At 70.6% G+C, this 57671-nt stretch carries 42 protein-coding genes and 4 pseudogenes (1 of these 46 only partly in view); 27 read left to right on the top strand and 19 right to left on the bottom strand.

All coding sequences use genetic code 11. From position 1 onward, the window contains the following. Positions 1-346 precede the first annotated feature (346 nt). A complete protein-coding gene (locus AC07A4_RS12115) occupies positions 347-1483 on the top strand; it encodes a PQQ-dependent sugar dehydrogenase (protein WP_478596489.1) in 1137 nt (378 codons plus the stop codon). Positions 1484-1620: 137 nt separating this feature from the next. Here the strand turns inward: AC07A4_RS12115 and AC07A4_RS12110 are convergent. The 4 genes and pseudogenes from AC07A4_RS12110 to AC07A4_RS12095 all read right to left on the bottom strand — a co-directional run. Continuing rightward, positions 1621-1872, bottom strand: a pseudogene (locus tag AC07A4_RS12110) (hypothetical protein); the annotation flags it as partial. Between the two features lie 40 nt (positions 1873-1912). Next, positions 1913-2116: pseudogene (locus tag AC07A4_RS12105) on the bottom strand (hypothetical protein); the annotation flags it as partial. Then, entirely contained in the window at positions 2067-2318 is a 252-nt protein-coding gene (locus AC07A4_RS12100; protein ID WP_478596487.1) for a hypothetical protein, read from the bottom strand. The gene AC07A4_RS12100 and the pseudogene AC07A4_RS12105, both read right to left, overlap by 50 nt. 78 nt (positions 2319-2396) lie before the next feature. Then, entirely contained in the window at positions 2397-5069 is a 2673-nt protein-coding gene (locus AC07A4_RS12095) for a PA14 domain-containing protein (protein WP_478596485.1), read from the bottom strand. A gap of 210 nt (positions 5070-5279) precedes the next feature. Between AC07A4_RS12095 and AC07A4_RS12090 the strand changes: the two genes are divergently transcribed. The 6 genes from AC07A4_RS12090 (at position 5280) to AC07A4_RS12065 (ending at position 12106) form a co-directional block, all read left to right on the top strand. Next, a complete protein-coding gene (locus AC07A4_RS12090) occupies positions 5280-6338 on the top strand; it encodes a LacI family DNA-binding transcriptional regulator (RefSeq protein WP_478596483.1) in 1059 nt (352 codons plus the stop codon). Between the two features lie 339 nt (positions 6339-6677). Then, a complete protein-coding gene (locus tag AC07A4_RS12085; protein ID WP_478596480.1) occupies positions 6678-7832 on the top strand; it encodes an ABC transporter substrate-binding protein in 1155 nt (384 codons plus the stop codon). Position 7833: 1 nt separating this feature from the next. Continuing rightward, positions 7834-9393 (top strand): sugar ABC transporter ATP-binding protein, encoded by a 1560-nt coding sequence (locus AC07A4_RS12080; RefSeq protein ID WP_478596478.1) that lies wholly within the window; start codon positions 7834-7836, stop codon positions 9391-9393. Next, a complete protein-coding gene (locus tag AC07A4_RS12075) occupies positions 9386-10351 on the top strand; it encodes an ABC transporter permease (RefSeq protein WP_478596476.1) in 966 nt (321 codons plus the stop codon). The genes AC07A4_RS12080 and AC07A4_RS12075 overlap by 8 nt, the downstream gene beginning before the upstream one ends. Beyond that, on the top strand, positions 10348-11412 hold the full coding sequence (locus AC07A4_RS12070) for an ABC transporter permease (RefSeq protein WP_478596473.1): 1065 nt from the start codon (positions 10348-10350) through the stop codon (positions 11410-11412). The genes AC07A4_RS12075 and AC07A4_RS12070 overlap by 4 nt, the downstream gene beginning before the upstream one ends. A gap of 112 nt (positions 11413-11524) precedes the next feature. Then, positions 11525-12106 carry a histidine phosphatase family protein gene (locus AC07A4_RS12065; protein WP_478596470.1) on the top strand — a complete coding sequence of 194 codons (582 nt, stop codon included), beginning with the start codon at positions 11525-11527 and terminating at the stop codon, positions 12104-12106. A gap of 81 nt (positions 12107-12187) precedes the next feature. On the opposite strand, the gene AC07A4_RS12060 is transcribed toward AC07A4_RS12065, so the two are convergent. Together AC07A4_RS12060 and AC07A4_RS12055 are read right to left on the bottom strand one after the other, a co-directional pair. Further along, positions 12188-12631, bottom strand: coding sequence for a DUF3995 domain-containing protein (locus AC07A4_RS12060; protein ID WP_478596468.1), 444 nt, complete (start codon positions 12629-12631; stop codon positions 12188-12190). 59 nt (positions 12632-12690) lie between these two features. Continuing rightward, entirely contained in the window at positions 12691-13080 is a 390-nt protein-coding gene (locus AC07A4_RS12055; RefSeq protein ID WP_478596465.1) for a DUF6191 domain-containing protein, read from the bottom strand. A gap of 1178 nt (positions 13081-14258) precedes the next feature. Here AC07A4_RS12055 and AC07A4_RS12050 point away from each other — a divergent pair. Then, complete coding sequence (locus AC07A4_RS12050) at positions 14259-15611, top strand: C45 family autoproteolytic acyltransferase/hydolase (RefSeq protein WP_478596462.1); 1353 nt, start codon at positions 14259-14261, stop codon at positions 15609-15611. Between the two features lie 94 nt (positions 15612-15705). Next, a complete protein-coding gene (locus tag AC07A4_RS12045; protein WP_478596459.1) occupies positions 15706-16941 on the top strand; it encodes a phosphatidylserine decarboxylase in 1236 nt (411 codons plus the stop codon). A gap of 114 nt (positions 16942-17055) precedes the next feature. Here AC07A4_RS12045 and AC07A4_RS12040 read toward each other — a convergent pair whose 3' ends face one another. The 3 genes and pseudogenes from AC07A4_RS12040 to AC07A4_RS12030 all read right to left on the bottom strand — a co-directional run bounded on the left by AC07A4_RS12040 (position 17056) and on the right by AC07A4_RS12030 (position 20594). Beyond that, a complete protein-coding gene (locus AC07A4_RS12040) occupies positions 17056-17796 on the bottom strand; it encodes an NAD-dependent epimerase/dehydratase family protein (protein WP_478596457.1) in 741 nt (246 codons plus the stop codon). A 45-nt stretch (positions 17797-17841) separates the two neighbouring features. Further along, positions 17842-18337 (bottom strand): annotated as a pseudogene (locus AC07A4_RS12035) (SDR family NAD(P)-dependent oxidoreductase); the annotation flags it as partial. A gap of 151 nt (positions 18338-18488) precedes the next feature. Then, on the bottom strand, positions 18489-20594 hold the full coding sequence (locus tag AC07A4_RS12030; protein ID WP_478596454.1) for a hypothetical protein: 2106 nt from the start codon (positions 20592-20594) through the stop codon (positions 18489-18491). Positions 20595-20933: 339 nt separating this feature from the next. Here AC07A4_RS12030 and AC07A4_RS12025 point away from each other — a divergent pair, with 339 nt between their 5' ends. After that, on the top strand, positions 20934-22016 hold the full coding sequence (locus AC07A4_RS12025) for an ISL3 family transposase (protein ID WP_478596451.1): 1083 nt from the start codon (positions 20934-20936) through the stop codon (positions 22014-22016). A gap of 78 nt (positions 22017-22094) precedes the next feature. Here AC07A4_RS12025 and AC07A4_RS12020 read toward each other — a convergent pair whose 3' ends face one another. Both AC07A4_RS12020 and AC07A4_RS12015 read right to left on the bottom strand, forming a co-directional pair. Continuing rightward, on the bottom strand, positions 22095-22778 hold the full coding sequence (locus tag AC07A4_RS12020) for a response regulator (protein WP_478596448.1): 684 nt from the start codon (positions 22776-22778) through the stop codon (positions 22095-22097). Then, the gene (locus AC07A4_RS12015; RefSeq protein ID WP_478596445.1) at positions 22775-23965 is read right to left on the bottom strand and encodes a sensor histidine kinase; all 1191 of its coding nucleotides are present in this window, start codon (positions 23963-23965) and stop codon (positions 22775-22777) included. The genes AC07A4_RS12020 and AC07A4_RS12015 overlap by 4 nt, the downstream gene beginning before the upstream one ends. A 290-nt stretch (positions 23966-24255) precedes the next feature. Between AC07A4_RS12015 and AC07A4_RS12010 the strand changes: the two genes are divergently transcribed. Further along, a complete protein-coding gene (locus AC07A4_RS12010) occupies positions 24256-26382 on the top strand; it encodes a multicopper oxidase family protein (protein WP_478596442.1) in 2127 nt (708 codons plus the stop codon). Between the two features lie 390 nt (positions 26383-26772). After that, positions 26773-27372 (top strand): SgcJ/EcaC family oxidoreductase, encoded by a 600-nt coding sequence (locus AC07A4_RS12005; protein WP_478596439.1) that lies wholly within the window; start codon positions 26773-26775, stop codon positions 27370-27372. A 6-nt stretch (positions 27373-27378) separates the two neighbouring features. Here AC07A4_RS12005 and AC07A4_RS12000 read toward each other — a convergent pair. Both AC07A4_RS12000 and AC07A4_RS11995 read right to left on the bottom strand, forming a co-directional pair. Continuing rightward, a pseudogene (locus tag AC07A4_RS12000) lies at positions 27379-27589 on the bottom strand (site-specific integrase); the annotation flags it as partial. Positions 27590-27773: 184 nt separating this feature from the next. Then, positions 27774-28385 carry a TetR/AcrR family transcriptional regulator gene (locus AC07A4_RS11995; RefSeq protein ID WP_478596437.1) on the bottom strand — a complete coding sequence of 204 codons (612 nt, stop codon included), beginning with the start codon at positions 28383-28385 and terminating at the stop codon, positions 27774-27776. A 91-nt stretch (positions 28386-28476) separates the two neighbouring features. On the opposite strand from AC07A4_RS11995, the gene AC07A4_RS11990 reads away from it, so the two are divergent. The 7 genes from AC07A4_RS11990 (at position 28477) to AC07A4_RS11960 (ending at position 43657) form a co-directional block, all read left to right on the top strand. Next, the gene (locus AC07A4_RS11990) at positions 28477-28890 is read left to right on the top strand and encodes a DUF4345 domain-containing protein (protein ID WP_478596434.1); all 414 of its coding nucleotides are present in this window, start codon (positions 28477-28479) and stop codon (positions 28888-28890) included. 536 nt (positions 28891-29426) lie between these two features. Then, complete coding sequence (locus AC07A4_RS11985; RefSeq protein ID WP_478596431.1) at positions 29427-33416, top strand: DUF6603 domain-containing protein; 3990 nt, start codon at positions 29427-29429, stop codon at positions 33414-33416. Positions 33417-33421: 5 nt separating this feature from the next. After that, a complete protein-coding gene (locus AC07A4_RS11980) occupies positions 33422-35617 on the top strand; it encodes a hypothetical protein (protein ID WP_478596429.1) in 2196 nt (731 codons plus the stop codon). Further along, complete coding sequence (locus AC07A4_RS11975; RefSeq protein ID WP_478596426.1) at positions 35614-40068, top strand: discoidin domain-containing protein; 4455 nt, start codon at positions 35614-35616, stop codon at positions 40066-40068. The genes AC07A4_RS11980 and AC07A4_RS11975 overlap by 4 nt, the downstream gene beginning before the upstream one ends. 24 nt (positions 40069-40092) lie before the next feature. Further along, positions 40093-40602, top strand: a complete 510-nt coding sequence (locus tag AC07A4_RS11970; RefSeq protein ID WP_478596423.1) for a hypothetical protein — start codon at positions 40093-40095, stop codon at positions 40600-40602. Positions 40603-40789: 187 nt separating this feature from the next. Next, positions 40790-42136: a discoidin domain-containing protein gene (locus AC07A4_RS11965; protein WP_478596420.1), complete on the top strand. Its 1347-nt coding sequence runs from the start codon at positions 40790-40792 to the stop codon at positions 42134-42136. Positions 42137-42184: 48 nt separating this feature from the next. Next, complete coding sequence (locus tag AC07A4_RS11960) at positions 42185-43657, top strand: hypothetical protein (RefSeq protein ID WP_478596418.1); 1473 nt, start codon at positions 42185-42187, stop codon at positions 43655-43657. A gap of 171 nt (positions 43658-43828) precedes the next feature. Here the strand turns inward: AC07A4_RS11960 and AC07A4_RS11955 are convergent, their stop codons facing one another. Beyond that, entirely contained in the window at positions 43829-44188 is a 360-nt protein-coding gene (locus tag AC07A4_RS11955; protein ID WP_478596416.1) for a hypothetical protein, read from the bottom strand. Positions 44189-44458: 270 nt separating this feature from the next. Between AC07A4_RS11955 and AC07A4_RS11950 the strand changes: the two genes are divergently transcribed. The 4 genes from AC07A4_RS11950 (at position 44459) to AC07A4_RS11935 (ending at position 47908) form a co-directional block, all read left to right on the top strand. Beyond that, positions 44459-45013, top strand: coding sequence for a hypothetical protein (locus AC07A4_RS11950; RefSeq protein ID WP_478596413.1), 555 nt, complete (start codon positions 44459-44461; stop codon positions 45011-45013). A 181-nt stretch (positions 45014-45194) separates the two neighbouring features. Then, the gene (locus AC07A4_RS11945) at positions 45195-46259 is read left to right on the top strand and encodes an LLM class flavin-dependent oxidoreductase (RefSeq protein ID WP_478596410.1); all 1065 of its coding nucleotides are present in this window, start codon (positions 45195-45197) and stop codon (positions 46257-46259) included. 622 nt (positions 46260-46881) lie between these two features. Next, positions 46882-47298 carry a hypothetical protein gene (locus tag AC07A4_RS11940; RefSeq protein WP_478596408.1) on the top strand — a complete coding sequence of 139 codons (417 nt, stop codon included), beginning with the start codon at positions 46882-46884 and terminating at the stop codon, positions 47296-47298. Positions 47299-47491: 193 nt separating this feature from the next. Next, positions 47492-47908 (top strand): hypothetical protein, encoded by a 417-nt coding sequence (locus AC07A4_RS11935; protein ID WP_478596405.1) that lies wholly within the window; start codon positions 47492-47494, stop codon positions 47906-47908. Positions 47909-48055: 147 nt separating this feature from the next. Here AC07A4_RS11935 and AC07A4_RS11930 read toward each other — a convergent pair whose 3' ends face one another. Then, positions 48056-49186 carry an FAD-dependent oxidoreductase gene (locus AC07A4_RS11930; protein ID WP_478596403.1) on the bottom strand — a complete coding sequence of 377 codons (1131 nt, stop codon included), beginning with the start codon at positions 49184-49186 and terminating at the stop codon, positions 48056-48058. Positions 49187-49239: 53 nt separating this feature from the next. On the opposite strand from AC07A4_RS11930, the gene AC07A4_RS11925 reads away from it, so the two are divergent. Further along, positions 49240-49932: a TetR/AcrR family transcriptional regulator gene (locus tag AC07A4_RS11925; protein WP_478596401.1), complete on the top strand. Its 693-nt coding sequence runs from the start codon at positions 49240-49242 to the stop codon at positions 49930-49932. Positions 49933-50113: 181 nt separating this feature from the next. On the opposite strand, the gene AC07A4_RS11920 is transcribed toward AC07A4_RS11925, so the two are convergent. The 3 genes from AC07A4_RS11920 to AC07A4_RS11910 are packed head-to-tail and all read right to left on the bottom strand — an operon-like array spanning position 50114 to position 53719. Then, positions 50114-51433 (bottom strand): UDP-glucose dehydrogenase family protein, encoded by a 1320-nt coding sequence (locus tag AC07A4_RS11920; protein ID WP_478596398.1) that lies wholly within the window; start codon positions 51431-51433, stop codon positions 50114-50116. Between the two features lie 53 nt (positions 51434-51486). After that, positions 51487-51924 carry an NUDIX domain-containing protein gene (locus tag AC07A4_RS11915; protein ID WP_478596395.1) on the bottom strand — a complete coding sequence of 146 codons (438 nt, stop codon included), beginning with the start codon at positions 51922-51924 and terminating at the stop codon, positions 51487-51489. A gap of 28 nt (positions 51925-51952) precedes the next feature. After that, positions 51953-53719: an asparagine synthetase B family protein gene (locus AC07A4_RS11910; protein WP_478596392.1), complete on the bottom strand. Its 1767-nt coding sequence runs from the start codon at positions 53717-53719 to the stop codon at positions 51953-51955. Positions 53720-53986: 267 nt separating this feature from the next. On the opposite strand from AC07A4_RS11910, the gene AC07A4_RS11905 reads away from it, so the two are divergent. Continuing rightward, entirely contained in the window at positions 53987-55378 is a 1392-nt protein-coding gene (locus tag AC07A4_RS11905; protein ID WP_478596389.1) for a sporulation protein, read from the top strand. Positions 55379-55526: 148 nt separating this feature from the next. Here the strand turns inward: AC07A4_RS11905 and AC07A4_RS11900 are convergent, their stop codons facing one another. Further along, positions 55527-56321, bottom strand: a complete 795-nt coding sequence (locus tag AC07A4_RS11900) for an MBL fold metallo-hydrolase (RefSeq protein ID WP_478596386.1) — start codon at positions 56319-56321, stop codon at positions 55527-55529. Positions 56322-56414: 93 nt separating this feature from the next. Here AC07A4_RS11900 and AC07A4_RS11895 point away from each other — a divergent pair, with 93 nt between their 5' ends. Beyond that, entirely contained in the window at positions 56415-57014 is a 600-nt protein-coding gene (locus AC07A4_RS11895; protein WP_478596383.1) for a CGNR zinc finger domain-containing protein, read from the top strand. A 427-nt stretch (positions 57015-57441) separates the two neighbouring features. Further along, positions 57442-57671: the 5' end (the start) of a hypothetical protein gene (locus tag AC07A4_RS11890; RefSeq protein ID WP_478596380.1), read on the top strand. The gene runs 520 nt beyond the window's last position; 230 of the gene's 750 nt are visible here — the first part of the coding sequence; its start codon is at positions 57442-57444; its stop codon lies beyond the right edge, outside the window.

Raw genomic sequence — 57671 nt, 5'->3', positions numbered from 1 at the left:
GCGGCGGGCGCGTCGGAAGGCTCAGCGGAAGCGGAAGGTGTCGGCATGGCCCCGATCCCATCCGAACAGCCGTGCCGACGGACAGGGCCGAGGTACTCAACTCGCGTCTGTGTACGGCGACTCACGGTGCGACGACTCGCGGTACGACGACGCTGTGCGCAACCTGGCCGGGGACCCGCAAGACGACGACCGTTGGCCTATACCAACGTCTTCCGTCCCGGTAACCTCACCAGTGGCCCGTAGCGCACCACCCCCACCCAGGTCGCGTACCGGTGTGGCCGAACCCTCCCCACTCTGCCGAGCGCAGCCGGGTGCCCCCCCACTCGCCGTCTCCAGGAGGATCACGGTGAACGTTCGTACCAGAAGCTCGGCGATCGTCGGCGCTCTCTGCCTCGTCGCCTCCCTCGCCCTGACCACGGCTTCGGCCGACGAGCCCGGCGCACCGCCTCCGCCGCCGAAGGTCGCGCTCACGAAGGTGGCCACGGCCGTGCACCCGACCGCCGGCGCGGCCGGACCCGGTGGCACGGTGTGGATAGCCGAACGCGAAGGCCTGGTCAAGGTGTTGGGGCCGCACGGGCTCAGCAGGCCCGTCCTCGACATCACCAAGGAGACCACCACCGACGGCGAACGCGGCCTGCTGGGCATCGCGTTCGACAAGCGGTTCGCGCACTTCTACATCTCCTTCACCGACCTCCAGGGCACCAGCACCGTGGACGAGTTCGCCGTGCGCCACGGCCGCATCCAGAAGGACACCCGGCGCACCGTCCTCACCCAGACGCAGCCGTACGCGAACCACAACGGCGGCGACATCAAGTTCGGCCCCGACGGCTACCTCTACATCGCGTTCGGCGACGGCGGCGCGGGCGGCGACCCGCACGGCAACGGCCAGAACCTCGACACGCTGCTCGGCAAGCTGGTGCGCATCGACCCGCGCGGCGGCAAGCCGTACGCGATCCCGCCGGACAACCCGTTCGTGGACGACCCGAAGGCCAAGGACGAGATCTGGGCGTACGGGCTGCGCAACCCGTGGCGGTTCTCCTTCGACGCGGGCACGGGCGACCTGCTGATCGGTGACGTCGGCCAGAGCGACTGGGAGGAGATCGACTGGGCCCCGGCCGACAGCGACGGCGGCGAGAACTACGGCTGGTCCCAGATGGAGGGCAGGCACCCCTTCCGGGGCGGCACCGAGCCCGCGAACCACGTGCCACCGGTCCACGAATACGACCGCACCGGCCTCGGCTGCTCCGTGACCGGCGGCTTCGTCTACCGGGGCAAGGCCATCCCGGCCCTCAGGGGCCAGTACGTGTTCAGCGACTACTGCGACGGCACCGTCCGCGCCCTGCGCATCGACGACGGCCAGGTCACCGGCGTGAGCGACCTCGGCGTCAACGGCGGCGAGGTCATCTCCTTCGTCCAGGGCGGCCGCGGCGAGCTGTACGTGCTCGACCTCGGGGGCACCATCGCCCGCATCGACCCGGCGTAACGGCCACCACGGGACGCGTGGGCCCGCCGCCCTCGGAGGCGGCGGGCCTGATGCGCTACCGGACCAGCGCGGGCGGCGCCGCCCCGGCGCCGTGCCCCAGTCCGGTCTCGGCGCGCCCCAGCGGCCCGTCAAGGCTCCACGCGCCGCCGCAGATGGTCCTCCGTCCCGTTGTCGGCGAACCGCACCACCTGGGCGCTGTTCTGGGTGGACATCCGGTCCACGCCGAGCACCTTGCCGCTGTGCTTGTTCTGGAGGCGGTGGTGGCGCGGCTCTAGCGTCCAGGGGTGGCCGTCGGGGGTGGCGGTGGGGAAGGCGGTGATGCGCAGCCGGGCCGCGCCCATCGGGATGAGGGTGACCGTCTCCACGGCCGCGCGGCTGCGTGCGGGGCTCGCAGGTCCTCGCCGCCCTCGGCCGCCCACTGCGCGTACTGGCGGGCTCGCGGAAGCCCTGGGCGATGTTCACGTGGTGCGCGGAGGGCGGCGGCCCGGTCCAGTCGGCGCCGTTGTGGTGCGTCTTGACGACGAGGCGCGCCAGGAACGCCTCGCCGGTACGGTCGTGCAGCCAGCGCGCGACGTCGATGCCGTCACCCCAGCGCAGCGCGACCCAACTGGTGTCGAAGGCACCCTTGCCCTGGGTCTCCCCGCTGGAGGCGCAGCTGCCCGGCGAGCCAGCCGCGCGCGGTCATGCTGCCCACGGGCAGCCGGGTGAAGGCGTCGGGGGCGACGGTGGTGGGGTCCGGTGTGGTCGCGGTGGCTCGCTGTGCGGCCCCGCCGAGTGCGGTGACCGCGGCGGTGGCGGTCCTGGTGCGGAGCACGCCACGTCGTGAGACTGTCATCAGCTCAGCCCTTCGCGGGGATGGGTGAGACGGAGGGGGCGGGCCCGCTGTGAGGGGCCCGCCCCGGGCGGGTCAAGGTCAGGGGCAGTTCGCCACGGGAGACTGGGAGGCGTCGCGGATCAGCGCCTCGTGGGCGGCGCGCAGCCGTGGCACGTTCGGTTTGACGACCTTCCGGTCGTAGGTGAGCAGGCCGTTCAGCTCGCCCTCCACGTCGGCGATCTGCGTGTAGACGGCGCCGTTGCCGCCCTTGCAGGCGAGGGCGCGGACCTCCCTGAGCTTGGCGAGGTAGTCGTCGGTGTACGTCGCGGGGTCCACGTCGACGTAACTCTGCTGCACGGACCAGGCGTGTCCCGGCACCGCGAGCCCCAGGCCGCCGTACTCGCCGTTGACCAGGGCGCGTCTGCCGTCGGGGTGCGGCGGCAGGGCCGGGCTGGGGTAGCCGTGCTCGTCCATGATGTCGCCGGTGGTGCCGTCGGCGCCGAGGTTGAGCCCGGACATGCCGTTCACGAGGCGCGTCGGGTCCCACGCCTTGGCCTGGTCGGTGACGCGGGCCACGTCGTACTGGCCCCAGCCCTCGTTGAAGGTGACCCACATGACGACCGAGGGGCTGCTCGCGTGCTCGTCGATCATCTCCTTGAGCTCGCGTTCGAACTGGGCCCGCGCGGCGGTGTCGGGGGTGCGGCCCGCCCGCGTGGACGGCATGTCCTGCCACACCATCAGGCCGAGCCGGTCCGCCCAGTAGAACCACCGGTCGGGCTCCACCTTGATGTGCTTGCGCACCGAGTTGAAGCCCATCGCCTTGTGCGCCTTGAGGTCGTACGCGAGGGCCTCGTCGGTGGGCGCGGTGTGCAGGCCGTCGGGCCAGAAGCCCTGGTCGAGGGTGGCCATCAGGAAGACGGGCTTGCCGTTGAGTACGGTGCGCGGGGTGCCGTCGACCTTCTGTACGGCGACGGAGCGCATGCCGAAGTAGCCGCTGATCCGGTCGGGGCGGTCCTTGCCGCCCAGGGTGACCTTCAGGTCGTACAGGAACGGGTCGTCCGGTGACCACAGGCGCGGCTCGGCGATCGAGAGGGTCAGCGGCCGCCCGGTTTGGCCGCGGGCCTCGGCGACCTTGGTCTTGCCCGCGTACGCCGTCGCCGTCACGGGCACTCCCGCGCGGACGCCCCGCGGCTCGACGGTGACCTCCCGCTTCGGCACGTCCGGGGTGATCTTCAGGGAGTCGGCGTGGTCGGCGGCGACGGGCTCCAGCCACACCGTCTGCCAGATGCCGGACGACGGCGTGTACCAGATGCCGCCGGGGTCCAGGCGCTGCTTGCCCATGGGCGGGTTCTCGCCGTCGGGCGCGTCGGTCGGGTCGTACACGCCGACGATGAGCTCCTGGGTGCGCCCGGGCCGCAGGGCGTCGGTGATGTCGGCGCTGAACTTGTCGTAGCCGCCCTTGTGTTCGGTGACCCTGGTGCCGTTGACGTACACCTGGGCGTGCCAGTCGACGGCGCCGAAGTTCAGCTTCAGGCGCCGCTCGTCGCGGGCGCGGCCCACGTCCCAGCCCTGGGGGACGGTGAACGTGCGGCGGTACCACATGCGGTCCTCGTGCCGCTGGACGCCGGAGAGCTGCGACTCCACGGGGTAGGGGACGAGGATGCGCTCGCCGAGGGTCTCGCCGACGGGTGGCTTCTCGCCGCGCTCGGCGGCGGCGAACTGCCAGCGGCCGTTGAGGTTCTGCCAGTTGGCGCGCCGGAGCTGCGGGCGGGGGTATTCGGGGTGGGCGTTGCCGGGGCCGACGTCATCGGCCCAGCGGGTGCGCAGCTCGTGGGTGGAGGTGTTGGGGCCGCTGCTCCAGAACGCGCCGATGGGGTCGCCGTCCGCGCTGGTCAGACCGCCCTTGCCGTCGTAACGCAGGTCGGCGGTGCCGCGGGCGGTGCCGGTCTTGTTGCCGACGACGGGTTCCTTGAGGGCGATGAGCAGGGCGCGCGGGTCTGCCGGGTCGAGGCGGGCGGAGTCAAGGGGCCACTTGGCGCCGCCGATGACGGCCTGGACGTGGGGGAGGAGGTCCCTGGGCGGGGCGGCGAGGGGGCGGGGGAAGTCGAGCTTCAGGGTGCGGCCGTCCTTGCCGACGGTGGCGGCGCTCGCGCCGTCGTAGTCCCAGCCGTCGGGCAGGCGCAGGGTCGAGCGGGGCACGGGCTCCTTGGAACCGCCGGGTTCGCTCCAGCGCAGCCGCAGGTGGGAGCCGCCGTAGTGCTCGAAGTACTCGACCTTGATGGCGTACTCCTCGCCCGCCGTCAGCTCCACGGGCCGCGCGGTCTGCTCCTTGTCCCAGTCGTCGACCCAGTGGTCGATGGCGAGTCGGCCGTCGATCCACAGCCGGAAGCCGTTGTCGCCGATCATCGAGAAGGTGTGGGCGCCGGACTGCTCCGGGACGACCTTGCCGGTCCAGCGGACGCTGACGTCGTCGGAGCGCCCGGTGGCGAAGGCCAGGCGCGGTTCGAGGTTGTCGAAGTCGAGGTTCGGGTCCAGGCCGGTGGCCTTCAGGTCGTGGAAGTCGAAGGCGCCGGGCGCGGACGCCGTGTAGTACTCGCCCTTGAGCCCGTGGACCGGGGCCGGGGCCGGGTCATCGGCCGCGGCCGAGGCGGCGGGCTGCGCGTCACCGGAGGCCGTGGCGGGGGCGACCGCGGTGAGGCACGCGGCACCGAGGGCGGCCGCGAGTGCCAGGGCCAGCCGGTCTCTGAGTCGTCGGAATCTTCGAGGGCGCACGTGTTCCTCCTTGCCGGGGTTTGCCGGGGCTTGTTGAGGCGTCCTGAGGCTTGCTGAGGAAGGGTGGCGGCGCGTCGCTCCAGTCGGTACAACGAGTCTGTACAACGTTGGAAGGGGCGACCGTTGGCATGACAGCACGGCACCGGCGGGCTGTCCAGGGTCATGACAAACACCCCGGTGGACGGGGCACATCGTGGGGGAGGGGATCCGTTGCGGGTCAGCCTGAAGGACGTCGCCGAACGCGCGGGCGTCTCGATCAAGACGGTCTCGAACGTCGTGAACAACTACCAGCACGTCACCCCGGCGACCCGGGCCCGGGTGCAGGGCGCCATCGACGAGCTGGGCTACCGCCCGAACATGACGGCCCGTCATCTGCGCAAGGGCCGTACGGGCATCATCGCCCTGGCCGTGCCCGAGCTCGGCAACCCCTACTTCGCCGAACTGGCGGGCGCGGTCATCGACGCGGCCGCCGAGCACGACCTGACCGTCCTGCTCGACCACACCCGCGGCGAGCGCCGCCAGGAGATCCTGGTCAGCCAGGGGTTCCGGGCCCGTGTCATCGACGGCCTCATCCTCAGTCCGCTGGAGCTCGAGGCGGAGGACCTGCGCGGCCGCGACGACGACGTGCCCCTGGTGCTGCTCGGCGAGCGCGAGTACGACGTGCCGTACGACCACATCGCGATCGACAACGTCGCCGCCGCCCGCGCCGCCGTGCGCCACCTCATCGGCCGCGGCCGCACCGCCATCGCCTACCTCGGCGCCCGCACCGACTCCACGAACAGGCCCGCCCACCTGCGCCTTCAAGGCTGGCGTGCCGAGCTGGCGCAGGCGGGCATCCCCGCCCCGGAGGCGCTGGTCGGCGCGGTGGGCGGCTGGAACCGGGACGACGGCGCGCAGGCGATGGCCGCGATGCTGGACGCCGGGGTGCGGCCGGACGCGGTGTTCGCGTACAACGACCTGGTGGCGATCGGCGCGATGCGGGTGCTCCACGAGCGAGGCCTCAGGGTGCCGTGGGACGTCGCGGTGGTCGGCTTCGACGACATCGCGGAGGGGCGGTTCGGGGCGGTGACCCTGACCACCATCGCGCCGGACAAGCAGGCCATCGCGCGGCTTGCGGTGGCGTCGCTGCTGCGCCGCCTGCCGCAGGGGCGGGACGCGTCCGAGCGGAACGGATCAGGGCAGGACGGGGCCGGTCAGGACGTTTCCGGGCGTGAACTCACCGCGGAGTTCCGGCTGGTGGAGCGGGAGAGCACGCTCGGTCGGCGCTGAGGACGGCACCCCCAGGCGGCGGTGTGGCGGCCACGCCCGCCGCCCGTCTGCCCGAACGGGCACGCGGGCGCCCGCTGTGTGCGCGGAGGGTTTACAGCGTCCTTCCAACGATGTAAAACCCTCCCCTGAACGACGTACGACGTGACGACGTATGACGTGACGACGTACGACTCAACGACGTACGACTCAACGACGTACGACCGCGCCCAGCACGTCCCGTCGACTACGGGCGCCGCCCACCCCCCCCACGACCGTCACGCGACGCCACTTCATCGACCGCCTCTGCCGATCCTCCCTGGGAGCGCTCTCAGCGCCAGGGCCGCGCCGTTTGGGGACGCCATGAAGCCCATCGCACGCCACCGCCGCACACCCGCCAGCGCCCTGCTCGCTGTCGTCGTGGCCGCCGCGCTCGCCGCCGGATGCGCCAAGTCCGAGGACGACGGCACCGACTCCGCCGACTCCGCCGACTCCGCCGACTCCGCCGACTCCGCGGGCTCGGCGGGTTCCGAGAAGTCCGACTCCGCGGCCGCCGGAGGCGGCGACGGCCAAGCGGTCTCGGAGCCCGGCGCGGGCGGCGGCGAGACCTGCGTCATCGGCGACTACGGCGGCAAGAAGCTCGACCTGAAGGACGCCACCGTCGGCTTCTCGCAGTCCGAGAAGGAAGCCAATCCGTTCCGCATCGCCGAGACCGCCTCCCTCAAGGCCGAGGCGGAGAAGCGCGGCGTCACCCTGCTCACCGCCAACGCCCAGTCGCAGTTCTCCAAGCAGATCAGCGATGTCCAGGACCTGATCACCAAAGGCGCCGACGTGCTGGTCATCGCGCCGCTGAACTCCGACGGCTGGGAGCCGGTGCTGCGCCAGGCCCGCGCCAAGCACCTCCCCATCGTGACCATCGACCGCAAGATCAACGCGACCGCCTGCGAGGACTACGTCAGCTTCATCGGCTCCGACTTCGAGGAACAGGGCAGACGGGCCGCCGACCGCATGATCGAGGCCACCGGCGGCAAGGGCGAGATCGCCGTCCTGCTCGGCACGGCGGGAAACAACGTCACCACCGAACGCACCCGCGGCTTCGAGCAGCGGCTCAAGGCGAAGGCCCCCGGCCTGAAGGTCGTCTTCAAGCAGACCGGTGAATTTGCCCGCGAGAAGGGCCAGCAGGTCACCGAGCAGCTCATCCAGTCCAAGCCCGGCATCAGCGGGATCTACGCGGAGAACGACGAGATGGGCCTCGGCGCGGTGGGCGCCCTCAAGGGCGCGGGCAAGAAGGCAGGGGACGTGAAGATCGTGACGATCGACGGCACCCGCAACGCCGTGCGCGGCATCGTCGACGGCTGGATCGACGCCGTCATCGAGTCCAACCCGCGCTTCGGCCCGCTGGCCTTGCGGACCCTGGACACCTTCACGCGGGGCGGCGAGGTCGCGCGGAAGATCGTCATCAAGGACAGCGAATACACGAAGGACAACGCCAAGTCCGGACTGGACAAGGCGTACTGACATGACGTCATGCCAGGCGCCACCCGCCGACGTGCTGTCCGCGCGCGGCCTGACCAAGTCCTTCCCCGGCGTACGCGCCCTGGACGGCGTCGACTTCACGGCCCGCGCGGGCCAGGCGCACGCCCTGGTCGGCGAGAACGGCGCGGGCAAGTCCACCCTCATCAAGGTCCTCACCGGCGTGTACCGGCCCGACGCGGGCGAGCTGACCTACCGTGGCACGCCGGCGCGGTTCGCGACGCCGCTCGCCGCCCGGCAGGCGGGCATCTCCGCCATCTACCAGGAGGTCAACCTGGTCCCGCTGCTCAGCGTGGCCCGCAACCTCTTCCTCGGCCGGGAGCCGCGCGGCCCGCTCGGGCTCATCGACTTCCGCCGCGCGCACCGCCTCGCCGACGAGGCGCTCCGCGCCCTCGGCATCCGCGTCGACGTGCGCCGCCCGCTGCGGGAGCTCGGCGTGGGCGCCCAGCAGATGGTCGCCCTGGCCCGCGCGGTGGCCGTCGACGCGCGCGTCGTCGTCATGGACGAGCCCACGTCGTCCCTCGAACCGCGCGAGGTGCGCACCCTGTTCAGGGTGATCCGCACCCTGCGCGAGCGCGGCATCGCGGTGATCTACGTCAGCCACCGCCTGGACGAACTGTACGAGGTGTGCGACACGGTCACCGTGCTACGGGACGGCAAGGCCGTGCACACCGGGCCCCTCGACGCACTCAGCAGGCTGGACCTGGTGTCCCTGATGCTCGGCCGCACGGCGGGAGAGGTCCGCGCCCAGGGAGTCACCCAGTTCAGCGGACGGCACGACCCAGATGCCCAACCAGTCCTTGAAGTCGCTGGTATGACGATCCGTCACCAGCTACACGCGGTATCCGTATCCATCCGCCCCGGCGAGGTCGTCGGCCTTGGCGGGCTGCTCGGCTCCGGCCGCAGCGAGACCGCGAAGGCCATCGCGGGCGCGCTGGTGCCGGACGCGGGCCGGGTGACCGTCGCCGGGACGCCGCTGCGCACCGGCTCCCTGCCCGCCGCGATCCGCGCCGGCATCAGCCTGCTCCCGGAGGACCGCAAGGCCGAGGGCGTCGTGCCGGGCCTTTCGGTCCGCGAGAACATCGCCCTGGCCGCGCTGCCGCGCCTGACCCGCCTCGGCCTGGTCGACGAGGCCCGCGTCGACAACATCGTCGACACGTTCATGAAACGCCTGCGCATCAAGGCCTCGGGGCCGCACCAGAAGGTCGGCGAGCTGTCCGGCGGCAACCAGCAGAAGGTCCTCCTCGCCCGCTGGCTCGCGCTGAACCCGAAGGTGCTGCTCCTGGACGAGCCGACGCGGGGCATCGACGTCGGCGCGAAGGCCGAGGTGCAGCGGCTCGTCGACGAACTGGCGCGCGACGGGCTCGGGGTGCTCCTCATCTCGTCCGACATGGAGGAGCTGATCGAGGGCAGCGACCGGGTGGTCGTCCTCAAGGACGGCGCCGTCGTCGAGGAGCTGACCGGCGACGCCGTCACCGAGGACCGCCTCCTGCGCGCCCTCGCGGCCACCCCCGCCGCGCCGCCCGCCGGAGGCGGCGATGGCTGACCAACTCGCCCTGGACCACCCCAGGTTCGACCGCGAGCGCGCACTGCGGCTGCTCCAGAGCCACGGCGTGTACCTCGGCGTCGCGGTGCTGCTCCTGGTGAATGTCGCGATCACCCCGCACTTCCTGTCCGGCGAGAACTTCCGCACCCAGGCCGTGCAGGTCGCCCCCGTCCTCATCGTCGCGCTCGGCATGGCCCTCGCGATCGGCAGCGAGGGCGTGGACCTGTCCGTCGGCTCGGTCATGGCCCTGTCGACGTCCCTCGTCTCGCTCTACCTCGGCTACGGGATGGCGGTCGCCGTCCTGGTCGCGGTGCTCGGCGGCGTCGCCGTGGGCCTGGTCAACGGCGCGCTCGTCGCCTTCGTCGGCGTCCAGCCCATCGTCGCCACGCTCGCCCTGATGGTCGCCTGCCGGGGCCTGGCCAACGTCCTGCTGCCCCAGCTGAAGGACGTCCGCGACCCGACCATGGCATCCCTGGGCTCCGGCGACCTCCTCGGCGTGCCCTACCTCGTCCTGGTCGCGGCCGCACTCGCGCTGCTCGTCGCGTTCGTCGTGCGCCGCACCGCCTTCGGGCGACAGCTCGTCGCGATCGGCGACAGCCGCCCGGCCGCACGCCTCGCGGGCCTGCCGGTGCGCCGCGTCCTCCTCCTCGTGTACGCGGCCTGCGGCGCCCTCGCCGCGGTCGCGGGCGTCCTCGCCACGGCCCGGCTCACCGCGAGCGACCCGACGTCGCTCGGCACGCTGATGGAGCTGTCCGCGATCACCGCGGTCGTCGTCGGCGGCACGCCCTTGAGCGGCGGTCGGGTCCGCGTCGGTGGCACCGTCGCGGGCGCCGTCCTCATCCAGCTGCTCACGGCCACGCTCATCAAGCACGACGTGTCGCCGTCGTGGACCCAGATCGCGCAGGCCGTGGTGATCGTCCTCGCCGTGTACGCGGCTCGCGAGAGGGGCAGGCGATGACGCTCGACACCACGGCAGGCACCGCAGGCACCGCAGACGCCGACGACGGCCACGACACCGCCCCGCCCGCTCCGGCGCCGAGCCCGGCCGAGCTGCCGGGCGCCACCCGTACCGAGCGCCTGAGCGCCCTGGCTCAACAGCACGGCGCCCTGGTCACCCTGGTCCTCGCGGTGTTCGCCGCGTGGCTGAGCTTCGACACGTTCATGACGACCGGCAACCTCCAGAACATGGCGGTGTCCTCGGCGTTCCTCGCCGTGGTCGCGCTCGGCATGACCTTCGTGATCGTCGCAGGCGGCATCGACCTGTCGGTCGGCTCCCTGTTCGCGCTCGGCGGCGTCCTCGCCGCGTGGGGCTCACGGTACGGATCGGCCGTCGCGCTGCTGCTTCCGCTGGCCGTGTGCGGCCTGATCGGCCTCGTCAACGGCCTGCTCATCGCGCGCTCGCGGCTCGCACCGTTCATCGTGACGCTCGCCGCGCTGCTCGGCGCGCGCGGCATCCTCCTCGCCGTCACCGACGAAGGGGCGCGCACCTACCTCGTCGACCAGGACTCCTTCTTCGCCACCCTCGGCCAGGGCGAACTCCTCGGCGTCGGCGCACCGGTCTGGATCACGGCCGCCCTGTACGTGGCGGGCGCGCTGGCACTGCGCCGCACCCGCTTCGGCCAGTACGTGTACGCGGTGGGCGGGAACGAGGACGCGGCCGCGCTGATGGGCGCGCCCGTGGCCCGCACGAAGACCGCCGTCTACACCCTGTCCGGCCTGTGCGCGGGCCTGGCGGGCGCGCTGAACGCCGCCTGGCTGGCCTCCGGCGTCACCATCCTCGGCACCGGCCTGGAACTGGAGGCCATCGCGGCGGTCGTCATCGGCGGCACCCTCCTGTCCGGCGGCTTCGGCTTCCTCAGCGGCTCCCTGGTCGGCGTCCTCCTCCTGAAGGTCATCCAGAACGTCATCAACCAGATCGGCTCCCTGGACTCGGCCTACCAACAGGTGGTCTCCGGGGGCTTCCTGGCGACGGTCGTGGTCGCGCAGACCTGGCTCGGGCGCAGACGCGGAGTGCTGTAGCGAGAGGGCGCCGCCCGCGTCGACACGCCGGGACACAGGGCGTCCGTACACCACCTACGATGAGCCGACCAGGTGGATTCGTCCCACGGCGATTCGACGGAGAGGGCGGCGCATGACGGTCCGGCTGACGTTGCTGTGCGCCGCCGCACCGTCGGGACGCGACGTGCGCGTCGGTGACGTACCCCTCGACGAACGGGCGCTGCGGCGGACGCGTACCGCTGCCGAGGCGCTCCGGACGATGGCCGGAACCCGGTACACCGCACCCTCACAGCGGTGCCGCCAGACGGCCGAAGCCCTGACCTGGAACAACGCAACCGTGGAACCGGCACTGCGAGACCTCGACATGGGCCGCTGGGACGGCCGGACGGTGGCTGAGCTGGCCGCCGGTGAACCGGAGGCGTTCGCGGCCTGGCTGACCGACCCGCGAGCCGCGCCGCACGGCGGTGAGTCCGTGGCCGAGCTGTGCGGGCGGATCGCCGCGTGGCTGGACGAACTCCCGGACGGCGCCGGGCGCGTCGGTGCGGTCGTGGAGCAGGCCGTGGCACGGGCCGCGGTCCTCCACGCGCTGAGCGCTCCGTACCACTCCTTCTGGCGCGTCGACGTGCCCCCGCTGGCCGCCGTCCAGCTGACCGGCCGGGCTGGTCGGTGGAACCTGCGTTGGGGCCCTACCGGGACGGGCGCTAGCGAGGAGTGAACTCCCCGTGGGGACAGGCCAGCTGCCAGGCGCGAGGGCTTGGCGTTCGGCCAGCCACTCGAACGGGCCGGTCCGGCCCCATCAAGCCCCCGACCGGGGCGGTGCCACGTCCCTGTGCCCACGGAAGCGAAGTGCGGCGAGGCCGAAGGCCAGCCCTCCGGCGATGAACCAGGGGTTCCAGAGCGCCAGCGTCCAGGCCCGCTGCTCCGGGCTCACCGAGGAGTCGAGCTTCGCCGTGCTGGTCAGCAGCAGCACCTCGACACCGATGCCGCGCGCCAAGAGAAGGACACTGACGCCCCACCCCAGCCGCCGCGCCAGCAGAGAGGGAACAGCCCGCAGCCCGGACCCGGCGAGCAGCCAGGCCAGCAGGGCCCCGAGCAGACAGAGCACACCCACACCCCACAAACCGGCCACGACGAACCACAAGGGACGCTCGGAGGCGAGCGGACCGGCCGAGACGCTGAGCCCCACCTCACCGCCGACGCCCCAGTAGACGTGCAACCCGGCGAACGCGACCGCCCACAAGCATGCGATACGCCCCCACAGCGTGGACGGCGCCGCACCTGTGCCCTCTGGGTGGCGTCTCACCGAAGGCCCTCACGGGCGCGTCCCGCAGAACGCGAGCCATCAGCTTCCTGCCCCTGCGCCTGCCCCTGTCCCAGCTCCTGTTCCCGTGGCAACACGATGAACGCGGTGCCCTGGGTGAGGTCGATGCTGGAGCGGGGTGGCGCGCCATCGCTCTCGTCGTCCCGCATCAGCAGTTCCACCCGCCGCTGCTCCAGTTCGGCCGTCTTGTTGCCGTTCACGACCGCCGTGAATTCGTCGAAGGCGATGTTCGACAGCGACCGACCCGTGCGCTTGCGAACCCACGGGATCAGGCCCAGCCCGGTGAACCATCGCCACGCGCTCTCCACCAGGGCGAACAGGGCCAACAGGCACGCGAACGCCGGGAACGACATGAGCCAGATCGTCACAGCGGGCCCCTCGTCACCATCACGGATGGTTCCTGCTCGGGGCTGGCTTCCGCGCTCGTGGGACGCGTCTCGCTGATGGCCATGGGTTCACTGTTCTGCGCGCTCGGCGCCCGGGGATCAGGCCCGCGCATGATCCGCCTCCCCCATGCGAGGGAGGGGCCGCCCAGGGAGATCCACCGCGTGGAGGAGCGCCGGGGGGAGGTCAGTTTGTGGATGGGGCGGCTCGCGCGGGGCGCGAAGCATTGCCGTTGCCGTCAAGGGCGCCCGTACGCTTCCCGCCGCGCTCAGCTTGGCGGCCTCGCGCCCTTCAACGGACGCTCGCGAACACACCGTCGAGCACGGCCTTCCCGTCAACACCGACCGCCCGCTGTATCCCCCGTTCCTCCAGGAATGGACCGTCCAGCCGGTCGAGCCCGTCCCCGGCACCCCGTACGTGATCTCCCTGGCCAGTGACTTCGACGCGGACGCCGCGACGAACCCCGGGCTCGCGACACGGTCCTCACCCGCATCACCGCCCTGGAACAGGCAGGCACCGGTGAACTCCTCATCCAGCCGGTGATCGACCCGTCCATCGGGATGGCCCCCGCCTAATTTCCTCACCTGGACGCCCCGCGCACCCCGATGTCCGATTTGTTGGCCGAGGGGAGCATCAGCCGCATCCCGCCACACAGGGGCCAGGGGGACGCGGAGCTCATTGGCCTGATGGCTGGCGTTGGCGGTATCGGGTGTCACACTCGCGTGCCCCGGAACTGCTGAAGAACCCGTTTGCCTCTACGCGCCTCACATCCTTCAACTGTATGCCGAAATTCGCGGTCGTCGCGTCGTATACGCCCCGGCCTGCACACTCGGAGGGAAAGAGATCAACGAGACCTGATCGCCCAGGGGAATTTCGATGACAGTCCGCAAGGGGTGTGTTCCTGCGTCGGCCTTCCCGGAGGTCACAGAGCGCTCCTGTATAAACCCTCTGGCTGATTCCGTGGTGCCTTCTGAGACGGCAGGTTCCCCACTGACGCGCTGAAACATCCACGGGTAGTTTTGGCGGACCTGAAGATCGCCCAACGACGAACGGGAAAGCGTCACTCTCCGGGCAGTTGCGGCTTCGCCCGCGGCATGAAGGCTGGCGTCCGGCATGTCGGCCTGCACGGGTGACGGACCCGGATCGAGCTGAGGAGCAGTCCATGGCGAATCCGTCCAGGTGGCGCTACGTCGTGATGGAAGGTGAGGCGAAAGCGCGCGGCGTGGTACACGGCGAGGCGCTGGCCGACCGGATCGTGGAGTCGTTGGAGCGTGCCGATTTCATGTCCAGGCAGGACACAGGACGGCCGTTCGAGTTCTTCGTATCGAAGGTGCATGAGGCCTTCGACCTCGAGGATATGCACGAAGAGGTCCAGCGTGAGCTGGAGGGCATCGTTGAAGGCTGTCACAACAAGGGGAAGACCGAGGTCACGTTCGACCGGCTCGTCGCGCTGAATGGTGCGGAAGAGTTGATCGACTCTTGGTGGCCGTGGTACCTGGAGAAGCACCACGGACGTGGCACGCGGAGGCGCCGCGAGGCCCGGCCGCGGTGCTCGGCGTTCATGGCGATCGGTGCGGCGACCGCCGACGGGCGGATCGTGGCCGCGCACAACTCGTGGGACCGGTTCGCCAGCGGCGACGCCTACAACGTGGTCCTGGACATCAGGCCGCCCGCGGGCCAGGGACACCGCGTGCTGATGCAGGCCGCGCCGGGCTGGGTCACCTCGAACACGGACTGGATGCTCACCGGCGCCGGACTGGTCGTGACGGAGACCACGATCGGGTCGTTCGACGGCGACTACATCCCGGCCGGCAAGCCCGAGTTCACGCGGTCCCGCGTCGCCACCCAGTTCGCCGACTCCATCGTGGACTGGACGTCCCGGTTCGCCGAGAACAACAACGCGGGCTATGTCAACACCTGGTTGTTGGGCGGCCCGTCCGGGCGGACCGATGGCGAGACGGCGATCGCCTGCTACGAACTGGGCAGCAACCCGACGCTGGCACACCTGGAGTTCAAGACCACCGGGTACTTCGCCGGCTGCAACATCGCGCGGTCCCAGGAGATCCGGCTGCGTGAGTGCAAAGACCCGATGCAGCACTACGACATCCGGGGCAACGGAGCGCGGCGCATCACCCTCGACCGGCTCATCAAGCAGGAGAAGGTGGACCTGGCCCGCGCCAAGGAAATCATCTCCGACCACACCGACGCCTACACCCAAGACAAGGACACCGGCAGCTCCCGCTCGGTGTGCGGGCACCTCAACCGCGACGACGGCAGGTACGGCAACCACGGCCAGCCGCCGTTCTTCCCGTGGGGCGCCAACGACGGCAAGGTCTACCACGCCGGTGCCGACCCCACGAACCTGACGTTCCAGGGGATCTGGGGCAACTCCTGCGGCCAGGAGTTCGACCCGGACGCCTTCTGCGACCGGCACCCGCAGTACGAGGAATTCCGCGGCCACATGAACCACCGTCCGGGCGGCGCGACCTGGGAGACCTTCCCGCCCGGAACGTAGCGGGCACCACGTACGAGGTACCGCGACGGACCCCGCAGGCACGGCCACTGCCGCCGAAATGGCGGGTATCCCCATCGACGACTGGAGTGTGACCATGACCATCACGTACGCCTCGGTCAAGGTGATCGACGAACTCGAGAAGAAACTGAACGAGGACAAGGTTCTGCGTGACCTGCTGACGGATTCGCTCACGCGGGGGTACGAGAAGGCAAAGGGGAAGCTCAAGGCCGAGTTGTTCGATGCGTTGGAATGGCCGCGGCATGTCCCCGACTATCTCGACTACCTGGGCGTATTCTCCAGGTGGGCACCGAGGCAGGACCGCAGCGCCGCCTGGTCCTCCGATGGGAACGGGCAGCAGGAAGTCTACGACCGGCTGTGTCACTTCTACTACCTCGTCGACCAGAAGGTGGACGGCAGGATCGTGCAGAACGATCCGTGGTTCAAGGAATGGCTGGTGCGATACGCCGACGCGTGGGGGAGCTTCCTCAACACCACGGAGTCGTTCAGCGAAGAACAACTCGCGTCGTTCAGGCTCGCGCCGCGCTACCGCATCGAGGACTCGATGGTCGACGGCAAGCCCAACGAGCCGAGCGGCTGGCTCACTTTCAACCAGTTCTTCGCGCGTGAACTCAACCCCGGCCTGCGGCCGATCACCGCCCCGACGGACAACAGCACGGTGACCATGCCCGCCGACTGCTTCTACAAGGAGCAGTACCCCATCAAGGCCGACTCCAGTATCGACCCGACCGCCGGTCCGTTACGGCTCAAGCTCACTCACCCAGTCACCTCGATCCCACAACTCCTCAGTGATCGAAGCACGCACCGGGAGAGTTTCGCGGGCGGCACGTTCGTGCACTACTTCCTCGCTCCATTCTCGTACCACCGCTTCCACACCCCCGTGGCCGGGGCAGTAGTGGAGTGCTTCCCCATCCACGGAAAGGTGTACCTGGACGTCGTCATTGGTGAAGACGGGCAGTTCGACGCCCCGGACAGCAGCGCCGACGCCTACGAATTCACCCAGGCGCGTGGAGTGATCGTGATCGACACCGCCACCTCCCCGTACGGAGACATCGGGCTGGTGGCGGTCATCCCGGTGGGCATGGCACAGGTCTCGTCGGTCCACATGACGATGGCCAAGCCTCCCCAGGTGCCGAAGGGGTCCTGGGTGCCGAAGGGCGAAGAGTTCGGCTACTTCCTCTTCGGCGGCTCCGACATCATCCTCCTGTTCCAGAAGGGCAAGGCGCCGACCATCGACACGGACGCCACGCAGCCCCGCCGCTACGGCACTTCGATCTCCGCGCGCCCGACCCCGCCCCCGTCCGAGCTCTGACTTCGATCATTCGCGAGGGTCCGTCATCTTCATCTTGTTGACGGACCCTTCGTGGTGAGTGCTGAGGGGATGTCCCGGAGACCCGCTCGTGCTGTCCCTGTCCTGGGCGCCCTGTTAGTCCTGCTCGCTCTGACGCGCCTCGAAGTCCACCGCTGACAACGATCTACAACGGCTGCTCGAAGGGCTGCCCGCGAGGTCGTTGATCTCTCGGGGGCCCAGGTGGGGTTCGCGCGCCCCGGTGGCGGCGACATTGATCATCGCGCGTCCCAGTTGCTCGGTGGTGGTGACCTGATGCGGCACCAGCCTCCTGAGGAGCGGGTAGAGCGGGCTGGTCACGGCGTACAGGGCCCGGTACAGGCGGGTCTTGGAGGTGATGCCGTGCAGGGGCTGGATATAGCCGGGGCGGAAGAGGTAGGTGGTCATCGGCAGGTCGAGCAGGTGGTTCTCGGTCTTCCCCTTGACCCGGGCCCACATCGTGCGGCCCTGTTCGGTGCTGTCGGTGCCCTGCCCGGACACGTACACGAACGTGAGGTCGGAGTTGTGGGCGCACAGGGCGCGGGCCACCGCCAGGGTGAGGTCGTAGGTGACGTGGTGGTACGCCTCCTCGGTCATTCCGGCGGCGGAGACGCCGAGGCAGAAGAAGCAGGCGTCGTACCCGGACAGTTCCTTCGCGAGGTCCGGACGCGTCACGAGTTCCGCCAGGTCCGGGTCGATCAGCTCCCGCAGTTTCGGATGCTCGACGTCGAGCTTCGTGCGCCCGATCACGAGGACTTCGCTCACGCGCTCGTCCCGCAGGCACTCGCGCAGGACGCCTTGGCCGACCATGCCGGTCGCACCGAGCAGTACTGCCTTCATCCGTTCACGACTCCTTGGTGTCCTTGGTGCTGGCGCACGGCCGCGTCAGACCGGGAAGACGACGCCGGTCAGGTCTTCGGAGACCGCCCACAGGCGGCGCTGATCCGCGGCGTTGTGCGACTTCTTGTGTGATGTTCCCGCTTTGGGGTGTCCCTTGAGGCCCGTGAGGCCATCCGGGCCGTAGTACTGCCCGCCGACCGCCCGCGGAGTCGAAGTTCACCGACGACCCGAACCGATGCGCGTCGCTGCTGACGGTGACGACGCGCGAGCCGGGGGCAGCGAGGAGGCGGTCGAGCAGCAGGCCGGTGAGGGCGAAATGGCCCAGGTGATGGGTGCCGAACTGGAGCTCGAAGCCGTCCGCGGTGGTGGCCTGCGGGGTCCACATCACCCCCGCGTTGTTGATCAGCAGATCGATGCGGTCGTGGCGGGCGCGCAGCTCCTCAGGCGCGGCGCGGACCGAGTCCAGTGAGCCGAGGTCCAGGCGCTGCACGGTGAACTCGGCCCCGGGGGTCCGGGCGGCGATCCGCTCGGCGGCCTCCACGGCATCGCCGCACTCGCCGCCAGCGACAGCCTGCCCCCCCCCCGCGCACCACCCCGACCAGCTCGTGGCCGACGCCGTCCAGCGCCTCTTGCACGGCTCACGCGCCAGCTAAACGCTGGTGGGAGGTAAGGCCGCGTGGCCGTGGGCCGTTTCATCCGCTGCCACGTCCCTCGCTCCGCGTGCGCAGGGCGGCGCGCAGCAGCGCGTGCCGAAAGTGGTACGTGATCCCTTCCTCGCGGAGCACACCCGCGGCCTGAGCGGTGGTCATGAAGTCACCGAACCGCAGCGGCAGCTGGTCACGGACGATGTACCAGGCGTGGGCGGCCCGGAAAGCGGGCCAGGCCGTGAAAAGCCCGGGCCCGACCACGGCGGCCGCCACGACGGCCACCCCCAGGAACACACCCGGGGGAGTGCGGTCCAGATTCAGTGACCAGGCGGTCCACGTCACCAGCATGGCCGCGACGGCGAGGCAGACAGCGAACGCGGCCGTGGCCTTGCTGTCCCGGCGCAACAGCTCAAGGGGCCGAGTCGCGTTCGCCGGAGCGACGTTCACATCGAGCGTGTGTACGCGGTCCAGCACGGTTCCGGCGGCGAATCCGCCGCAGAGCCCCGCGACGACCGACAGCACAGCCCCCTGGCCGAGCAACGCCCACAGGTCGGGCCAGCGCAGCGAAGCGAACAGCAGACCTGTGCAGAGCTCAGTGGCCACCCCCGCCGCGGCCAGCACAGGCAGCAGCCGAACGACCCTCGACACGACGACCCTGCCGTTCACCTCCGAGCGGAATCCGCCCGGCACGGCGGAGCGGCCCCGGTACTCCTCGGCCCGAGTGACCACGTAAGCCACCGTGAAGGCGGCGCCGCACGCCATCCCCCACAGCGCACCGGCCAGCACCGCGGTCCCCGCCGCCCGCGAGAGCACGGACAGGCCCGTGGCGACCGCGGTCAGTGCCAGGCCGTAGAGCAGGGCGAGTTGCCACTGCGCGCGACGGTAGAGCGTCCACCACCGGATGCCGCCGTCGCCCCGGTGCTCCGCGAGGAACCGCAGCAGACGTGCGGCGCGGCGTGCTGGCCAGCGCCGCCCGTCCCGCAGGCCACTGCTCAGGGGGCCGAAAACCGAGGGGACCAGCGAGGTCAGCAGATGCCGCTCGACGTCCTGGGCGGTGGGAAACCGCGCCGGATCCGCCAGTTCCACCGGAATCGCGGTTCCGCTTCCGTACGTCTGTAGGCCGAGCCACTGCATGAGGGGAGTGGCGAAGACCTCCCTGGCCGGGGACGCCCTCCCGGCGCGCATCGCCTCCAGCAGGGGAAGCCAGGCCGGCCGGTTGGGTGCGCGCGAGTCGTCCAGGAAGTCGGCGAGGTGCCGTGGCCCCAGCGGCCCCAGACGAACCGCCACGGATCCCCGAATGGCCCCGGCCGCAGCCACCGCTTCCCGGAACTGCTCCTCCCTGGAGGCCAGCGCGACCGAAAGACCCGCGCCCAGCGCCTGGTTGAGTGCCCGCAGCAACGCGGCACGCTCAGGAGGGGCCACCTCGTCGAAGCCGTCCAGGAACGGCACGACAGCGCCATCGTGCAGCATGGCGCTGGTGAGGTCCTGCGCCTCGACGCCGCTGTCCGGGCCGACGATGGCCGGGTAGCGGTCAGCGATCCGTCCGATCAGCCACGGATACAGCGGCTGGCGCGCGTCCCATCCGGCCAGCGACACCACCACCGGCACCGGGCCAGCAACGGTCTGCCCGCCGATGCCCGAGGCCAGAAGCTGCTCGGCCAACAGCTGAAGGGCAACGCTCTTGCCGGAGCCCGCCGGACCGCAGACCACCACCCGCGCGGGCCGACCTGTCGGCCACAGCCGCTGCCGAAGACGGTCGACACGGCCGGTACCCGGCGGCCCGTACACCGCCCTGCCCCCGTCGTCGGCGAGCTCGGGCGCCGCCTCCCACGGAACCGCGATGCAGGCCACTTCGACGCCACGTTCCCGCAGATCCTCCCGGAGACGATCACGCTCGGCACCCGCGAGGGCCGCCAGCCACTGGTCCCGGGAGGGAGGCGTCTGCGGCGGCTGCGGCCTGGACCGCCGCCATAACGCGAAGAACCCCGGGCACAACAGCCCGAGCGAACCGACGAAGGTGTCGACCGGATCGGTGAAGGGCGCCGTAACCCGCCAGGTGTGCACCAGATAACTGACCGCCAGAAGAGCCGAGATGGCCGCCGCGATCAGAAGGGAGGCGGATCTCCCGTGTAGTCGTACGCCGTTGAGCATGGTCGGCAGTGTGCCGCAGGCTGCCGCAGACCACTCGTGATCGTCGGAAGGCGGGGGGCGGGCTTCGGTCAGCCGGTGCGGTGAGCCTGCGGCTGATCTCGCGCGTGTCCAGGAACCTTCCCGCAGCCAGGTCCGGCAGCCCCTGGTCGCTTGAGGCTCCCATCAGTCGCGCATCACGGACCGAGCAACACGTGTTCCGATTCAAACGTTCTGCGGTGGTCTGAGCCGCGGCTGCTGGCCGGAGCGCCCTTCGGGCGTGTCGCTGTCACGCATCTCCGGAGCGACCGGGAATCGCAACTCGTCCATGAGCGCGTCCTCGGTCGCGACACCTTGCTGTACGTGAGCCGCGACGAGCTGCGCGGCGCCGAACGGATCCTGGCCAGCAGCCCGTTCACGCTCGGCGGCCTACGGGTGGCCTTGCGGATCTCCGCTCGCCCGGACGCCGCCAGCGCGCTGTTGCGGTGGAACGCCTACGTCACCACCGGCGTGCCGCACGAGGAACTGCACGACTTCCTCTTCGCGCTCGACGTCAGCGCGGTGCCCGGTTCCGGCTTTGAGGAGCCTGAGACGGTGGTCAGGGCACTGAGCGCGCAGGGCTGGATCCGTGACGTGGACCGCCCTCGCACCGCCGCCACGGACCCAAGCTTCGCCTCGCACGTCTCGCTCGAGATGCTGCCGGACCTGATCGCGGATGCGGACCCGCGTGAGGACCTGATGGGCTGGCAGGCATGGACCGAGCCCACCTTCGGCGCCCCCTGCCTGTGGTGCGTGAACTTCAGCCCGATCGCCCCCAGTGAACTGGTCGCCGTGTTCGCCGCCTCGCCGCCCACCACCGGCGCCCCAGGAACGTGCTGGAGCCGTTCAAGCCGTATCTCAACGCCCGTTTCACCGACACATCCCGCCAGACCAGCGGCAGTCGGCTGTTCCTGGAGATCCAAGAACGCGGCTATCGCGGAAGCCGCGTTGTCGTCCGCCGGTACCTCGCCGCCCTGCGGGACGGCACCGCCGAACCCATCCGGGCGGACATCCCCCAGCCTCCGCAAGATCACCTCATGGATCATGCGGTCACGCGAGACGCTCACCGAACGCCAGGAGGAAGGGCTTCTCCAGGTCAGGCTCGCCCGCCCGGACATCACCCGGGCCCGCGACCTCGCCCGCGCCTTCGCCGACCTCGTCCGCCATCAGCGCGGACACCTCCTGCTGGACTGGATCCGCCAGGCCGAACAGGACGCCCCGAAGCCCAGGAGCGGGTTCGCCGGCTTCCTCCGCCGCGACCTCGACGCCGTCACCGCGGGCCTCACCCTGCCCTGGAGCTCAGGCGTCGTCGAAGGCCACGTGAACCGGGCGAAGGCGCTCAAGAGAGCAATGTATGGCCGGGCCTCCTTCGCCCTCCTCCGGCCCCGGATCCTCACCCGCCCATGACCTTCACGCAATCGCGGTCAGAGCCAGAACCGAAGAGCCCGCCGGGGGCACCGCTATCGATGGATGGCGAAGGAGTCCCTAGTCAACGAGCCCCGCATGGTGCGCCAGGATCGCCGCTTGGACGCGGTTGGTGAGGGAGAGCTTCGACAGGATCCGGCTGATGTGGGTCTTCGCGGTGGCCTCGGTCACGTGCAGAGCCGCGGCGATGCCCGTGTTGGAGAGGCCGCCGCTCAGCGCGATCAGGACCTCGCGCTCCTTTTCGGTCAGGGCCTCCAGGCGGCTGCGGGCCTCGGACCGGCGGCGCTGCCGCTCGGCAGAGGGGCCGTCGTCGTCCTCCGTGAAGCGGCGGATGAGGCGGCGGGTCACTTTCGGGGAGAGCATCGCGTCGCCGCGGGCCGCGCTGTGCACCGCAGCGATCATGTCATCCGCGGTGGCGTCCTTCAGCAGGAAACCGACGGCCCCATGACGTAGCGCTGTCTGGACGTATTCGTCCAGGTCGAAAGTGGTCAGCACGACGACGCGCGGCGGGCGGGGCGAGCGGGTGAGGCGCTCCGTGGCGGTCAGGCCGTCGGAGCGGGGCATCCGGATGTCCATCAGGACGACGTCCGGCTCCAGCGCGGCGGCCATCGACACCGCCGTATGGCCGTCCGAGGCCTCGCCCACCACCTCGATGTCGGGGGCGGACGCCATGATGGTGCTGAGCATGGAGCGCACCATCCATTCGTCGTCCACGATCAGAACCCGGGTCGTCGTCTCGCTCATCGCGTGGCCTTCATGTGGGTGGACTGCATCTGGGGTACGTCGTCCAACGGGATCTCGGCGGCGATCTCGAAGCCGCCGTCCGGGGTCGGGCCTGCGGTGAGCTCGCCGCCGACGAGCCGTATCCGTTCGGCGATGCCGAGCAGGCCGTGGCCGCCGCTGGGCAGACCGGAGGGGCTGGCGCCGACACCGTGCTGGTTGGTCACTGTGAGGTGCAGCAGTCGGCGTGTGCAGTGGACCCGGACGCGCGTCTCGGCGTCGGCGGCGTGCTTGTGGACGTTGGTCAGGGCCTCCTGCACCACCCGGTAGACGGCGTGCTCGATCAGGGTCGGCAGCGCGGGTGGGCGGGTGGTGCCTTGCTCTCCGGTCAACTCCAGGGTGGCCGGCGTCCCCAGGCCGCGGGAGTCGGCGATCAGGGTCTCCAGCTCGGCCAGGCCGGGCTGCGGGGCGAGCGGAGCCTCGGATGCGGTGTGCAGAACCTCCACCAGCGAGCGGAGCTCGGTCAGTGCCTCGCGGCCGATGGCGCCGATCTGCTTGCCGATGTCGACGGCGGACGCGCCCTTGGTCGCCTCGAGCGCGGTCGCGTGCAGCACCATCAGGGATACGCGGTGGGTGACGACGTCGTGCATGTCCCGGGCGATCTGGGCGCGTTCGTCGCTGCGGGCCTGAAGCACCCGCTGCTGCTGCTCACGCTCGGCCCGCTCGGCCCGCTCGCGCAGCTCGGCCACGAGGCGGCGGCGGGCCCCCGTGTACAGGCCGAGCAGGGCCGGCAAGACGCAGATGCCCACGCTCATGGCCGCTGCGTCAAGGCCGCCGCCCCACCAGATCGGCGGGGCGACCACCGCGACGGCGACCGTCGAGGCGACGGCGACCCGGCGCCAGGAGGCGGCGCGGTCGGCCACGGTGTACTGCGCGAACACCACGGCGAACCAGGCCGACAGCACCACATAGGCGCCGAGTGCGGCCAGCAGAAGCAGCGCGGGACGACGATGGCGGAACCATGCCGCGAGGCCGACGAGCAGCCCAACCGGGATCGCCACGAAGGTCGGCGGGTGCGCGGGAAGGTAGTCGAACCGTGTGTGCATTCCGTCGACGGTGGCCGTGGCCGCGGCGAGGGCCAGCGCCACGACGGCACCCGCCAGCGGACGCAGGCGTTTGCGGTGGCCCGTGAGGCGACTGTGCCATGTCATGGCCGCAGGCTAGCCGCGGTGCGGAAGGCACGCGTCGTTCGATAGTTGTACGTGGCGGCACCCGCCCCGTAACTTTCCGCCGAGGCAGAGGTCGAGGATCGGCGGATGCCTGACCGGTGCGGTGATCGCCACGCTGACGGCATGCCTGAGATCACCGAATCCGCCGCAGCGGGGTGCCGCCTCCGGGTCCTCGGCGAGCAGATCGCCCGCGACCTCCGCCGACCGCGCGGACGCCCACCACAGCCGCACTCGACCGCGGCCCGACGGCCGCAGGGCCGGGGGTGACGGCCGTGTACGTCGCCGCATCCGGACTCGAGCTCGGGCTGGGCATCTTCCTGCTCCCCGCCTGGCTGATCGCCGCCGTCACGACGGGCCTGCTGCCAGGCCGCCGCACCGTCGGGAGCATGCGGCGGATGTCCCGTATCGCACTGGTCCTTGTGTCCGTCGCCGTGCTGCTCACCGCGGCCAGACTCGTCGCGTACGGGCTGCTCGCCCGCCATGGGTGGGTGTTCGTGGCTGACCGGCGGCTGTTCACCACCTTCGTCATGCTGTTCCCGGCCGTGATCGCCACCGTGGTCTGGACGGTGCCGTGGCTGGCATCCGCCGCCCGGAATGGGGTATCCCCTGCTCGAGCCGGGGGAAGGCTGCCTGACCCGGCCGCGCCGGTGCCGCTGGAGGAGCAGTCGCGCGCCAGGTCCCCGCGACATGTCGTGCCGCCCCGGCTCGCGGCCTTCGGCGGCCTCGGCTGCTGCGCGCAGATGTTCCTGCCACCGGACCGGTCGTTCTGGATCAGCCTCGGCGCGTACGGGTTGATCACCGCCGCGGTCGCCGGGCTGCTGGTGTGGCGGGCGGGCGTGCGGCTGCAACGCCTGTCCACCGGCCGTGAGATCCCGCGGCGGCGGGCCTTGGCGGTCCGCCTTGCCACGGCCGGGGTCGTGCTCGGCACCGCGGTGGGGCTGGTCAACTACGGCATCGCCGACAGCCGGCTTCCGCACACCTTCTCCATGATGAAGGGTGAGGCCGACTGGGGCGGCGGTGCCGCCGGGCAGCACCACGACATGACCGGCGGTCATCACATGGCCTCCGGAACCGGCGGTGCCGACGAGGTCTCCGTCGACGAACTGCGCGGACCCAGGAGTGGTACGCCCGACCGGCGCTTCTCCCTCACCGCACAGGCCAAGAAGGTGAGACTGGCCTCCGGTAAGACGGTCGACGCCTGGACGTACAACGGCCAGGTCCCCGGCCCCCAACTGCGGGTCACCGAGGGCGATCTGGTCGAGATCGAGCTGCGCAACGAGCTGCCCGGCAGGACCCCCGTCACCATCCACTGGCACGGCGTCGACGTACCCAACGGCGAGGACGGCGTGGCCGGCGCCACCCAGGACGCGGTGCGGCCCGGGAAGTCCTTCACCTACCGCTTCCGGGTCCAGGAGTCCGGCACCCGCTGGTACCACTCCCATCAGGCCGCCTCCGAGCAGGTCGACCGCGGACTCTTCGGCGCCCTGATCATCGAGCCGAAGCAGCAGACCCGGCCGGTGGACAAGGACGTCAGCGTCCTCGCCCACGACTGGCGGACCGACAAGGGCACGGTGCCAGCGATCGGCGCCGTGGACGAGCTGGAGCGGCGCCGCGCCGAGCCGGGCGAGAAGGTGCGGATACGGCTCACCAACACCAGCGGCAACACCCGCGAGTTCGCCATAGATGGCGTCCCGTACAAGGTCACCGCCCTGGACGGCACGGACGTGCACAAGCCGACCGCGCTCAAGGGCAAGAAGCTGGTGCTCGGCGGCGGAAACCGGATGGACGTCGAATTCACCATGCCCGACGGCCCGGTGCGGGTGACCGACGGCAGCGCCCCGGACGCGGGAATCGTGTATTCCCCGGACGGCAAGGGGGAGGTGAAGGCGGATCTGGGCGGCCCTGAATTCGATCCGTACAGCTACGGCAGCCCGAAGAGGACGGAAATCGGCCTGGACAGCGACTTCGACCGCGACTACAAGCTCGTCTTCGACGAGTGGCTGGGCTTCTACGACGGCAGCTTCGGGCTGAAGCAGACCATCAACGGCCGTGTCTTCCCGGACACCCCGATGCTGATGATCAAGGAAGGCGACGTCGCCCGCGTCACCTTCGTGAACCGCGGGACCGAAGACCATCCGATGCATCTGCACGGCCACCACATGCTGGTGCTCGGCAAGAACGGCAAGCGCGCCTCCGGCAGCCCGATGTGGCAGGACACCGTGCTCGTCCGGCCGGGCGAGGAGGTCCAGGTCGCCTTCAAGGCCGACAACCCCGGCATCTGGATGGACCACTGCCACAACTTCTGGCACAGCAAGCTCGGCATGGTCATGCACCTCGCGTACGACAACGTCACCACGCCGTACGAGATCGGCGGACCCGTCGGCAACAAGCCGGAGTGAGCAGTTCTGATGCGCCAGAAACGAGCCGCGGCCACCATGCCGACCGGGGCGTCGTCTCTCACCACGGCGGCCTGCGGCACCGCCGCGCCCCTGAAGGCGGCCACCCTGGGGTACGAGCCCTCCGGTCTCGCTCGAGAACTGTGGTGCGCCGTGAAGACGCCGTCGGGAAGCCGGTCCGTCGCACCGCCGGACCGGCGAGGTCCGTGGCGCGGCGCACGTATCCCGCACGGCCCGCAGCCTCCGCGCCCGCCATGGCGTGCGGCCCTCGCTTGATGTCCGCGCACGCGCGGATATCGCATGTGTGCGGTAACTGCATGGGTGCAGTCATTTCGGCCACTGTACGGCCACTGTCGTCACCGCTCCGCCACCACCGAACGGGGAGTCCTCACCATGAACCGCAAGATCGTCAAGCGCGTCGTGCTGGCCTCCACGCTAGTCCTCGCCCTCGGCGCGACCGGCGCCTATCTCTATCTCGACGCCACCTCCGACGTGCGACGCACCGGTGCCGAAACCTGCGGCGAGGTGATCCCCGCCGACGCCGACCGCCGCGACGGCGAGGCCGTCTGCGCCACCCTCGACGCCCTCGCCGACGCCTGGGAGCGCGGTGACGCGGAGTCGTACGGCCGCCAGTTCACCGAGGACGGCACGTACACGACCTACATCGGCAGCCACTACGAGGGCCGCGCCGACATCACCGCGAGCCACCGCGCGCTCTTCAAGGGCTTCCTCAAGGACAGCAAGCTCGCTTCCAGATACCTCGACATGCGCTTCCTGACCAAGGACGTCGCCGTCCTCACCAGCCGCGGCGCCGACTACACCGGTGACGAGCCGGGCGCGGACGAACTCTCGAAGGTGACGACCTTCACCCTGGTCCGCGACACCGACGACGCCTGGCGGATCGCAGCCTTCCACAACACCGAGCGCAGCAACGTCATGGAGCGCCTCTCCTTCATCTACGCCCCCGACACCGCCCCGAAGGCGGAAAAGTGACCCGCGCCACAGCGGCGCCCGCGGATGCTCCGCATCGTCCCCGAACTCACCCCGCATCTCCTCGACATACCGCCACGGCAGGGCCCGGCCCTCCTGGAAGAGGTACGCCTCCCTCGGGCGGTATGCGCAGCCCGAAGTCCCCACGATGACGCGGCCGCTCGAACGGAACGATCGGCGACTCGACGGCGGCACCGAAGCGACGCATGATCGCGCGGGCCACCGGGCCGGAGACAGCCGCTCCTCGATCGTGTACGGCAAGGCTCGTACCGGACGTCTCATCAGTGCCTGCTCCCTGGTGGATGCCCCACTGGTCGCACCCGCATCCGCATCCGCAAGGGCCTCTCCTGCTCACGCTCTTCGACCAGCCGCACTAGCGGAATGGCTGGCAGAGCGGCAGTTCCCTACGCGGTGTGAAGGTCGGGGACGGAGCCCTCGGGCAGGAGTGGCCGGAGGGCTCCGAGAACCGCGCCGATGCACGCGTCGCGCAACTGGGCGCGGGTGCAGGTCTCGTGGGCGAGCCAGTCGACGCAGAGGACCTGGACGAACACCAGCCAGCTCTTCAGTACGGCGGAGACGGCGTCCCGGGCGTTCTCGTCTGCGAGGGGGAGTACGGCAAGGAGTCGTGCGCGGAGCGCGTCCAGCTCGTTCGTCATGATCGTCTGGATCACCGGGTCGCCCGCGAGGACCCGGTTCGCGGCGAGGACGGCGTGGCGGTTCGCCGTGAAGTAGTCGAGGTGGACGTCCATGCCTTGGATGAGCTGCTCCACCAGGGGCTCGGCCGGGTCGAGCCGCGTCTGGGCGAGCAGTTGGTCGGCCGCCTGCTGGTAGACGGCTGCGAAGAGGGCGTGCTTGCTGGGGAAGTGACGGTAGAGCAGAGCCCGGGAGACGCCGGCCTGTTGGGCGACCTCCTCCATCAGGACGTCGTCGTAGGGATGTGCGGCGAAGAGCCGCGCGCCCACGGACAGGAGCTGGGCGTAGCGCGCGGTGGGGGTGAGTCGCTGGCGGGGAGGCACGACCGCAGCTTAGTTGACACGGGTCTACTTGCGCGCTCACTGTGGAGTAGACACATGTCAACCAGCTTCATCGAGGCAGCTCGGAGGACACATGGCCAGGGCTCTGCGCGTACTGACACAGGTGATGGGCTGGGCCTGCGTGGCGATCGGCCTGTTCCACGTGCTGCTCGGCAACGCGGCGATTCCCGGCGCCGGTTCGGCCGGGGCGACGGTCGACAGCTGGGGCCGGTTCATGGGCGCCGTCTTCGTCGGCTACGGGCTGGCCTGGCTCTGGGCCGCCCGGCAGCGTCCCATCCCGGCCCAGGCGGTGCGGTGGCTGGCGGTGGTCTTCCTCCTCGGCGGTGTGGGCCGGGTCCTCTCGCTCGCCGTACACGGCTGGCCCCAGTGGTTCCAGATCGCCCTTGCGGTGATCGAGCTCGGCCTGCCGCCGGTTCTTCTCTGGCTGGCCGACGCCGAGGAGCGGAGCCTTGGCGATGGCGTGGAGGCCAAGGCCGCCAGGGGATGAACATGTCTGAGCGAGCCTCGGCTCGAGGTCCTGGGCGCGGGAGCTGAGACTGCCGACAGCGGAAGGGCGGTCGCCATGCGCCTCACGGGCGGACCGCTTTGGTGGTACTCGGCGGACAGCTGTCGCGTCGATGTCGTACGGCTCGTACCCACCCCGGCACGCGGACGCTGCCGTGCCTGCCGCGGAGCCTCGGGGGGGGGGGAGTCGTAGCCGGTGGGCATCTTCGCGCCCCACTGGGCAAGTTGACGCGTCCACTTTCCCGAAGCGCACCGAACCACATTCGATGCCGACGAATTCCCGCGTCCGCTCCACCACGACCGGCGCGCCGCGCTCCTCTCCCGGCCCCTGGTCCGAACCAATTCCCGCCCGCGATAACGCGAAGTCGAATGGTCGTGTCAAGGGGGCACGGCCGGTCAACTTCGTGACCCATTCCGGCTTTTGTGTATCTACGGCCCGTTCGGCCCGGCAATATCAATTGAGTCGATTTTGCCGGGTCAGGCCGTGCGGTCTGAATCAGGGGCTGGGGAGGCCGGGTTATGGCCGAGTTCAACTATTTCCTGGGGAAGGACCGTGGCGGCTATCCGTTCAAGGACGCGTTGTCAACCGGTCAGGCGCGCCATCACGTGGTTCCCTGGGAAACGTTGTGGCAGGCGTGGGACGCGCTGATCGCGGCGGGCTTTAACGACAAGGGATCCGCGATCTACGAGGCGTTGAAAGAGCTGGTCGAGACCTGGGGAAGGGAGCTGCTCAATCTCGACTACACCACCGAGGAGCAGAAGAACTTCGAAACCATTCGGGGATTCATTGAAGTTTTCAAGGATCCCGGAACCACTCATGACGATGACGGGCGTCCCCCGGAAGGGCTGGACGACTTCCGTAACTTCTTCACGTGGCTGCCGAGAAACCTCTTCGTCGGTCCGAACACGCGGAGTGATGATCCGGGTTCGGGATTCGAAATCGGCTCCAAGCCGATCATCGGCGACGTCTTTGCCCGGCGGAACAAGACCTTCCATGATCTGAACCGGTACCGCAAGAAACCGGCTGCCACCAATAAGTTCGAACAGGAAGGCAAGGAAGGCCTCAAGGGGCTCCTTGACGCCTTCACCCAGCCCCCGCCCCCACCCCCGCGGCCCTGGCCGTACGACACCAACCAGTGGGAGCAAGGGCCGGGCGGGAAGTACAAGATCAAGGCCCCGCAGGGCCAGCCGGCGGCGGGCGCTGGGCCGACCATTCCCGCCCTCGGCGTGCCGCGCGGAAGCGATGTCATCGTGATCGGCGGCACCAGGCTCGAGCTGACCATCCGGTCCGATGACGTCGGGTACCTGCTGCGCGGCGTGAGCGCCGCGAACATCCGGATGGCCGACCTCCTCGACTGGGTGGGCGAGACCTGGACAGTCGCCGGGCAGATCCCGGAGGGGCTGCGGAACTTCGAGCTGCAGTACCTGACGATCGAGGTGCTGACGGTCCCCGGCGGCCTTGAGGAGTGGGAGGTCACCGCCGCGACGGAGACCCGCTTCGGCGACACCGTCGCAGACCTGTTCGTGTGCTTCCGGCACTCGAGGCCGCAGGGCGGGACCGCCTCCTTCTCGCTCTCCGCGGACGCCGGTTTCACCGCCTCGGTCGGCGGCGAGGACACCCGGCTGTGGTTCAGCGGCGCGATCGCCCGGACGGGGTCAGGTGCCTGGGAGCTGAGCGCGGCCTTCGAGGACTACGGGCGGACCCTGAGCCTGGCCCACCTGGCCGCGGCCTTCGGGATCGACATCCCCGCGGAGCTGGAGCCGCTCGTCCCCGCCCTCGCGTCGGCGTCGTTCGCCTACCGCCTGCCGACGGCGGCCGGAGGCTCGTCGCGGGGTGAGCTGGTGCTGTCGGCGGTGGTCGGCCGCGTCGGGGTGGTCGTGGCGTCGGTGCCCGCGGGGACCGGCTCCGCGGTCTCGCGGCTGGTGGCGGTACGGGGAGAGGTCGGAGCCCGGGCGTCCCAGCTGCCGGGGCTCGGCGAGTCCATCCCCGCCGAACGGGACCTGGTCTTCGGCGGTGTCCACTTCGCCCACGCCTTCGGCCCTTGGACCAAGGAGCAAGTGGCGCGGCTCAACGCGGTCGTCGACGGCCTTGGCGCCGCGGCCGGGCGGCTTCCGCGCCTGCCGGACGAGGCGCTCCCGCCCGGCTCCGTGGCCTGGGTGGACGTGATGGTGGGCGGCACGGTGCGCCCTCCGCTGGTGCTGCGCCTGCCCGCGGGCGGCACGTCGGCCGCTCCCGCCCGCACCGGCGCCAACGAACCTGCCAAGGACCTGGACCTGGGCGGGTTCGTGATCGGCCCGGTCCGCTTCCAGCACGCCGGCATCGGCTACGCCGGCGGACGGCTGTCGATCTCGTTGGACGCGGTCATGGCGGTCGGTCCGCTGACCGTCGAACTCGTCGGCCTGGGCCTTGGGGTGGACCAGGACTGGAACGTCGCCCCGGTGCTGCGCGGCGCGAGCGTGGCCGTGGCCTACCCGGGGCCGCCGCAGGTGGCGATCGGCGGGGCGTTCACCCGGATCGACCTGGGCACGGAGTTCGAGCTGGCCTTCGCCGCCGCCGGGCGCGTCGAGATCCAGGACCTCATCGTCCTGCAGCTGGCCGGGAGCTGGGCGCGCAACCGGGCCGGCTGGGATTCGATCTTCGCCTACGCCGAACTGGTCGCTGGCCGGAACCGCGTCAACGGCCTGTTCAGCGTGGGCCCGGTCACCTTCACCGGCCTCGCCCTCGGCTTCGGCATCAACAGCACCGTGCGCATCCCCGCCGTCCACGAGATCGGCGCCTTCCCGCTGGTCAACCGGCTTGGCGCGCAGCCACCGGTGGACGGCGGCGAGGTCGAGCGGCTGACTCCGGGGCAGGCCCTGAACGAGCTGGTCGGCCCCGGCGGCTGGGTGACCCCGGCGCGGGGGCGGTACTGGGTGGCGGGCGGCATGGAGTTCACCGTCTACCGGTTCATCCAGGCCCGGGCGATGGCCCTGGTCGAGTGGGGCCAGGCCGGGTGGAAGGCCGTGCTGGCCGGTCGCACCACGCTGGCGCTGCCACCCGTCAGGACCGCCCAGGGGAGCCGGGCGCCCGCCATGAGCGCGGGCGCGGACACCGCCCTGGCGGGCGGCGGTCCGCTCGGCCAGGTGATCGTCGACTTCGTCTTCGCTTACGACTCCGCGCTCTCCCGCTTCTCCCTGGACACCGTCATCGCCGACGGCTCCTACATCCTGGACCCGCAGGCGAGGCTCACCGGCGGAATCTCCTTCTACGTGTGGGGCAAGGACCTGCCCGCCCAGGGCGTGCGCAAGGGCTTCGTCCTCACCGCGGGCGGCTACCACCCCCAGTACCGCGTGCCCGCCCACTACCCGAAGCCGCCCAGGATCGGCTGGTTGTGGGAGCGCGGCCCGGTGTCCATCCGGGCCCAGGCGTACGCGGCGCTGACCGACGGCGCGTTCATGGCCGGTGGCGAGCTGGCCGCCGTCTACGACAACGGGCACGGCATCAACCTGCGGGCCTGGTTCACCGCCTACGTGCACGCGCTGGTGCAGTGGAAGCCGTTCTACGCCGACCTGGCGCTCGGTCTGAGCATCGGCGTCGCCGCCACCGTCAAGGTGCTGTTCGTGCGGGTGCGCATCTCCCTGGAGGTCGGGGTCGACCTGCGGCTGTGGCTCCCGCCGGTCGGCGGCAAGGCCCGGGTGAAGATCTGGTTCATCACCTTCACCCTCGGCTTCGGCTCCGACCGCAAGGGTGCGCCCGCCGCGGACTGGGAGGACTTCCAGGTCCAGCTGCCCGCGCCCGCCCGCACCGTCCTGAAGCAGGGCTGTGAGCTGCCGGACGTCACCCAGGACGAGACCGAGGCCCGTACGGCGGCCGCTGAAGCGGAGTTGGTGCGGATCGACGGGTTCACCGCGGCCGTCGAATCGGCGCTGCCCGCCTCGAAGATCACCCTCAACGGAAGGCTCTTCGCGGGCAGCGACGACGCCCGGATCGACATCCGCCCGATGCGACTGACCGGTGTCGTCTCCGAGCAGTTCGTCCGGATTCTGGACCAGCGCGGCGACCCGTACGACTGGGAAGGCGCCCGCTGGACGGTCACCGCCACCCGCGAGGGCCTGCCACAGGCGCTGTGGGGCAAGCCGCTCGCCCACCCGAGCCAGGCGCTCAACCAGCCCGGCCTTGTCGACGGCTGCCTGACCGGGCTGACCATCAAGGTGCCCGAACCGACCCGCCGTCTCGGTGTCGGCCCCGTACCCGCAGAGGCCCTGGACGTCGACGGACTGCCGCCCGGCCGGACGCCGCTGCGTGACGAGACCGTGGCCGGGCGTTCCCCGGTCACCGACCCCCACAGCATCGAGCTGATCGGCGACACGCTCGCCGCGGCCGAGACCGCGGCCCGGCGCACCCGGGCACACGACGCGCTCGCCGCCCTCGGCCTGGCCCCGGACAGCGACGGCCCCCTGACCGGCACCGCCCGCCTGACCGGCACCTCCCTGACCGATGCCCCGCTCCTGACCGCAGCCGTGAGGTGACCGCCGTGCCCGCCCGCCCCGACCTGGACATCACGTTCTACGACCACCTCGCCCCCGCGACCACCGCCGGCGTCTACACCATCACGGTGGACCACTGCCTGACCAAGGACGGCCAGCGCCTCGACACCACGCCCGAACTCCCCGGGGCCGTGGACCGCTACGAGATCCGCGCGGCCCGGTTCCACCTCGACCCCACCTCCGTCCACGCCACCTACCCCGCGGCCGGAGCAGTGGGCCGTTACACCCACGTCCTGCCGCACATCACACTCAACCGGGCGATCCTCCCCTGGGAACGCCAGCTGCTGGGACGGGCGGCCCCCGCGCCCTGGCTGGCGCTCCTGGTCCTCGCCGAGGGCGAGACCGCGGATGACCCCGACGCCAAGGGCGAGTTCACCACCCGCACCATCGGCCGTCTCCGCCACCCCGCCGAAGAGGACATCACCGGGCCGGAGTTGTCCGGAGACATCGACGACGACCTGCCCTGCCGCACGATCGACGTGCCGGTGGACGTCTTCCACGCCCTCGTCCCGCGCCAGGACGAGCTGTCCCACCTCACGCACACACGTGACGTGCGCAGCACCCCCCAACTCCGCAACGACGGCGAGGTGCTGACCGAAGGCGAGTACGCCGTCGTCGCCGCCAACCGCTTCCCCCGCACCCCCGGCGCCTACGCCGTCCACCTGGTCTCCCTGGAAGGCCATCTGGACCGCCTCGCCCCCGGCACCCTCGCGGACAGCGGACACATACGGCTGTGCAGCCTGTGGTCCTGGTCGTTCACCAACGCCCCCGACGGCACGCTCGACCCCGGCACGCTGTTGCGCGGCCTCGTCGCCCCCGGTGCCGAGGACCCGGAGAACCTCGCGCTGCGTCACGCCCCCGCGTCCGGCTCGGCGTCCGCACCCGAGGAGCAGTACGTACGCACCCGGCTGCACCACGGCTATGGAGCCGTCGCCCACCGCACCCTGGCGGGCGATGACACCTACGCCTGGTACCGGGGCCCGCTCACCCCGCTCACCGCCCCGAACCTGCCGGGCGAAGCCTTCGAAGGCGCGCACACCACCGCCGACCACGCCCTGATCTACGACCGCGAGTACGGCGTGTTCGACGTCAGCTACGCGGCGGCGTGGACACTGGGCCGCACCATCGCGCTCGCCGACCCCGACTACAGCGGCGAAGCCGTCGAGGCGCGGCGGGCGCTGTCCGACCGCGCCGCCACCCTGGCCGCGCTCGGCAGTGACCCCGGCCGCGCCCAGCACGACCCCGACGCCCCGCCCGCCGCCACGGCGCTGGCCGAACTCGCCGCGTCCGGGTTAGGAGGCCGCCTGGTCCAGGCCCTGCGAGCCGACCTGCGCCCCGAACCGGCCCCCACTGCGACCGCGCGCACCGCCCGCGCCGAACCGGCCGCGCTGCTCGCCGACCCGCGCGCCCGGCAGTCGCTCAGCGCGGTGGTCACCGCCCGCACCCCCGCCATGCCCGAGTGGCTGGACCGCCTCGCCCTGCTGCGCGGCGTGCCCTTCAACCACCTGGTGCCCGACCCGCGGCTGCTGCCGCCCGAGAGCCTGCGGGCCTTCCGCGTCGACCCGGCCTGGATCCGGGCCCTGGTGGCGGGCGCGACGGACGTGGGCGTCCACACCTCCGTCGACCGCGACCTGCACCCGCTGCTGCGGGAAAGGCTGCTCCAGGGCTCTGACAGCCCGATTCCCGCGGCCGGGCTACTGATCAACTCCGAACTGGTCCGCGCCTGGCCCGTCTTCGACCTGCTCGCCACCCGGGGCGGCGAGCAGGTCGGCGAGCTGCGCCGCGACCACCTGGCGCCCGACATCCTGCTGGTGCTGTGGGACGCCGTCCCGGACAGCGTCGTCATCCGCGAGCCCGGGCAGGGCATCCACTTCGGCATCAACTCCGCACAACGCGTCAGCCTGCGCCACCTGACCGGTGACGACGTCGGCCGCCCGACCGGCACCGAGTTCCCCGACCCGGCGGGCGGGCGCACCGTCTTCGACCACCTGCGCCCCGCCCGCCCCGGCGCCGCGCAGCCGGACGTCCTCGACCTGCACGGCGCGGGCGGCTTCGTCGCGGCGCTGTCCGCCGCCTGCGGCGCGGACGGCGAACTCTCTCCCGGCCAACTCGCCCTGGAACTCGTCAACGCCCCGCTGGAGCAGCTCCTGCTGCCCACGCCCACCGCCGAGGAGACCGCGTGAGCGACACCGACCTGATCGTGCCCGTCCAGGTCCACGCCCTGCTGGCCAACCGGAAGGTGCGCTCCCTGCACCCCTTCCACCGCTACCAGCCGAGCTTCGACCGCATGCTCGGCACCTATCCGGACGACGAGGGCCGGGGCGCCGCCGAACCGGAGGCCTTCAGCGGGGCCAAAGAGGTCCGCGACGACGAGAGCTTCGAGGGCGTACACGTCCAGTGGGAGCTGCCCGAAGCGCTCACGGACGGTTTCGTGGCCGAGGACGACGGGGCCACTCGCTTCCCCCTGGTGCCCAACCGCTGGCTGGTCGTCCGCTACTCCTGGGTGCGCGGTGCGCGCAAGGCCGTCGGCTGGGTCGTACACAGCGACTACCTGTACTCCGACGACGAAGACCTCTACGACGGCTACGGGGTGATCAACAGCTTCGTCAACCCGCGCAAGACGGACGCCCCCGAGGTCGACTGGCTCGGCCGCGTCCACAGCCTCGCCGACGGAGCCTGGGCGGAGCCACCGGGGGAGCGGAAGCTGTTCCTGACCGCCGTGGGCGCGGGCCTGCCCAGCTTCGCGGCCTTCGAGCCCTTCCACGAGAACGTCTTCTCCTTCCACGACGACCTCCAAGACCTCAAGGACCCGGCCCACGGCGACAGCTACCCGCCCGACGCCACCCTGAGCTACTTGGTCGTCGGCTGGTACAGCGACACCGACGAGGACATCCTCAACGCCGTGGGCGGCATCCCCGGGCTGCTGCCCCCGGACGCCGACGCCTCGTCGGCCGCCGACGTCATCGCCGCCCTCGGCTGGACCGTGGCCGGGCGCACCGCCCTCGTCCAGGGCGGCATGGGAACCGCGACCGGGCACGAGGTGAGCAACGTCCTCGACCACCAGGAGGACACCTACTACCTGAGCGAGAAGGCGCCCGTTCGCTCGGACCGCATCACTGTCGACCTCGGCAGCGTCCAGCAGGTCAGCTCACTGCGGGTACTGGTGGGCGACCCGGACGAGCAGCACACCTTGCCCGCCGTACGCGTCCAGACCTCCGTGGACGGCGTCAACTGGCCCTCCGCCCACCACCAGGACTTCGACGCCGGCACCCCCGTCATCGAGTACACCCCCGAGCGGCCGGTCACCGCCCGCTATCTGCAACTGTGGATGCTGGAGGCCGGGCCCGGGCCCGCCGCCGTGCGCCGCTTCGAGGTCACCGCCGCCCCGCAGACGACGCGGAGCCTGTACCACGGCACCGCGCTCGGCCTGGAGTGGCGGCGCGAGGGCGAAGCTCCCGACGACGACCGCCCCGACGCCACCCGCACCAAGATCGCGTTCGGGCACAGTACCGGCGAGGCGGCCGCCGCCCTGGTCGGCCACCAGACGCGCTCGTCGCGCACCGCCCAGCTCTTCAGCGCGCTCTACCACGGCACCCTGGACACCTTCGACGGCGCCGACGGGGAGCGCGACCGTGCCGAAGTCACCCATCGCAGCTGGTTCTCCGGCAGCGACGGCGGCCACACCTGGCAGATCGTCCCCCGCGACGACCGGGGGCCTGCCGCCGGGCACCTCGGGACGGCGGGTGACGAGCCGTTCCCGCTGGACGAACTCAACGCGGCCCAGGTCGAGTACGACCGTATCCAGCGGGAGTTGACGGAACATCAGTGGCGGGTGTGGGCGCTGCACTGGCTGCGGAACCTGCCTGACAGCGAACGCCCGGACACCCTTCCCCCCGGCTTCGACACGGAGTGCGACCGGTTGCTCGACCCCGTCAACGACGGCCCGGCGAAGCAGGCCGACGCAGGCCTGGCACGGCTCGCCGAACTCCGGCACGACATGCCCCAGGCGGCGGCCGGACAGGACCTCCAGGACGCCATCGACGCGTGGGCCACCGCGAGGGGCCTGGCCGACCACCTCCAGCTCAAGCGGCTTCCCCAGGAGAGCTTCTACAAGCCCGCCGACCCCGTCGTCCTCATCGAAGGCACCGGGGGTGGCACGGTTCCGCTCGCCCGTGACCGCGACAACCCGCTGCCCTGCCGACTGCCCTCCAACCTGCTCGCCGAGGTCAAGATCGGTACGGACTGGACGGCACCGCCCGCCAGCCCGCCCGACCCCGGCCTCACCGGGCTGCCCGCTGCCTGCGCGGACCTGCTCAAGGAGTTCGCCCTCCTCGACGAGGCCGCACGCACCCCCGACGGCGGCCACAGCGCCCTGCACACCATCACCCAGAACCCCGCCACCCACGCCAGGGGCCCCCTGGCCGAGTACTGCGCGCCCTGGCGCCAGCCCTGGCTGCCGATGCTGCTGATGTGGAAGCTGACCTACTTCCCCACCCCGTACCAGACGGCCGACGGCTACCACTGGACCTTCACCGCGCCCCCGCCCGGCAGCGGCCTTGACTCCTACAGCTACCTCTGGAACGGCACCGGCACCCTGGAGGCCGACTTCGAGAGCGAAGGCGACGTCCTCAACCGGCTCTTCCGCTCCCGCGCCTACCTCGCCCCCACCACCGTCTACGTGCTGCGCGAACAGCTGGCCCGCTACCGGGCCGACTACCCGAGCGCCGACACCGCGGGCCTGGCCGCACTGCGCAGGGAGCTCGAACCGCTGGACATCCTGTCCCAGACCCTCGACGGCTTCAACGACTGGCTGCTGCAACTCGACGGCGGCGCGCAGGTGCCCACCGAGCCCGGGGTCGCCGCGCTCGCCGGGGAGCAGAACCACGTGCCCGACCCGGCGGGCGGACCCCACCAGAAGCGTTTCCAGCCCGTGCGCGCGGGCCAGTTCTTCTTCACCGACCTGCGCATTGTGGACCGCTTCGGCCGCTGTGCCGATCTGGTCGCCTCCGGCGCGGGTGGCAACTGGTACGACCAGTACCCTCTGAAAACCCCCTCGGTGACGCCGAGCCAGGACCTGTACGACGCCGAGCCCCGGCTGATCAACCCGGAGCGGTTCGTCCAGCTCTCGCCCCGCATCCTCCAGGACACCCGCCTTGCGATCGCCCAGGCGCCGTCCGGCATGGCTGACGGACTGGCGGGCTTGCTCCTGGTCAACTACCTCGACCGGACCCTGGGTGTCTACGGCCCGACGGGGCAGGCCCTGGGCGAACTGCGCACCGTCACTCCGGGCGGCGACACCCGGGTCACCGTCTTCACCCCGCTGCCGCACTCCCCGTACACCGGTCGCACCGACTCCCGGTTCATCGCCGATCACCCGCAGCTGGCCGGCTTCCTGGCGGGCCTGCTCGACCGGGACGATTCCGCCGGCGCGTTCGACGCCCTGATCGCCACCATCGACAAGAGCCTGCGTGCTGTCGTCGACCCCGCCGCTGAGGACAGCAAGCTGCCCGGCCTGCTGATCGGACGGCCCGTCGCACTCGTCCACGCCACCCTGGACCTCGAACTGCACCATCCGCTGCCGGTCGATCCGTCCTGGGACACCGTCCTCAACCCGCCCGCCGACACCGCGGACGGCGACACCGAGGGTGACGACACCTGGGCGATCCGGCTGGGCGACCCGTACGCCCTGGACGACGGGCTCATCGGCTACTTCAGCTCCGCACCCGGCCAGGACGTCGACTACGAACTGCTGCGTGCCCTCGATCCCGCTGCCGACCACGACTACCTCGAGGCGACCACCAACGGCAGGGACCTCGCCCTGCCCGCCCGGCCCGCCACCCGCCGGTGCACGCGTCACGTCACCCTGCTCGCCCACCCCCACCTGCCCGTCCACGCCACGACCGACATCCTCCCGGTCCACTCCCTGCGGCTCGACCCGGACCGCGTCCACCAGGCACTGGCCGCCGTCCGTGCCTCCTTCCGACTCAGCCCGCTCCTCGCCGCCACCCGCGACCGGCGCAGCCTCCACACCACCATGACCGAAGACCCGGACCACCCGCTGAGCAACATCGCCGACAGCGCCCCGCCCACGGCGGAGTTCCGCAGTCTGGACGTTCCGGCGGCCGGCGGCACCGTCACGCTGGACTTCGGGTCGGTCCAGCAGCTCACCGGCTACGCCCTCCACGCCGGAACCGCCGGGGGCGCTGACTGGCAGGGCACGCCGGTCCTGGAGTCGTCCGCCACCGGCGACGACGGCAGCTGGGAGCCGCGGGCCTTCGACGCCCGGCAGCCGACGAACGAGCACGTCCTGGCCACCCCGGTCGCCGCCCGCTACCTGCGCCTGCGTCTGACCACCGACGCCGAAGGCACCTTCAGCACGCGGACCTTCCGGGCCAGCTGTGCCCCCGACGACGCGGCTCTGGTCATCCCACCGCTGTCGGCACGCCACGGCACCTGGAGCTGGGCACAGCCGCAGGCCACCGAGACCGAGCACCTCGACTGGGACGAGCGTCCGCTGCTCCCCGCCGACCACCTCGCCCACCCCGACGACGCGACGCCCACCGCGCGCTCCGGCTACCTCCAGCTCCACCCCGTACCCCGGCAGGCCGGTCCCGGACCGGCGTCCCGGTCCTGACACCTCACCTGGAGACCGCATCGCATGACCGAGCCCGCCGTCACGCCAGCCCTGCGCTACACGCTGACCACGTTCCCGCCCGTACTGACCCAGGCCACCCCCGGCCGTCCCCGTCAGGGCCGACTGGAGATCACCGTCTCCCGCGCCCCCGAAGCGGCGAAGACGACCCCTGTCTGCCGCGGCATCACCGTCGAGGTCCCGACCGGCGACCGGCCCGAAGCCCTGTCCAACCGGCCCGACCGCATCGACGCCACCTACGGCGCCCCCCGCGGCCGTACCTGGCACATCCGCAAGAGCACCTCCCACAGCGACCGCACCGTCTTCGTCTGCACCCCGGAGAACCCGCGCCACGAAGCCGCCTTCGACGACGGCACGACGTTCACCCTCATCCTCGACCGCATCCCGCTGACCGGCTCTCCCGGCACCGTCACCCTGCGCGTCACCGACGAGTCGGCCACCGGATCCGAGACGCACACCCTGCGCGGCACCGACCTGCCGCTCACCCTTCAAGCGCCGCTCGAAGGCCGGTCCTGACCTGCGCGGACCGGCCCCCGCACCTGCTCGTACCCGCCGCCCAACTACCCACTTTCCTGCCGCCGACCGACCCGACCGACCCGACCGACCCGACCGACCCGACCGACCCGACCGACCCGACCGACCCGACCGACCCGCCCGCACGGGCTCCCCGAGTCCGCGTGTGTCTGCCCCGGGAGGACCCGCCGTGTATCCCGCCACCTCCGACGCCCCGCTGTCGGTCACCTCACAGACCACCCCGCCCGCACGCTTCGTCGTCTCCACGACCCAGGAGGTCAAGCGCGGCAGCATCTTCCTGACCTTCGCCGCACCCGCCGCGGCCTCGGCGGTGACCTGCACCCAGATCAGCGTGTCGCTGCCCCGCGGGGACGCGGCCACGGACCTGGTCAACGACGCGGCGGGCGCCGACCACACGCTCATCGACGACTACCCACGCGACAGCACCGGCGCGACCTGGTCCATCCACCGGCTGCCCGCCGCCCCCGTACCGGCCGCTCCCGAGTGGGGTGAGGCCCCCGGCCACGGGTTCGCCAACATCTTCGACCCCCGAGACGACGTCTACTACCAGACCGCGGGCCTCGTCCCGAAGGACTCCGCCCTGGTCGTCGACTACGGGGTCGACCAGGACATCGCCGACCTGGACATCGCGACCGGCTTCACCAACGGCCGCAACAAGGTCCAGATGCTGCGTCTGCAGTCATCCTTGGACGGGCTGAACTGGCGCGACCTCGACGAGCATCCCGTCCAGGACACCTCGCGCATCCAGCGCGCCTTCGATCCGCCGCTCCGCGCCCGCTTCCTGAGGATCCTCACCATCGTCGATCCGTCGAACGAGGGCTACGCCGTCGTCAGGTACTTCCTGGCCAGCCAAGGTGCTCTGACGCGCTCCGAGGACTCCACCGTCACGTTCGTGTGCACTCCGGACAGCGGAGAGGCGGTCTTTGAGGGCTCCCGCGACTTCACCCTGATCCTGTCCAACATCCCGATCAACCGGACACCTGGCGCCGCCGCCCTCGCCCTCACACAGACGGTGATCACGGGTGGCGAGGAGGTCCGCCACACCACGAGCCTGGACGGGTTCGAGAAGGCCGGTGACGCCTTCGTCTTCGAGGACTTCTCCAGCGAGCAGTCCCGCGTCGACAACGGCGGCCACGTCACCCTGCACTGGACGGGCAGCCCGGAGAACTCCGAGTACTACCTCTCCTGGGACGACCGGACCGAGAGGATCAGCGTGCCCACCGCCCGGGGGTGCAGCTTCGACACGGCTGACCTGCCCGGGTTCGCCGGGCTCAGCCGCACGACGACGTTCGTCCTGGACGCCCAGAGGACCAACGCGTCGGGCCAGACCGTCCACAGCTACCGGTCCGCCACCGTGACCGTCGCCGACCCCGACATCGAGGCCGCGAGCCTCACCGCCACCGACCGGCTCGCGGTCCAGGAAGGCGGCACCGACACGTTCCTCGCCCGCGGCGACGAGGCCACCATCCACGCGCTCACCGCCCGCGCCGAAGGCGACGTCACCGTCATCACCTGACAGCCCCGGCAGGTTTCCGCCTCACGCCGACTCGCCTCAGGAGTCCTCATGAGCTCCCGCAGCATCACCGCCGACCGGCTGCTGACAGCCGCGCCCGACGACCCCGCGCCCCTCGCGGTCTCCACCGCCAGCAAGACCAAACTCGGCCTCATCCAGCTCAGGTTCACCAAGGCCGAGGGCGTCCCGGATGTCGAGTGCACCCGGATCACCGTCACGATCCCCGTGGGTGACACCCACACCGATCTGACCAGCAACCCCGGGAACATCAACCACAGGCATTCCAGCAGCCGCGGTACGTGGAGCATCGCTCCCAGCGGCGACCGGACCACGTACGTGTGCACGCCGCCCGGCCCGAGCAGGAAGTTCGTCTTCACCGACACCGCCCACTTCACCCTCATCCTCGACGCCATCCCGGTCGGCCGCCTGCCCGGCGAAGCGGCGTTGACCCTCACCGCCGCCACCACCACGACTACGACGAACCCATCCGACGAGGAGGACTGGACCGTGCCGATCAGCAAGGCCGTGGACGATTTCTTCTTCTTCCGCGCCTTCTCCTGCGAACGACCACAGATCCCCAACAACGGCACGGCGACGCTGCGCTGGGAAGGAAGCGAGCACGAGACCGAGTACTGGCTGGCGTACGACGGTCGAGCCCCCGAGCGGGTGACCGGCCAGAGCGTGCAGATCGAAGGTCTCCTCGACACCACCACGTTCGTCCTCGACGCGCGCACGCCGAACCCGGAAACCAAGGAGTTCGACCAGCACCACTACCTGTCCACCACGGTCACCGTGAAAGAACCCACCATCGTGGCCAAGGAGCTCACCGCCAAGAAGGTCAGCGTCGCCGACACCTTCACAGCGGACAGCAGCGACAAGACCACCACCCTCCACGGCCGCACGACCTTCGAGGAGGACGTCACCGTCATGGCCCGGCTCATCGTGCACGAATCCATCACCAACGAAGCTGGCACGATGCGGATCGACGCTGGCTCGGGGGACATCACCACGAGCGGGATCGTCCAGGGGGCCAGTGTGAAGGCTGGTGCGAGTTACGGGATCGCTGGCAATGGAGCCATCACCGGATCCAGCCTGAACGCTGGCTCGGGGGACATCACCACGAGCGGAACGGTCCAGGGATCCAGCCTGAAGGCTGGTGCGAGTTACGGGATCGCTGGCAATGGAGCCATCACCGGATCCAGCCTCAACGCTGGCTCCGGTGACATCACCACCAGCGGAATCGTCCAGGGATCCAGCCTGAAGGCAGGCACCAAGTACGGGATCGCCAGCAGCGGAGCCATCACCGGATCAAGTCTCAATACCGGCAGCGGCAACATCACCACCACCGGCAAGGTGAGCGACAACGGCGAGATCCTTCGCTTCGGCCATATGGTCGTCATCAGGAATCAGTACCACTCAGGCGAAGGTCTGAACGAGGACAACGCGACGAAGGCTTACGTCTCACTCAAGGCGATCAAAAACGGCAACATGCGCTGGCGGTGGTTCCTGGATCGGCCCCAGTGAGGGTTCGGGTCTGAGGCTTCCGGAGCCTTGAAACACGGTTCGAAGCGTCGGCCGGGCTGCCCGCTCGGCCGACGGGACCCGGTGTCCGGGTGGGCAGTGGGGGCTGGGGGATGTCGCTGACTGCGGTGGTGGCTCGCCTGCGGTCGGTCCGGTGCGCGTGACCAGCCGGGGCTACTCCCGCTGTCCAGGACGCTGCCTCCGGGCGAGGAGAGTAGTGCCACTGACGACGAGTCCGATGGCGATGACCTTAGCTGCGCCGTGCAGTGTCATCAGGCCGCTGTCACGGTCGAAGTCGCTGAGGAAGACCAGCAGGCCGACGCCGACTCCGGCCAGAACGAGTATCACGCCGCCCACTGGGCCGAGATGAGCCCACCACGGCTCCCCGAACCCTCCGCCTTGCCCGCCCCCGCGCGTCGGCGCGCTCATGTCCTCTTCGTCACCGCCCCTTCCCGAGTCACCAGTCTCGGCAGGTCTGTTCGTCTCATCGGTCACACCCGCTCCTCCCTCACCTTCACTCTTGCTGTCGATCATGGATTGCCGACGATAGCGCCTCCCGGACGATCACGGCCCGTGCACCGATCCGCTGGCAACCGGCGCATGGGCTTCGCCGGATACGTGCGTGGGGCAAATGTGGCGTGAACTCGCCGATGCCAGACGGACCCAGCCAGGAGAGGCTCTCTCTCGCCGCTTGCCTTCGTTGTGGAGCGACGGGGGCCGCTTTCCTTTGGAGGTACGGTGAGACGTTCCCACTCGAGAAGCCTGCCTTGGTGGCGCGGTGCCACCGTCATCGCCGGAGCCGCCATGGTGTCCGCGCTACTGGTCGCACCGGCCGAGGCCACCCCGCCTCCGCTGCCCTGCACCGTGGGGGAGACTTTCGTCGATGTGGCATCGGCACAGGTCGAACCCGTGATCACGCACTTCGAGGCCATCAACGTGACGGATGGGACCACCGCCGAGCGGACCTATACGGTCAGCCGCGTCAACACCGTCTCGACCAGCATCAACAACAGCGTTGAGGTCTCCAGTGCCGCCGGGGGCGTCTTCGCCAAGGTCGCGGTGAAGGTCGGCTTCTCCGTACAGCTGACCAAGGCGACCACCGACAGCGAGTCGACCACCATGCGGTGGGCCTTCAGCCCTGGCTACTACGGGCTCTACAAGGGCACACGCGCCGTCTCGGGAACGTACACCTCGTACACCTGCGCGCGGAACATCTTCACCGGCAACATCGGCTGGGTCGGCCGAGGCCCCAACACCTACACCACGTACTCCAACATGGAGGAGGGCACCATCAGCTGCGGCAACCGACCGGAGCCCGACACGTTGGCCTTCCTGGCCAAGCTCCAACTCGGCTGCTAGGGGCTTCTCACGTGACGTGGGTGGCCGTGTCCTCTAGGCGGGTGTGTCAGCCGGAAACGGGTACCGCAGGGCCGCCCGGTGCCGTGCGGCGCGAATCCAGAAGTTCCGCGCGCATCTCGTCGTGTCGCTGGACCTGTCATGCTGAGCCAGTTCGCTTGGCTCTCACGCCTTGGAGGTCTTGATGCGTGCAGGCGTCGTGGTCGCCGCGCGGCCCGGTGTGGAGGATCTCGCCGTGCGGGCCGAGGAATTGGGCCTGCACAGCTTCTGGCTGAACGACTCCCCGATGGTCCACGGTGACCCGTTCGTCGCCTTGGGCCTGTGCGCGAAGGCCACCCGCCGCATCAAGCTCGGTATCGGCGTGACCTCACCGGCGCTGCGCTCGGCCCCGGCCGCGGCGAGCGGGCTCGCCAGCCTCAACGCCCTGGCGCCGGGGCGGATCATCTGCGGGGTCGGCACCGGCAACACCGCCCGGCGCACCCTGGGCATGCCGCCGGCCACGGCGGCCGCGCTGGAGGACTTCACCACCGCACTGCAGGACCTGTGTGCCGGACGCGCCACCGAGTACCGCGAAGGTGACCAGGTCCGAGACATCCGGTTCCTGCACGCCGGGGCGCACGTGAACACCGCGGACCCGATCGAGTTCGTCGTGGCCGCGCTCGGGCCCAAGGCCGCCGCCGTCGCCGGTCACCGCGGCGCCGGTCTCATCTCCTTCGGCCTGCTGGACCCCACCGCCTGGCACGCGCTGCACGACACCCGCCGCCACGCCGTCCAGAAGGCATCCCGCGAGCCCGACTCCGGCACGGACTCCTACCTGATCACCTCGGTGCACGTACTCGACGAGGACGAGGACCCCCACGGCGACGCGGCCCGGGACGCGACGGGCCACATCGTCATGTCGCTGCTGGCCTTCGCCGCCGACACGGCCGCCGACCGCCACGCCTTCGTCGGGCAACTCGGCCCCGAGGAAAGCGAGGCGGTACAGCGGTACCTCGACCGCCGCGGCACCACCGCCACCGCGCCGGACCGGCACATCAAGCTCTACCCCAACTACCTCGGACGCATCGCACCGGAGGACCGGGACCTGATCCTGCCCTCGCTGATGAACACCCTGGCCCTGGTCGGCACCTGCGACGAGCTCCTCACCCGCGTCACCGCCCTGGAACAGGCCGGTGTCGACGAACTCGTCATCCAGCCGGCGATCGACCCGCCCAAGGAGATGGCTCAGCTCGCGAAGCTCCTCGCCTGAGCAGCCAGCGGCTGGCGCAGCGGATCGCCGCGCGCCTTCAGCCTCTTCCGCCCGCCGCCCCCCACCTCGGAAGCCGCACCCGCCAAGGCTCCGCCCCGCCGGACGTAACGCCTTCTGAGGAGCAACGAAGCGTCCAGCGACAGCATGTGAACCAGCCATCTACAGAAAAGCGGACGCAGGTATTCACTGCTCCACTTCATCTTGCGCGCACAACCATCACGCAGTCTTCAACCTCCAGCCCCGCGCCTGGAGTTGATTCCGCTTGAGGGTGATTTCGGGCCAACAGTCTGTCGGTGTTCCCGCATTACATAAGCAAAAAATTGAAGCCACGCCTACAGTGATCGGGCACTCCGCACCGCTGCGGCATGCGCGGGTGTCCGCCAGCACCAGCAGCTCGCCGCTCTCCGCTCTCCGGACCCGTGTACGTCGCAGCCCCAGACGCGGCAGCGGAGCACGGCTGCCGCTGCCTGCGGCGAGGGGCGACGTTCGGCAGCCTTCCAGTAGAGAGTGATGGTTCGCAATGCGCAGATCAACACGTGTCAAGCAAGTGGCAGTTATCGCGGCGGTCTTGGTCTCGGCCGTAGCCGCCGGGCCCTACGCTGTCGCGTCGGACACTCCTGACGTGCAGGTATCGAAGGATGCCGACCAGGCGACGCTGGCCATCGCGCAGACGGACCGGCAGGCCGTCGAAGCCGCCGCAACCGACTGCGGCGCGGGCTATACCCTCCGCAAGGCCGTCCCCCTTCCCGTGGGAACCGACCCCCGCGAACGTCTGGGAACTCTGTTTGCGTACGAGAACGGCGGCAAGGGGTGCGTCACCCTCGACAACAACATGGGCAGCACGCAGTACATGTACATCAAGATATGCAAGGTCGGAGGCGGTAGCTGTGACACCGACTCCGGAAACTTCAGCCAACTGGCGGGCCCGGTAAGGGTGTCGAGCTTCGCCTGCGCCCCAGTGACGGCCAAGATGGCGAAGACATCCAGCAGCACGCCGTACATCAACTACAAGTCCGACCGCGTCTTCCCCTGTGGATAGCCCCATGCTCGGCCCGCGCCGGAAAGCCACGCAGCCCGTGCTCCTCGCCGCGGCCGCGTCGCTCGTACTGACGGCCTGCGGGTCAGAAGGCTCCGACACGGCGAGTGGCAAGCCTGACTCGGGCTCGGCGGCCTCCGCCAGCCGGGGGCCCGCCTCTCAGGCGGGGGAGACGCCTCCGGCCACGGGGCGGGATGTGCGAGCCAAGGAGGAGCTTCAGAAGGTCCTGGAAGAGCGGGCCAGGAACGCCGTCAGTGGGGTGCCCGTCGCCCCGCACAAGACCGACATCCCCGAGCCTGAGGACTACGGCTACGGAACGGCTGCCGCCAAGGCCCAGGGCGGCGAGGTCATCGCCTATGCGCCACGCCGACAGGACGGTCGGTGGGTCGTCCCTCTCACCGTCAGCAACCAAGGCCGCAAGCGCGCCGCTTACAAGGTCACCATCACGGCTACGGGCAAGAAGGGCGCTGTACCGGTGACGGTGAAGATTCCTTTCGTCTACCCGCGCACCACCTGGCCAACGCAGGTGGACGTCACCGCTGTGGCAGGCACAAGCCCTCAGGACATTCGTGTCGCCGTCAAGGCGGTCAAGAAGAACGACCGTTGGTCGTAAACCCGCACTGACCAGCTGCCTCGTGCGCGTCCAGCCGACGCGTACGAGGCAGTTCGCCTGTCGCCGAGGCTGGCCGTTCCAGCCTTGCTGGATCGCTCATCCGTCAGTTGGCCGCGTTCAGAATGGCTGGGCTTGGAGTTCGCCGCGTCAGGATGGCTGGACTTGGTCGAAGAGGGCGAGGGCTTCGGCGGGGTCCGGGCTCACGAGGCGTTCCAGGCCGGTCGTCGTGATTGTGGCCCACTTGCTGGCTCGTACCCACATCTGTTCCTCGAAGGCGCGGACGGCCCCGTCCAGATCTGCGGGGCCGGTGGCGATGGCCTCGGCGAGTTCGGCGCCTTCGAGCATCGCGAGGTTCGCGCCCGCTCCCAGAGGGGGCATCAGGTGGGCGGCGTCGCCCAGTAGCGTCACGCCGGGGACGTGGGTCCAGGTGTGGGAGACGGGCAGGGCGTAGAGGGGACGGCGGGCGAAAGCGGTGCCGTGGCGGAGGAGGTCCAGGACGGGAGCGGCCCAGCCCTCGAACAGGGCCAGCAGACTCGATCGCGTGGCCTCGGCGTCGCCCAGGTCCCGGTCCAGGCCCAGGCGCGTGTGCCAGTCCACCGGCGCACGGAACTGGGCGTACACCTTGACGTGGCCGCCGCTGTTGCGCTGGGCGACGAGCGCTCGGTTCACGCCGTACACAGCCAGGGAACCGTCGCCGACCAGCCGGGCGAGGTCGGGGTGGCGGGTGTCGACGTCGTCCAGGGAGGTCTCGACCATGGTGACGCCGGTGTAGTGCGGCGTCACCGGCGAGACGGCCGGGCGGGTCCGGGACCAGGCGCCGTCCGCGCCGACCACGAGGTCGAACGCCTCCTGTCGCCCGTCCGCGAAATGGACGCGTACGCCGTCCCGTGCGCCCGGCACCACCTGCGTCACGCCCCGCCCCCACTGGACGTCGAGCGGGCCGAGCAGCAGGTCACGGAGTTGCCCGCGGTCGATCTCGGGATTGGCCCGGTCATCCGGATGGGGTGGCCAGTCCCGCAGAACGCTTCCGTCCGTGTCCAGGATGCGCATGGCCTGCCCCTCGGGACGGGCCAGCGCCTGGAACCGCGCCAGCAGCCCCGCCTTGTCGAGCGCGCGCTGGCCCAGCCCTTCGTGCAGGTCAAGCGTGCCGCCCGGGGGGCGGGCGGCGGGGGAGGGGTCGCGTTCGAGGACGGTGACGGGGTGATCGTGGCGGTGCAGGACACGGGCGAAGGTGAGGCCGGCGGGGCCGCTCCCGATCACGGCAATGCGATGTCTCATATCAATACACTGTATTGACATCGTGCAGTGCATCGCAACAGTACGATGTGACCATGACTGTCTGGGACCGGCCGGAGCCGCCGACTCGCCCCGTGCCGCTCGACCGGGAGCGGATCGTCGCCGCGGCCATCGCCCTGGCCGACGAGGGCGGCCTGGAGGCGGTATCGCTGCGCAAGCTCGCGGCCCGGCTGGGCGCTGGCCCGATGCGGCTGTACGGATACTTCTCCACCAAGGAGGAGCTGTTCGACCTCATGCTGGACGAGGTCAACGCCGAGATCCTCCCCGAGGAGCGGCCCGGCGACTGGCGGGAGGCGCTGAGCACCCTCGCCCACCGCACCCGGCAGACCGCCCTCCGCCACGAATGGCTGGCCGACCTGCTCGGCGGCCGCCCGTCCCTGGGCCCGAACGGCCTCGCCGTGGCCGAGGCCACGCTGGGCGCCCTGGACGGCCTCGCCGATGTCGACACCGCCCTGCGCGCCGTGGAGACGGTCAGCTCCTACTCCACCGGCGCGATCAGGCGCGAGATCGCAAACCTGCGCGCCGAGCGCGCCACGGGCCTGTCCCAACACGACTGGCAGCGCGCCTCCGGCCCCCATATGACGAAAATGCTGGCCACGGGCCGCTTCCCGGCACTGACCAAGGCCGTGTACGACGGCGCGGACGTGGACGCCGAGACATCCTTCACGACGGGCCTGGACTGGGTCCTCGACGCCGTGGCCGCCAAACTCGCCCGGCCGTCGGCGTGATGCTCAGGTCTTGCCGAAGGTGAGCGAGGCCCTTTGCCTAGGCGGCGCCCGGGAGGCCCGGCCCTGGATTGCGCCACTGAGGGTGTTGTCACTGCGCCTGGCAGATCGACAGCCCGCTCGATGAGGTGCGGGCACTGGAAGGGGGGCGCACTAGGGCCATGCCGTGGTGGCGCGAAGGGGCTCAAGGGCTCCCTAGTGCCCGGTAACTCCACCCAGAGGCCCGCCACGCATCGGCGTGGAGGGTGCCGCGTCCGTCGATGACCTTCGGGGTTGCGGCGCGGGTAACGAGGCGGTGCGGGTCGATGTGGGAGTACTGAGGCCACTCGGTCAGGTGCAGCAGCAGGTCGGCGTCTTGGACAGCGGTGATGGGGTCGTCCATGTAGTCGAGCCCGGGGTGGGTCTTGCGGGCGTTGTCGAGGGCCTGGGGGTCGGTGACGGTGACGGTGGCTCCGAGTTCGTGGAGTTTCTGGGCGACGGCGAGGGCCGGGGAGTCGCGGATGTCGTCTGTCTCGGGCTTGAACGCGGCTCCCCAGACGGTGATCCGTTTCCCGGAGAGGTCGGCGCCGAGCTCTTCGCGGGCCAGCTCGATCACGCGCTCGTGGCGGCGGGTGTTGACCGCGTCCGCCTCGCGCAGGATGCCGACGGCCTGGCCGGCGCCGAGGTCGTCGGCGCGAGCGATGAAGCCGCGGAGGTCCTTGGGCAGGCAGCCGCCGCCGAAGCCGAGGCCGGGCCGCATGCCGCGGCGGCCGATGCGGACGTCGTGGCCGAGGATGTCAGCGAGCTGGGCGACGTCGGCGCCGGAGGCCTCGCAGACCTCGGCCATCGCGTTGATGAAGGAGATCTTCGTGGCGAGGAAGGCGTTCGCGGCTCCCTTGGCGAGCTCGGCGGTGGCCCAGTCGGTGGTGATCGTCGGCGTCCCCGCTTCGATGAACTTCGCGTAGCACTGCCGCAGCACCGACTCGGCCCAGGAGTGCTCGGTGGGGAAGCCGAGGACGAGCCGGTCGGGGCGGAGGGTGTCGTCGACGGCGAACGACTCGCGCAGGAACTCCGGGTTGAAGGCGACCTCGACCGCGTCCTTGGCGGGTGCGTATGCGTGCAGCAGGTCACGGACGCGTGGGGCGGTGCCGACCGGGACGGTGGACTTGACGGTGACCACGGCCGGGCCGGTGAGCCGGGGGGCCAGGCGGCGGGCGGCGTTGAACAGGTGGGTGAGGTCGTAGCCATGGCCGTCGGGCTGCGGCGGGGTGCCGACAGCGATGAAGTGCAGGTCGGCGAAGTCGGCGGCTTCCGCGTAGGAGGCGGTGAACGTCAGGCGCCCGCTGGCGGTGTGCTTGGCGAGGAGGCCGTCGAGGTCGCGTTCGTGGAACGGGGCCTTGCCGGAGTTGAGGGTCGCGACCTTGTCCATGTCGGCTTCCATGCCCAGGACCTCGTGGCCGAGTTCGGCCATGCAGGCCGCGTGGGTGGCGCCGAGGTAGCCGCAGCCGATCACGGTGAGTTTCACGGGGGTGTCCTTCCTGGTGGGGCCGCCGCCCGGCGGCCCCGGTCGGGACACGGTCAGGCAGGGTGAGCGGCCAGATAGCGGTGGATTGCGTCCCGGATGAACGGGGGGATGGAGAGGACGTCGAGGTGCTCGGGGGCGAAGTACTGGAGTTTGACGCCCTCGGCCAGCGGCAGCTGGGTCTCGTCGCCGTCCCAGTGGGCGGCGAAGAAGGTGATGGTCTGGCCGGAGCCGTGCTCGTCGCGGGTCTCGAAGAGTTCGGTCAGTTCCTCGACGGCCAGGCCGGCTTCCTCGTCGAGCTCACGGACGATCGTCTGGGCCGGGCTCTCGCCCGGGTCGGTGCCGCCGCCCAGCAGGCTCCAGTGGTCGGGCCAGGCGATGTGCGGCAGGTCGTCGCGCAGGTGGAGGAGGAGTTCGCCGCGGCGATTGGTGATGATCGCGACGGCTCCGCGGGCGGTGGACGGCTCCTGGGCCGGGGTGGTGTCCGAGTGCATCCAGTTACCGTAGTAAGGCAGTTGAGGATCATGCGGCAGCCCTCACCGTCTGGTCCGAAAACCAGGCCGCTGCCATCAGGGCCTGCATCCTCGTGCGGTCGAAGCGGCCCCCGCGCTTGAGACCGGACTGAAGCAGCGGCCGCAGCGAGGTGGGAGCCTCGGCGAGCGCGGTGTGGATCTGCGCGTCGGCCCAGTCCGCGAGCGGGCCGTTCAGCCAGGCGGGGACGGGGCTGGCGAAGCCGAGCTTGTCCCGGCTGCCCCAGACCTCCCGCGGCAGGCCGAGGGCCTTCGCGGCGTCCCGCAGGATCCGCTTGCCCTGCGCGGGATAGCGGATCTTGTAGTGCTCCGGGAGCCGGTAGGACAGCTCCACCATGTCCCGGGCGAGGTAGGGGGACCTGCGTTCGAGGGCGTAGGCGGAAGCGAGCTTGTCGCTGGTCATCACCAGCGGACGCCAGGCCGTGGCCAGGTCGGCCAGGGTGAGGGCCCGTGCCAGGTCCCCGCCCGCCTGTTCCATGGCAGTGGTGATCAGGTCGCGGACGCGGCCGTCGGGGTCGGGGCCGCGCAGGACGAGCCGGGTGACGGCCTCGGCGGGCTCCAGGTCCTGACCGGCGGTGTGCGTGAGCTTGGCGGCCAGCGGCCGGTAGGCCCCCATCCCGGCGCCCAGAACGGCATCGGCGCCGAAGAGGACCAGGGCATGGCGGACGTAGCCCATCAAGAACTCATCCGGGCCGAGCCCGCCGACGACAACCCGCAGGCCGAGGTCGGCGGCCTTGCGGTAGGCCATGTACTCGGAGAACGTGGACGCGTTTCCCATCGGGTAGTCCAGCGCGCCCATCATGTGCGGCAACACGGTGGTGAAGTCGACCGGGCCGGGCTCGACCACGACCAGTTCGGCGTCGATGTCCCGCGCGATCACCGCGGCGGTCTGCGACTCGTCCAGGCGGTCCTGGCCCGGGTAGCGGATGGTGACGCAGACCGGTGGCCGCATCAGGTAGCCCAGAACCGCCGAGTCAAGGCCGCCCGAGAGCAACAGCGCGAAGTCGCAGGCCGGGGCCCGCAGCGGGATCTGCTCGGACAGCAGGACGGAGAACGCCGACAGGGCCTGCTCGTAGGTGCCCGCGAAGGGCTCAGGGCCGGTCAGCGACCACCAGGTGGTCTGTGTCAGGGAGCCGGTGGCGACGTCGAAGGCCAGCAGCGTGGCGGGCGCCAGCAGCTGGATGCCCTGGAACGGAGTGTCGACCCCGGTGGGGGTTTCGATCGCCAGCATCTCCGGCCGCAGCACCAGGGATGCCAGGCCGTAGCCGGTCAGGGTGGTGACCTCGGAGGCGAAGGCCAGGCGCCCGCCGTCCAGGCGCCAGTAGAGCGGCTTCTCCCCCAGCCGGTCCCGCGCGAGGAAAAGCTTCCCGGCCCGGGGGTCATAGACGGCCAGAGCGAACATGCCGTCCAGCCCCTCCAGGCAGGACGGGCCGATCTTCTCCCAGGCCCGCAGCAGTAAGTGCGCGTCGCTCTCGCAGTCGCCCAGCCGGATGCCCCAGGCCTTGGCCTGCTGCCGGTAGTTGTAGATCTCGCCGTTGAAGGCCAGCAGCACCCCGGACGCGCGGTCGAGGTAGGGGCCGGGCATCGCCCGCGGGTTGGCGATCAGCAAGGTGTTCATCGACAGCATCGCGCGGTCGTCTCCGGCGGCGGCGTGCAGGGTGCCGTCGGGGCCGCGGTGGGCCTGGGAGGCGCCCATCGTCTCGACGGTCAGGGCATGCCGGGCGGCATCAGCTCCGGCCAGGCCCGCGATTCCACACATGTCTGGGTCACCTCCGGTGATGTGGTGGTGCCGTGGTGGCCGCCGCCGAAGAGCGATCTGTCCGGCGGCGGCCCGGACCCTCATCACAGCCGTCCGCGACGGGCCGGGGGGAGGCTCGCAAGGGGGGCTCACAGCTCGCGAACCCGGTTCGCCTGGGGCCGTCAGGCAATATCCTCTGTGGCCCAACGTGTGGAGTGCGTACGACTCTTTGCTCAGCCGCCTGCGCGAGTCGGCCGCCCTCCCGGCAACCGGCAAGGGGTGAAGGTCGTGGCATCGACCGTTCGCCGGTCCCGTCCGCCCAACGTGGACCTGGCCCGACTCATCGAAGCCTCCGGCGCGAGCCACAAGTCCCTGGCTCTGCGCGTCAACCAGCTCGCCCACGCCGCCGGGATAGCAAGCGACTACTCACACACGTCCGTGGCGAACTGGTGCCGCCGCGGCATGACCCCGAAATGGCCGGTCCCCCGCCTGCTGGCGCAGGCCATCGCGGAGAGGCTGGGACGGCCGATCGCTCTGGCGGACATCGGCATGGGCGAGCCGACGACCATCGACGCGGATGTGGGGTTGGATTTCCCCAGGGACCCCTCCGGCGCCGTCAGCGCCGCCACCACGTTCTGGAGATCCGTGAACCGCCGCGACTTCATGGCCGGATCCGGCTTCGCCGCCTCCGCCTTCACCACCCCCGTCACCCGCTGGCTCGTCACCCCCGCCGACGACAGTGCCGAACGCCGCGGGAGCCACCGGGTCGGCCGGGCCGACCTGGACGAGCTGCGGGAAGCCGCCGACGACGCCCGCCACTGGGACTCCCGCTTCGGTGGCGGGAACTGGAAGGCCAGCTCGGTCACCTCCTGCCTCGACCATCGCGCGGCCCCGTTGCTGCAAGGCGACTTCAGCGACCAGGTCGGCCGCGAACTGTTCTCCGTGACCGCCGAACTGTCCCGCCTGGCCGGGTGGACCGCCTTCGACGTCGGCGAACACGACGAAGCCCAGCGGCACTTCATCCAGGCCCTCAGCCTCGCCCGCGCGGGCGGGGATGTGCAGCTGGGCTGCTATGTGCTGACCACCATGGCCCTGCAGGCCCTCATGCGCGGCTTCGCCTCCGAAGCCATCGACATGACCCAGGGCGCCTTCAACCGGGCCAAGAGCAAGGCCGCCCCGAGAGTGCTGGCGTTCACCAGACTCATCGAGGCCCGCGCGCACGCCCGCGAGAACGACGCGCGGGCTGCCTCACGCGCCCTGGCCGCCTCCGAAGACCTCCTGGACCAGGCCCGACAGGACCGTGGCGACGAACCCGGCTGGATCGACTTCTATCACCACGCAAGGCTCTCCGCGGACGCCTCCGAAGTCTTCCGCGACCTGAACAACCCCAAAGCAGCCCTGACCTGGAACCAGCGGGCCGCCGCGATGCCGCCGGGAGTGTTCACCCGCTCCGTCGGCATGCGGCTCGCCATCGTCGGAACCGCCCACCTCCAAGCCCGCGACCTCGACCACGGCCTGCAACTCGGCCACCGGTCCATCGACATCCTCGCCCGGGTCCAGTCCACTCGGGCCACGGACTACGTCCGCGAGTTCAACACTGCCCTCGCCCCCTGGCGCCGCGAAACAGCCGTCCGCGAGTTCATCCACCGCACCCGCACCGAACTCGGCGTCGCCGCCTGACGAAAACCGGAGGCGGCCGCGACAGCTGGGATCGCGGCCCCGCCCCTTGGCTGGCCAACTACGAGTTGCGTACTCACCTCCGCGGCCGGGTCGGAGGATGTCCCCTTCGCCGCCGGACGGACACGGTCTGCCCCGCCCGGCCGCACGCTCAGCCCCGGTCGCCCAGGTCCAAGCGGTCAAGCAACCCGGCGTCGGTGAAGGCGGCGAGCAGTTCGTCGCGGCCCTCGGTGAAGTGCGCCCAGCTGTCGTAGTGGACGGGAACCACCCGGCGGGCGCCGAGGATCTTGGCGGCCTCGGCGGCCTGCGCGCTGTCGAGGACGATCAGGGCGCCGTCGAAGAGGACGGGGAAGCGGGGCGCTCCGGCGAACAGGATGGCGGTGTCCACCGGGCCGAACCGTCCGGCGATCTCCTTGACGAGGTCGAGGGAGGCGTTGTCGCCACTGACGTAGACCGTGGGCAGGTCCTCCCCGGTCAGGACGAAGCCGACCACTTGGCCGGTGATCGGTTCGACCTCCTCGCGCGCGCCGGGCCCGTGGACGGCCGGCACGCCCGTGACCGTGATCGTGCCACCGCCGGGGCGGTCCAACGCGATGGACTCCCAGTCGGCAAGCCCTCTGGCCCCCGCGCCCAGGCGCTGTCCGCCCCCAGGTGTGGTCAGGGTCAGCGCGACGTCGGCGAGCAGTGCCCGGCCTGAGTGGTCGAGGTTGTCGGGGTGCTCGTCGTGGGAGAGCAGGACCACGTCGATACGGCCGAGGTCGGCCGGCGCGGCGGAGGCGGGCGCCGTCTTGGTCAGCTGGGCGCCCGGTACGGGGTAGTCGCGGGGCGCGTCGAAGGTGGGGTCGGTCAGGAAGCGCAGGCCGCCGTACTCGAAGAGCGCGGTGGGGCCGCCGAAGACGCGGACGGGAAGCTGCTCGTGGTCGGCGGGCGTGCTGGTGTCAGCCATCGAAACCTCGGAATCTCACGAATGAAGGGCGCTCTATCCGTGAGGACCATAGCCCATGACTCACGGATGAGCGCAACCCGTACCATGAGAACCATGAGTGAGACCCCGACCGCCGAACCCGCGCTGCCGCCCGCGCCGGGAGCGGAGGACCACCTGGCCCTGGACTTCGTCAACAGCGCCGTCGCGCTGCCCGGAGGGCACTTCACCGACCTCCTCGGCACGCCCGGGACCACGGCCCGGTGGCTCTTCGACCACGGCCTCGCGCCGGTCGGCACCCCGGTGCAGGAGATGTGCGCGGCGCAGCTGCGCTCCCTGCGCGAACACCTCAGGTCACTGTTCGCCGCGCGGGTCGCCGGGGTGCCCGCCCTGCCCATGGCGCTGTCCGCCGTCAATGACGCGCTGAGCAAGGCCCCCACCGCCGCCCTGCTGTACTGGGACGAGAAGAACGGCCCCTATCGCGCGGCGCCCTGCCCCACCGACGAGATCCTCGGCCGCGCCCTCGCGACCCTCGCGGCCAACGCGGCCGACCTCCTCACCGGCCCCGACGCCGACCGCCTCACCGCCTGCGGCTCCACCCCCTGCAACCGCTACCTGCTGCGCCACGGCCGCCGCCACTGGTGCTCCACCCGCTGCGGCGACCGCGCCCGCGCCGCCCGCGCCTACGCCCGACGCACCCAGCCGACACCAGACTGACGAACCCCGCACCGCGCAGGAGAGCCGCTCGACGGCCAAGCGTCGCCCGGTCGTCACCGACCCGCACCGGCCTCAGAGGCGGCGACGCCCACCCCGAGCCCAGTGGAATGAGCGCGCCGCCGCAATGTCCTCGAACAGGGCGGTCACACAGTCCAGCAGGGGGCGGCGCTGTTGCCTATGTGTGGATCGGTATACACCCACCCTCTCTGGACATTGCCCTGAATGGCGGGACCGGTCATCGATGCGCCTGTTCTGCGAAATCCCGAACTCGCCCCCGGCGGGCGCTGATACGTTTTGATCGCGGTAAGGTAGGTAATTCTCGAAAGTGCGGAGCGGGATTTACGTCAATGCGTAAGTGAAGGCGGGTGCTGGTGTGACGGCAGGGGGTGATGGTGCGGCAGTGAGTCGATGGAAGACGGTAGTCACCATGTGCCTCATCTTGGCAACTGCTCTGATGATTGCCTTCTTGGTGGTCGGTATCGAATCCAGAGTCTGGCGACTCGTTACCCTGTTTCTCGCAAGCGCCACCATGGCGGGGGTTGTTATACGCATCCCCTCCTCTTGGCGTACCCGCTGGGGGTTGCTGGCTACGTCCTTCTTGGCGGCAGTGGGGGTGCTGCCCATACTTATCGATGAACCAGACTCTCCTGCTCCACC

This window comes from Streptomyces sp. NPDC043996 (genome assembly GCF_056435225.1).
Note: the sequence above shows the minus strand (reverse complement) of the source record. Positions and strands in the feature narration are given on the sequence as shown.

Excerpts from the sequence above, each read along its gene's own strand:
- AC07A4_RS12100 (WP_478596487.1), bottom strand. The coding sequence starts at position 2,318 with ATGACAGTCTCACGACGTGGCGTGCTCCGCACCAGGACCGCCACCGCC.
- AC07A4_RS12085 (WP_478596480.1), top strand. The coding sequence starts at position 6,678 with ATGAAGCCCATCGCACGCCACCGCCGCACACCCGCCAGCGCCCTGCTC.
- AC07A4_RS12080 (WP_478596478.1), top strand. The coding sequence starts at position 7,834 with ATGACGTCATGCCAGGCGCCACCCGCCGACGTGCTGTCCGCGCGCGGC.
- AC07A4_RS12075 (WP_478596476.1), top strand. The coding sequence starts at position 9,386 with ATGGCTGACCAACTCGCCCTGGACCACCCCAGGTTCGACCGCGAGCGC.
- AC07A4_RS12070 (WP_478596473.1), top strand. The coding sequence starts at position 10,348 with ATGACGCTCGACACCACGGCAGGCACCGCAGGCACCGCAGACGCCGAC.
- AC07A4_RS12065 (WP_478596470.1), top strand. The coding sequence starts at position 11,525 with ATGACGGTCCGGCTGACGTTGCTGTGCGCCGCCGCACCGTCGGGACGC.
- AC07A4_RS12050 (WP_478596462.1), top strand. The coding sequence starts at position 14,259 with ATGGCGAATCCGTCCAGGTGGCGCTACGTCGTGATGGAAGGTGAGGCG.
- AC07A4_RS12045 (WP_478596459.1), top strand. The coding sequence starts at position 15,706 with ATGACCATCACGTACGCCTCGGTCAAGGTGATCGACGAACTCGAGAAG.
- AC07A4_RS12040 (WP_478596457.1), bottom strand. The coding sequence starts at position 17,796 with ATGAAGGCAGTACTGCTCGGTGCGACCGGCATGGTCGGCCAAGGCGTC.
- AC07A4_RS12030 (WP_478596454.1), bottom strand. The coding sequence starts at position 20,594 with ATGCTCAACGGCGTACGACTACACGGGAGATCCGCCTCCCTTCTGATC.
- AC07A4_RS12020 (WP_478596448.1), bottom strand. The coding sequence starts at position 22,778 with ATGAGCGAGACGACGACCCGGGTTCTGATCGTGGACGACGAATGGATG.
- AC07A4_RS12015 (WP_478596445.1), bottom strand. The coding sequence starts at position 23,965 with ATGACATGGCACAGTCGCCTCACGGGCCACCGCAAACGCCTGCGTCCG.
- AC07A4_RS12005 (WP_478596439.1), top strand. The coding sequence starts at position 26,773 with ATGAACCGCAAGATCGTCAAGCGCGTCGTGCTGGCCTCCACGCTAGTC.
- AC07A4_RS11990 (WP_478596434.1), top strand. The coding sequence starts at position 28,477 with ATGGCCAGGGCTCTGCGCGTACTGACACAGGTGATGGGCTGGGCCTGC.
- AC07A4_RS11985 (WP_478596431.1), top strand. The coding sequence starts at position 29,427 with ATGGCCGAGTTCAACTATTTCCTGGGGAAGGACCGTGGCGGCTATCCG.
- AC07A4_RS11970 (WP_478596423.1), top strand. The coding sequence starts at position 40,093 with ATGACCGAGCCCGCCGTCACGCCAGCCCTGCGCTACACGCTGACCACG.
- AC07A4_RS11960 (WP_478596418.1), top strand. The coding sequence starts at position 42,185 with ATGAGCTCCCGCAGCATCACCGCCGACCGGCTGCTGACAGCCGCGCCC.
- AC07A4_RS11955 (WP_478596416.1), bottom strand. The coding sequence starts at position 44,188 with ATGATCGACAGCAAGAGTGAAGGTGAGGGAGGAGCGGGTGTGACCGAT.
- AC07A4_RS11950 (WP_478596413.1), top strand. The coding sequence starts at position 44,459 with ATGGTGTCCGCGCTACTGGTCGCACCGGCCGAGGCCACCCCGCCTCCG.
- AC07A4_RS11945 (WP_478596410.1), top strand. The coding sequence starts at position 45,195 with ATGCGTGCAGGCGTCGTGGTCGCCGCGCGGCCCGGTGTGGAGGATCTC.
- AC07A4_RS11930 (WP_478596403.1), bottom strand. The coding sequence starts at position 49,186 with ATGAGACATCGCATTGCCGTGATCGGGAGCGGCCCCGCCGGCCTCACC.
- AC07A4_RS11925 (WP_478596401.1), top strand. The coding sequence starts at position 49,240 with ATGACTGTCTGGGACCGGCCGGAGCCGCCGACTCGCCCCGTGCCGCTC.
- AC07A4_RS11915 (WP_478596395.1), bottom strand. The coding sequence starts at position 51,924 with ATGCACTCGGACACCACCCCGGCCCAGGAGCCGTCCACCGCCCGCGGA.
- AC07A4_RS11910 (WP_478596392.1), bottom strand. The coding sequence starts at position 53,719 with ATGTGTGGAATCGCGGGCCTGGCCGGAGCTGATGCCGCCCGGCATGCC.
- AC07A4_RS11900 (WP_478596386.1), bottom strand. The coding sequence starts at position 56,321 with ATGGCTGACACCAGCACGCCCGCCGACCACGAGCAGCTTCCCGTCCGC.
- AC07A4_RS11895 (WP_478596383.1), top strand. The coding sequence starts at position 56,415 with ATGAGTGAGACCCCGACCGCCGAACCCGCGCTGCCGCCCGCGCCGGGA.